Source organism: Streptomyces geranii, assembly GCF_002954775.1.
GTDB lineage: Bacteria > Actinomycetota > Actinomycetes > Streptomycetales > Streptomycetaceae > Streptomyces > Streptomyces geranii.
Genome location: NZ_PJME01000045.1, coordinates 1 through 55,288, shown reverse-complemented (window position 1 = coordinate 55,288; position 55,288 = coordinate 1). Strand labels below are relative to the sequence as shown.

Sequence of the window (55,288 nt, the reverse complement as noted above, 5' to 3'; positions counted from 1 at the left end):
GCGTAGGTGTAGAAGCCCGAGCCGGACTTCCGGCCCAGCCGGCCCGCGTCGACCATGCGCTGGAGCAGCGGGGGAGCGGCGTACAGCGGCTCCTTGTACTCCTCGTACATGCTGAACGCGACCGAGGCGACCGTGTCCAGGCCGATCAGGTCGGAGAGCTTCAGGGGGCCCATCGGGTGGGCGCAGCCCATCTCCATGCCGTTGTCGATGTCCTCGCGGCTGGCCATGCCCGACTCGAACATCCGGATCGCGGAGAGCAGATACGGGATCAGCAGGGCGTTGACCACGAAGCCGGAGCGGTCCTGGGCGCGGATCGCGTGCTTGCCGAGAGTCTTCTCGGCGAACGACTGGGCGCGGGCGAGGGTTCCCTCGGAGGTGGTGAGCGCCGGGATCAGCTCGACGAGCTTCTGCACCGGGGCCGGGTTGAAGAAGTGGATGCCGACGACCTGGTCCGGCCGGGAGGTCGCGACGGCCAGCTTCACCAGGGGGATCGAGGAGGTGTTCGAGGCGAGGATCGCGTCCGGGCGGGTCACCACCTGGTCGAGGACCTGGAAGATCTCCGTCTTCACCTGCTCGTTCTCGACGACGGCCTCGACGACCAGGTCGCGGTCCGCGAACTCGCCGAGGTCGGTGGTGAAGCTGAGCCGCGCCAGCGTCTCGTCCCGTTCCTGCTCGGAGATCTTGCCGCGTTCGGCCGCCTTGGAGAGGGAGTTGAACAGCCGGGTGCGGCCGAACTCCAGGGCCTCGCCGGTGGTCTCGGCGACCTTCACGTCCAGGCCGGAACGGGCGCACACCTCGGCGATGCCCGCCCCCATCTGGCCGCAGCCCACAACTCCGACCCGCTCGATGTCGGTCACATCGTCCCTTTCACTGATCATCCGCACTGCCGTCAGGCCTGCGCCAAACCCGCACGTTACCTTCGGCGGCCATTGCGCAATTGTCCGGGCCTCCCATGGGAGTGTGGCCCGGGACGGGTGCGGACGGTCTGTGACTTGTCCGACACAGCGCACAGCGGAGGTACGGAAATGAGCGGGAAGGCGCGGCACGCGCGCATGTCACGGCGGGCGTTCGCGGTGACGGCCCTGTCGACACTCGTGGCGGGCGGCGCGGTGGCGGGAGCCGCGCTGGCCGGTGCGGAGCCGAGCGAGCCGAAGGGCAACGGCAACGGCAAGGGCAAGCGGGCGACGGGCGAGCTGCGGGGCATGTGGCTGGCCACGGTCGCCAACCGTGACTGGCCGTCGAAGCAGGGACTCACCGCGTCGCAGCAGCGCGCCGAGCTGGTCGCCCACCTCGACACGGCGGTCAACCGGCGCCTGAACGCGGTGTTCTTCCAGGTCCGCCCGACCGCCGACGCCCTGTGGCCCTCGCCCTACGAGCCCTGGTCGCAGGTCCTCACCGGCACCCAGGGCAAGGACCCCGGCTGGGACCCGCTGGGCACGGCGGTCACGGAGGCGCACGCCCGCGGCCTCGAACTGCACGCCTGGTTCAACCCGTACCGCATCGCCAACCACACCGACCCCACCAAGCTCGTCGCCTCCCACCCGGCGCGAAAGAACCCGGACTGGGTGGTGCCGTACGGCGGCAAGCTGTACTACAACCCGGGTCTGCCGGAGGTCCGCCGCTTCGTCCAGGACGCGATGCTCGACGCGGTGGCGAAGTACGACATCGACGGCGTCCACTGGGACGACTACTTCTACCCGTACCCGGTCGCGGGCCAGACCTTCGACGACGACGCCGAGTACGCGAAGTACGGCGGCGCCTTCCCCGACCGGGCCTCCTGGCGGCGCGACAACATCGACAAGCTGGTCCTGGAGACGGCCGCCCGCATCAAGGCCGTACGCCCCGGCGCCGACTTCGGGATCAGCCCCTTCGGTGTGTGGCGCAACGTGGCGACCGACCCGCTCGGTTCGGACACGAAGGCGGGTGTGCAGACGTACGACGACCTGTTCGCGGACACCAGGAAATGGGTGCGGCAGAACTGGATCGACTACATCTGCCCGCAGATCTACTGGAACATCGGCTTCGCCGCCGCCGACTACGCGAAGCTGCTGCCCTGGTGGGCGGCGACCGCGAAGGGCACGGGCACGAAGCTGTACGTCGGCGAGGCGCTGTACAAGGCGGGCGACCCGGCGCAGCCCGCGGCCTGGCAGGACCCGGCCGAGCTGTCGAAACACCTGACCCTCGCCGCGGGCTACCCCGAGGCGCGCGGGCATGTCTTCTTCTCGGCGAAGGAGGTCGGCGTCGACAAGATCGGCGCCATGGCCCGGGTGGTCGCCGACCACTACCAGGGGTCGGCGATGCCACCGCGCTGACCACCGGCGCCCCAAAGGGGCGCGGGGAACTGCGCGACCAGCCACGATGCCGCCGCAGACGACTGACGACACATCGCGGCACTCCACGCAGAGCGGAGCGCCTAGCGGTCGGCGTCCTTGTGGCGGACCTCGCAGTCCGGGCCGGGGGACATCACTGCCTCGTGCCCGTCCGGGAAACGGACGCGGTACGGGGGAGTGCCCTCCTGGCCCATGACCTCGACGACCTCCGAGATCTGGTCGTGCTGACCTACCACCCTGCCGTGCTGGACAAGCTGGTCGCCCACCGTTGCGCGCATCTGCAGGCCTCCTCATCTCAGCCGCGTGCCCGCTGGGTGACGGCGATGCAGACCAGCACGGCCGCCGCCGTCAGCGGAGCGGCCGGCGTCAGCTGCTCGCCCAGCAGCAGGACCGACCACACCAGTGTGAGCAGGGGCTGGGCCAACTGCAACTGGCTGGCCTTGGGAATGCCGATCGCCGCCATGCCCCGGTACCAGACGACCAGGCCGACGAACTGCGACCCCGCCGCCACCCACAGCAGCCCGATCACGCTGTGGGTGGTGAGACGCACGGGCTCGTACGTCAGTGCCAGCGCGGCGGCGGGCGCCGTGAGCGGCAGCATCAGCACCAGCGCCCAGCCGATGACCTGCCAGCCCGGCATCACCCGGGCCAGCCTGCCGCCCTCGGTGTAACCGGCCGCGCAGACCAGCAGAGCGCCGAAGAGATAGGCGTCGGCGCTGGTCAGGGCGCCGCCGCTCTGCTGGACGGTGAACGCGAGGACGGCCGCCGCACCCGCGAAGGCCGCCGCCCAGAAGGCGCGCGAGGGGCGGGAGCCCATGCGCAGCGCCGAGAAGAGCGCCGTCGTCAGCGGCAGCAGGCCGACCACGACGGCGGCGTGCGAGGTGGTCGAGGTCTGGAGCGCGAGCGTGGTGAGGAGAGGGAAGCCGAGGACGACCCCCGCCGCGACGACCGCCAGTCCCGCCCAGTGTCGGCGGGCGGGCAGCGGCACCCGCAGGGCCAGCAGGCAGCCGCCCGCGATCAGTGCGGCGAGCACAGTTCGTACGGCCACCAGGGACCACGGGCCGAAGCCCTCCAGGCCCCAGGCGGTGGCCGGGAAGGTGAGCGAGAAGGCGGTCACGCCGAGGGCGGCCTGGACGGTGCCGAGGCGGCGGGCGGCGGACTTCTCGGACCGGGGACGACCGTTGTCCGTGTGCGGGGCCTCAGGGGCCTCAGGGGCCTCCGGGAGCTTCGGCGGCTGGCCGGGGTGTCCGTCGACCGCTATCGGAGTCGGTGCGGTAGCGCTATCCTGTGCTCTCATGCACGAGCGTAGCAGTGTGGGCGAACTGGCGAACAGGCTGCGAGAGGAGCTGAACCGCTACTCTCCAGGTGGAAAGCTGCCGTCCAGTCGGGCGCTGGTGGACCGCTACCGGGTCAGCCCGGTGACCGTCTCCCGGGCCCTCGCACAGCTGGCCGCCGAGGGCCTGGTGGTGACCCGCCCGGGCGCGGGCGCCTACCGCGCCGAGCCCCGCCCCTCGGCCGACCCCGCCGGGGACACCTCCTGGCAGGAGGTCGCGCTGAGCGCGGACGGCGCCGCCGACCTCGTACCGCGCACGGTGAACGCCTCCGGGGTCGTCGTCACGCTCGCCGCGCCGCCGCCCGGCGTGATCGAGTTCAACGGCGGCTATCTGCACCCCTCCCTCCAGCCCGAGCGAGCCATGGCGGCGGCCCTCTCGCGCGCCGGACGCCGACCCGGGGCCTGGGGCCGACCGCCCCTGGACGGACTGCCGGAGCTGCGCGAATGGTTCGCGCGGGGCATCGGCGGAGCCGTCTCGGCAGCCGAGGTACTGATCACGGCGGGCGGCCAGGCAGCGCTCACGACAGCCCTGCGCGCCCTCGCCCCGCCCGGCGCCCCGGTCCTGGTCGAGTCGCCCACCTACCCCGGCATGCTCGCCATCGCCCGCGCGGCCGGACTGCGCCCGGTCCCGGTCCCGGTGGACGCGGACGGGGTACGCCCGCCGCTGCTCGCCGACGCGTTCCGGGCGACCGGCGCCCGGGTGTTCGTCTGCCAGCCCCTCTTCCAGAACCCGACCGGCGCCGTCCTCGCCCCCGAACGGCGCGGCGAGGTACTGCGGATCGCCCGCGAGGCCGGCGCCTTCGTGATCGAGGACGACTTCGTACGGCGCCTGGTGCACGAGGACGCGCCGCCGCTGCCCCGCCCGCTCGCGGCGGAGGACCCCGACGGCGTCGTCGTCCACGTCGGCTCCCTCACCAAGGCGACCTCACCGAGCTTCCGGGTGAGCGCCCTGGCGGCCCGTGGCCCGGTACTGGAAAGGCTGCGCGCCATCCAGATCGTCGACACCTTCTTCGTGCCGCGCCCGCTCCAGGAGGCGGCCCTGGAACTGGTCGGCTCCCCGGCCTGGCCCCGCCATCTGCGGTCGGTGTCAACGGAGTTGAGGGTCCGCAGGGACGCCATGACCTCAGCCCTCCTCGCCGGCCTCCCCCAACTCGCCCTGCCGCACATCCCGTCGGGCGGCTACCACCTCTGGCTGCGCCTGCCCGACGGCACCGACGAGGCGGCCCTGGTCGCAGCCGCCCTGCGCGCGGGCGTCGCGATCACCCCCGGCCGCCCCTACTTCAGCGCCGAACCCCCGGCACCACACGTCCGGTTGAGCTTCGCGGCGGTCGCGGGGACTGGGGAGATCGCGGAGGGCGTACGGAGGCTGCGTACCGCCTGCGACGAGGTGCTCTGAGGGCGCGCGGCCCCGGAAAACGGCTGGACAGCGTCCGCCCGGGGCTGTGAACCTCCCGCCATGAGCGACGACGTACCCGCCCTCCCCGAGGGCTACGAGATCTCCGTCGACCCCGCCCGGGTCGATGTCGAGCGGGTCCACCGGTGGCTGGCGACCGATGCCTACTGGGCGCTGGAGCGGCCCCGGGAGAGATTCGAGGACGCGGTGGCGCACTCCCTCAACTTCGGGGTGTACGACACGGCTTCGGGGGATCAGGTGGCCTACGCGCGCGTCGTCACCGATCACGCGCTGTTCGCCTGGCTGTGCGATGTGTACGTCGACCGGTCGGCGCGGGGCACGGGGGTGGGTACGGCGATGGTGCGTGAGGTCCGTGATCACCTCGGGGGGCTCGGGGTGCACCGCATCCTGCTCGCCACGAAGGACGCGCACGGTGTCTACGAGAAGATCGGTTTCCGGCCGCTGGAGAAGCCCGACCAGTGGATGGCGCTCTATTTCGCCCGAAGCACTCGCGGACCCTCGATAACTCCTGAGTAACACCCCTTGACCTGCCTACTCTCCCGGCCCACCATCGCCGCATGCCACTTCGGGTCACCTTCGTCGCCGCCGCTCGCAGCTCCTCGCTGCTCGCCGAGCGCTTCGACGACGACCGGCCGCTCGACCAGGCCGGATGGGAGGAGGTGCAGCGCGCCGCCCCCGAGCTGGTGCCGCTGGCGGCGGCCGAGCTGCGCTACTGCTCGCCGACGCCCCGCAGCCGGGCCACCGGGGACGCACTCGGCTACGGGCCGCTCGTCCAACTCGCCCTGCGCGACTGCGACATGGGCCGCTGGCGCGGGCTCACCCTCGGCGAGGCGATGGCCCGGGAGCCCGAGTCGGTGGACACCTGGCTCGCCGACCCGCGCGCCACACCCCACGGCGGCGAGTCGCTGCTCGACTTCATCTCACGCGTCGGCGACTGGCTCGACACCCGGCCGATCGAGGACGGCGGCCGGATCGTCGCCGTGGCGGAGCCCGCGGTCGTCCGGGCGGCCCTCGTCTACGCCCTGAAGGCGCCGCCCTCGACCTACTGGAACCTCGACGTCCGCCCACTGTCGACGACGGTCGTCACGGGCCGTGCGGGCCGCTGGAACCTCCGCTTCGAGTTTCCTCAGTCGGCGCGGGCGTAGGCGGTCGTAAGGACCAGGTCCTTTGCCGGGCCCGCCACCCGCCACACCGTCCGCCAGTGGTCCGCGTCCAGGACCGTGAACTCGCCGCGATAGAGGTCGGCTGCGCAGGGGTGGTCGGTCGTCCAGTGGCCCGAGGTCAGGTCCAGGTCGTGGAACGGGCGGCCGTCCGCGAAACGCACGTCCGCGGTGCCGGGGGCGGCGCCCCGGAGGAAGCGGAGGGTCCGCTCGGCGGGGCGGGCGACACCCTGCCAGACGAACGTGCCGGACTCCTCCTGCAGCAGACCCCTGCCGTCCAGCGGGCTGAACGTCGTGATGCCGGTGAAGGCACCCTCGTCCGCGCCCACGAGGTCCCGCACCGTCCGCTCCACCCGCCAGCTCCCCGCCAGATAGAGCAGCGCATCGGCTACTGGCCGGAACTCGCCCACGCCACCACCCGCCCCCCGAACGCCGAGTTCCGTGCGATCCATTGACGCACTTCAGTCACATACCTATCTTGCCGTTCGAAGTGCTGATCGTTGTCCGATATCCCGAACTGTATCGACAGAGCCGCGGAGTATCCATGTCACGCACACGCACCCGCTGGAGACTAGGTCTCACGGCCACCGCACTCATGGTGGTCTCGGCGGTCGTCCCCGCCCCGGCCAATGCCGAGGACGTCACCGACTACGCCATCACCGTGGACCCGGCGACCAAGGGCGCCAAGATCGACGACACGATGTACGGCGTCTTCTTCGAGGACATCAACCGCGCCGCCGACGGCGGTCTGTACGCCGAACTCGTGCAGAACCGGTCCTTCGAGTACTCCACCGCCGACAACCGCTCGTACACGCCCCTCACCTCCTGGGCGGTCGGCGGTACGGCGACGGCACTGAACGACGACGGGCGCCTGAACGCCCGTAACCGCACCTACCTCTCCCTGGGCGCCGCCTCCTCCGTCACCAACTCCGGCTACAACACCGGGATCAGGGTCGAGGACGGCAAGAAGTACGACTTCTCCGTCTGGGCCCGAGCCGACCAGGCCGGCACACTCACCGTGTCCCTCACCGACGCCGGGGGCGTGCTCGCCGAGGCCCACCAGGTCGAGGTGAAGGGCGGCTGGGCCAAGTACAAGGCGCGGTTCACGGCGAGCCGCTCCAGCACGACCGGGCGGCTGACGGTCGCGACGGACAACTCCGTTGCCCTGGACATGATTTCGCTGCTGCCCCGGGACACGTACAAGGGGCACGGCCTGCGCAAGGATCTCGCCACGAAGATCGCCGCGCTGGACCCCGGTTTCGTCCGCTTCCCGGGCGGCTGCCTGGTCAACACCGGTTCCATGCAGGACTACAGCGAGGCGTCGAACTGGGAGCGCAAGCGCTCGTACCAGTGGAAGGACACCATCGGGCCGGTCGAGCAGCGCGCGACCAACTCCAACTTCTGGGGCTACAACCAGAGTTACGGGCTCGGCTACTACGAGTACTTCCAGTTCTCGGAGGACATGGGCGCGATGCCGCTGCCCGTCGTCCCGGCCCTGGTCACCGGCTGCGGGCAGAACAAGGCCGTCGTCGACGAGGCGCTGCTCAAGCGGCACATCCAGGACACCCTCGACCTCATCGAGTTCGCCAACGGGCCGGTGACCAGTGAATGGGGCCGGAAACGGGCGCAGTTGGGCCACCCGAAGCCCTTCCACCTTACCCACATCGAGGTGGGCAACGAGGAGAACCTGCCCAACGAGTTCTTCGCCCGCTTCACCGAGTTCCGGACCGCCATCGAGGCCAAGTACCCGGACATCACGATCATCTCCAACTCCGGCCCGGACGACAGCGGTTCGACCTTCGACACCGCCTGGAAGCTCAACCGGGACGCGAACGTCGACATGGTCGACGAGCACTACTACAACAGCACCAACTGGTTCCTCCAGAACAACGACCGCTACGACTCCTACGACAGGAACGGCCCCAAGGTCTTCCTCGGCGAGTACGCCTCCGGCGGCAACACCTTCAAGAACGCCCTCTCCGAGGCCGCGTTCATGACGGGCCTGGAGCGCAACGCGGACGTCGTCAAGCTCGCCTCGTACGCCCCGCTGCTCGCCAACGAGGACGCGGTGCAGTGGCGCCCGGACATGATCTGGTTCAACAACCACGCCTCCTGGGGCTCGGCCTCGTACGAGGTCCAGAAGCTGTTCATGACGAACGTCGGCGACCGCGTGGTGCCCACCACGGCGACCGGCACGCCCTCGGTGAGCGGCCCGATCTCGGGCGCCGTCGGCCTGTCGACGTGGGCGACCACGGCGGCGTACGACGACGTGAAGGTGACGGGTGCGGACGGCGCGGCCCTGCTCAGCGACGACTTCTCGACCGACGCCGCCCAGTGGACCCACACGGGTGGCGGGAGCTGGACGGTCCAGGACGGGCAGTACGTCCAGACGGATGTGGCCGCCGAGAACACCATGGTCTCGGCCGGTGACCCGGCCTGGCACGACTACGACCTCCATGTGAAGGCCACCAAGAAGTCCGGAAAAGAGGGCTTCCTCGTTGCCTTCGGCGTCAAGGACACCGGCAACTACTACTGGTGGAACCTGGGCGGCTGGAACAACACCCTGAGCGCGGTGGAGCAGGCCTCGGACGGCGGAAAGTCCACGCTGGTGTCCAAGGCGGGCTCGATCGAGACGGGCCGTGCCTACGACATCGACGTCAAGGTGCGAGGCCGCCAGGTGACCCTCTACCTCGACGGCCAGGAGTGGGGCAGCTTCACCGACGACAAGCCGGCCGAGCCGTTCCGCCAGATCGTCACCAAGGACGCCAAGACGGGCGACCTGATCGTCAAGGTCGTCAACGCCCAGGCGGCGCAGGCCCGTACGACGATCGACCTCGGCCGTACGAAGGTGGGGTCCAAGGCGACGGTGACCACGCTGGCCGCCGCGCCGGACGCCGTGAACAGCGAGACGGCGACACCGGTCGCGCCGGTGCGGTCGACGTTCAAGGGCGTCGCGAGCAAGTTCACGTACACGTTCCCGGCGAACTCGGTCACCTTCCTGCGGATCAAGAAGGGGTGACGGGGAAGAGCTGGAGCAGGGGCTGATCGTGCGGGCGGTTCGGGTGCCGGAGGGTGCCTGGACCGCCCGTAGCCGATTCGGCTTGTATTGCATAAACGTGCATCGAAACGTATAGTCATGCCATCTAGGAGGAGGGTTCCATGGCGGTACGTGTGGCGGTGGCCGGTGCGAGTGGGTACGCGGGCGGGGAACTGCTGCGTCTGCTCCTCGTCCACCCCGAGGTGGAGATCGGTGCCCTGACCGGCAACTCCAACGCCGGGCAACGACTCGGCGCGCTGCAACCGCACCTGCTGCCGCTGGCCGACCGTGTACTCCAGGAGACCACACCCGAGGTGCTCGCCGGGCACGAGGTCGTCTTCCTCGCGCTGCCGCACGGGCAGTCCGCCGCCGTCGCCGAGCAGCTCGGGCCGGATGTCCTCGTCGTCGACATGGGTGCCGACTTCCGGCTCCAGGACGCGGCCGACTGGGAGAGGTTCTACGGTTCCGTGCATGCCGGGACCTGGCCCTACGGCCTGCCCGAACTGCCGGGTGCCCGCGCCGCGCTGGAGGGGTCCAAGCGCGTCGCGGTGCCCGGTTGCTATCCGACCGCCGTCTCCCTCGCCCTCTTCCCGGCCTACGCCGCCGGTCTCGCCGAGCCCGAGGCCGTGATCGTCGCCTCCTCCGGGACCTCCGGCGCCGGCAAGGCCGCCAAGACGCACCTGCTGGGCAGCGAGGTCATGGGGTCCATGTCGCCGTACGGCGTCGGGGGCGGGCATCGGCACACTCCCGAGATCGTCCAGAACCTCACGGGCGCTGCGGGCGAGGCCGTCGCCGTCTCGTTCACACCCACCCTCGCTCCCATGTCGCGTGGCATCCTCGCCACCTGCTCCGCCGCCGCCAAGCCCGGTGTCACCGCCGAGTCCGTGCGCGCCGCCTACGAGAAGGCGTTCGCCGACGAACCGTTCGTGCACCTGCTCCCCGAGGGGCAGTGGCCCGCCACGGCGTCCGTCTACGGTTCCAACGCCGTTCAGGTACAGGTCGCGTACGACGCCGCCGTGCACCGGATCATCGCGATCAGCGCCATCGACAACCTGACCAAGGGCACCGCGGGCGGTGCCGTCCAGAGCATGAACATCGCCCTCGGGCTCGACGAGACCACCGGGCTTTCCACGATCGGAGTCGCACCGTGAGTGTCACGGCAGCAAAGGGATTCACGGCGGCGGGGATCGCCGCCGGGATCAAGGAGAACGGCAACCCGGACCTGGCCCTCGTGGTCAACAACGGGCCCCGCCTCGCCGCCGCCGGCGTCTTCACCTCCAACCGCGTCAAGGCCGCGCCGGTGCTGTGGTCCGAGCAGGTCCTGAAGGGCGGCATCGTCTCCGCCGTCGTCCTCAACTCCGGTGGTGCCAACGCCTGTACGGGTCCCAAGGGGTTCCAGGACACGCACGCCACCGCCGAGAAGGTCGCCGAGACGCTCGGGCTGAACGCCGGAGAGGTCGCCGTCGCCTCCACCGGGCTCATCGGGCTGCTTCTGCCGATGGACAAGCTGCTCCCCGGAGTCGAGACCGCCGCCGGTCAACTCTCCGAGCACGGCGGCGAGAAGGCCGCCATCGCCATCAAGACCACCGACTCCGTCCACAAGACGGCCGTCGTCAGCAAGGGCGACTGGACCGTGGGCGGCATGGCCAAGGGTGCGGGCATGCTCGCCCCCGGCCTCGCCACCATGCTCGTCGTCCTCACCACCGACGCGGACGTCGAAAGTGACGTACTGGACAAGGCACTTCGGGCCGCCACCCGCACCACCTTCGACCGCGTCGACTCCGACGGCTGCATGTCCACCAACGACACCGTGCTGCTGCTCGCCTCCGGCGCCTCCCAAGTCACCCCGGAGCACGAGGAGTTCGCGGAGGCCGTACGGGCCGTCTGTGACGACCTCGGGCAGCAGCTCATCCGGGACGCCGAGGGCGCCAGCAAGGACATCAAGGTCGAGGTCGTCGGCGCGGCCAGCGAGGAGGACGCCGTCGAGGTGGGCCGCTCCATCGCCCGCAACAACCTCCTCAAGTGCGCCATCCACGGCGAGGACCCCAACTGGGGCCGGGTCCTCTCCGCCATCGGCACCACCCAAGCCGCTTTCGAACCAGACCAGTTGAACGTCGCCATCAACGGCGTCTGGGTCTGCAAGAACGGCGGGGTCGGGGAGGACCGGGACAAGGTCGACATGCGGTACCGCGAGGTCCACATCGTCGCCGACCTCGCCGCCGGCACCGAGACCGCCACCATCTGGACCAACGACCTGACCGCGGACTACGTCCACGAGAACAGCGCATATTCTTCATGAGCACCACGCGGAAGCACACCGCCCTCCCCAAGGCGAGGATCCTCATCGAAGCGCTGCCGTGGCTGACCCGCCACAACGGCAAGGTCGTCGTCATCAAGTTCGGCGGAAACGCCATGGTGGACGAGGAGTTGAAGGAGGCGTTCGCCCAGGACGTCGTCTTCCTGCACCAGGCCGGCCTCAAACCCGTCGTCGTGCACGGCGGCGGCCCCCAGATCAGCGCCGCCCTCGACAAGCACGGCATCGTGAGTGAGTTCAAGGCCGGTCTCCGGGTCACCACCGAGGACGCCATGGACGTCGTACGCATGGTGTTGGCCGGGCAGGTCCAGCGGGAGCTGGTCGGGCTGCTCAACCAACACGGGCCGCTCGCCATCGGGTTGACCGGCGAGGACGCGCACACCATCACCGCCACCAAGCACCAGCCCGAGATCGACGGGGAGTTGGTCGACATCGGGCGGGTGGGCGAGATCACCGCGATCGACACGGGCGCGATCGAGGCACTGCTCGCCGACGGCCGTATCCCGGTCGTCTCGTCGATCGCCCGCAGCCAGGACGACGGACATGTCTACAACGTCAATGCTGATACGGCGGCTGCGGCACTCGCTGCTGCTCTTGGCGCCGAAACCCTCATGGTCCTCACGGACGTCGAAGGTCTCTACGAGGACTGGCCCAACTCCGACGAGGTGATCAGCCGCCTCACCGCCTCCCAACTGGAGAAGCTGCTCCCGGAGTTGAGCGCCGGCATGGTGCCCAAGATGGAGGGGTGTCTGCACGCCGTGCGCAACGGCGTCACCACCGCCCGTGTCATCGACGGCCGGGTCCAGCACTCGATCCTGCTGGAGATCTTCACGGACGAAGGCATCGGCACGATGGTCGTGCCCGACGCGGAAGAAGACGCGGAAGAAGGGGAAGCCGAATGAACGCCGGCCAGGAGCTGGGTGCCAGTCAGGAACCGAGCGCCAACCAGGAGCTGACCGCCCGCTGGCAGGGCGCGCTCATGAACAACTACGGCACTCCCCGGCTGCCCCTCGTCCGTGGCGCCGGCAGCACCGTGTGGGACGCCGACGGCAAGGCGTACACCGACTTCGTGGGCGGTATCGCCGTCAACGCGCTCGGCCACGCCCACCCGGCGATCGTCGAGGCCGTCTCCACCCAGATCGCCTCCCTCGGCCATGTCTCCAACCTCTTCGTCGCCGAACCGCCCGTCGCGCTCGCCGAGCAGCTGCTCCAGCGCTTCGGCCGGGACGGCAAGGTGTTCTTCTGCAACTCCGGCGCCGAGGCCAACGAGGGCGCCTTCAAGATCGGCCGGCTGACCGGCCGGGGGCACATGGTGTCCACCGAGGGCGGCTTCCACGGGCGGACCATGGGCGCCCTCGCACTCACGGGCCAGCCCGGAAAGCGGGAGCCCTTCGTGCCGCTGCCCGGTGACGTCACGTACGTCCCGTACGGCGACGCACAGGCGCTGGCCGCCGCCGTCACCGAGGACACCGCCCTCGTCATCATCGAGCCCGTCCAGGGCGAGAACGGCGTCGTGGTCCCGCCCGTCGGCTATCTCAAGGCCGCGCGGGCCATCACCGCCGCCACCGGCGCCCTGCTCGTCCTCGACGAGGTGCAGACCGGCGTCGGCCGTACCGGGCACTGGTTCGAGTACCAGGCCCACGAGGGCGTCCTGCCCGACGTCGTGACCCTCGCGAAGGGCCTCGGCGGCGGACTGCCCCTCGGCGCCACCGTCGCCTTCGGCCGCGCCGCCGACCTGCTCCAGCCCGGCCACCACGGCACGACGTTCGGCGGCAACCCGGTCGCCTGCGCCGCCGGACTCGCCGTACTCGACACCATCGCGAACGACGGGTTGCTGGAGAACGTCAAACGGCAGAGCGAGAAGTTGCGGGACGGAATCGAGGGTGCGGGCCACTCGTTGATCGATTGTGTCCGGGGAGCGGGGCTCCTCCTGGGTATCGTGCTCACGAAGCCCCTCGCGCCCCAGGTGCAGCAGGCGGCTCAGGACGCCGGGTTCCTGGTGAACGCGCCCGCTCCCGATGTCGTACGGCTCATGCCGCCGTTGAACATCGCCGACGCCGACGTGGACGCGTTCCTCCAGGCACTTCCCGGGGTTCTCGACGCGGTTGACGTTGCCGGGAAGGACTAGTCGGGGAATGAGACGACGACGATGACGCAGGCCCAGGAACACGACCACGCGGGGCCTGCGGTACCGCAGACCCGTACCGCACGGCACCGCCGGATCGTGGACATCCTCAACCGGCAACCGGTGCGGTCGCAGAGTCAGTTGGCGAAGCTGCTCGCCGATGACGGGCTGACCGTCACTCAGGCGACGCTCTCCAGGGACCTGGACGAACTGAACGCGGTGAAGATCCGTAACACCGACGGCGACCTGATCTACGCGGTGCCGAGTGAGGGTGGGTTCCGTACGCCGCGCGCTCCGCTGGGGGAGTCGGCGAAGGAGGAGCGGATGCGGAGGCTGTCCTCCGAGTTGCTGATCTCCGCGGAGGCCTCTGCGAATCTGGTGGTGCTGCGGACCCCTCCGGGGGCCGCGCAGTTCCTGGCGTCGTCGATCGATCAGGCTGAGCTGCACGATATTTTGGGGACCATCGCGGGGGACGACACGTTGCTGTTGATCAGTCGGGATCCCTTGGGGGGACAGGCGCTGGCTGATCACTTGTTGGCGTTGGCGCAGAAAAGCCACTGACGGTTGCGTTGTCGGGTGCGGGTTCGCTGTGGCTTGTCGCGCAGTTCCCCGCGCCCCTAGGCAAGACCCCTTAGCCCAGTCGTCTTGCTAGGCCGCCTGTGCATCGGACCTCGTCGCCCGCTGTTATCAGCAGTGCTTCCACGTCCGGTAGGGACTCCAGCCAGCTGAGCGCCTGTCTCGAACCCATCGCGAAGGCCGCCGTCGCCCAGGCGTCCGCCCAGGTCAGCTTCGGGGCCACGACCGTCACCGCCACCAGGTCCGTCACCGCTGACTTGCCGGTGCGGGGGTCGACGATGTGGGCGCCGCGTTCCGCTGTGCCGGAGGTGGCCACCGCCAGCTCGTCCGCGCCCGCCGCCGAGACCACCGCTGCCAGGCCGCCGGGGCGGAGCGGGTCCGACACGCCTACGCGCCAAGGGCGTTGGGGGCCGGGGGCGCCGCACAGCTGGACGTCGCCCGCGCCGTTGACGCTGACTCCGCTCGCGCCCGCCGCCATCAGGGTTCTGGCCGCGCGCTCCGCCGACCAGCCCTTGACCAGGCCCGTCGGGTCGATCTGGCCCTGGTAGGTGTGGCTGAACCAGCCCTCGCTCACCCGCTCCGCCTCGGCGCACAGGTCGAGGACCTCGGCGACCTCCGGATCGCAGTCGGCGACGGTGATCTCACCGCGGGCGAGGCGGGAGATCTGGCTGTTCTCCCGGTAGGTGCTGAACACCTCGTTGACCTTGTGCAGCCCGGCCACGGCCGAGGCGAGAGCCGCCTCGACCGCACTCGGGTCCCCGCCGCGGACGTCAAAAGAGAAGACGGTCCCCATGACCTCCTCCGCATGACGCACCGCGACGGGAGCTTCGGCGGGATCAACCACCGGCCTGGTCCAGGGCCGACTGGAGGGACTCCTTGTAGCCCGCGCTGGTGTAGCTGGCGCCCGACACCGCGTCGATGTCGCCGTCGCCCACCGTGATCGCCTGCTCGTTGAGCTTGGGGATCGCGTCGCCGGAGATCTGGTCGCTGCGGCCACCGCTGGGTGCCTGCACCGCCGACGCCGAGGTGATCCGGCCGTCGGTCAGCGTGACCCGCACCTGGACCGGGCCGTACTCGGTCTGGACGACGCTGCCGGTGAAGGTGCCACCGCCGTTGGAGACCGCCCCTCCCGCCGCCGGTGCACTGGTCGCCGGAGCGGCGCTCTCCGCCGCACCTGCCTCCGCGCCCGTACCCGTGCTCGGGTCCGACTCCGCGGCCGGGACCTTGTCCAGGGCGGACTGCAGGGACGTCTTGTACCCGGCGCTGGTGTAGCTGGCGCCCGAGATCGCGTCGATGTCGGCGGTACCGGCCGCCACCGCCGCCGCGTTGAGCTTCGGGATCGCGTTGCCGGAGATCGTCGTGCTCTGGCCGCCGCTGGGGGCCTTGACGGCCTCCGCCTTGGTGATCTTGCCGCCGGCCACGGTGATACGAACCTGGACCTGGCCGTACTGCGTGTCCACCGCGTCGCCGGTGACCGTGGCGGCCTGCGCCGTGCCACCGCCCGCGGCTGCGCCCGTGCCCGCGCTGGCCTTGTCCAGGGCGGACTGCAGCGACTTGCCGTAGCCCGCGCTGGTGTAGGAGGCGCCGGAGATCGCGTCGATGTCCGCGGTGCTCGCGGCGACGGCCTCGGCGTTGAGCTTGGGGATGGCGTTGCCGGAGATCGCGGTGCTCTGGCCGCCGCTGGGAGCCTTGACGGCCTCCGCCTTGGTGATCTTCCCGCCGGCCACCGTGATGCGGACCTGGACCTGACCGTACTGCGTGTCGACCGCGTCGCCGGTGAACGTGCCGTCCTTGGCGGTCGCACCGCCCTGGGCCGACTCCTGGGCCGCCGACGTCTGCTGGGGCAGTGCGCCGGCCGCCTGGGCGGACCCTGGGTCCGACGACGGCTTCAGCGTCAGCAGCAGCACGATTCCGGAGACTGTGGCGGCGCTCGCGAGCATCACACGCCGAAAGGGGTGACTCTTCTTCATCGCTCCTGGCTCCTGTCGCTCACATCTCGAACGACTCGTGGTGGATACGACGCGCCGGAACACCCGCGCCGCGCAATGCCTCGTAGACGCCCTGCGCGAAGCCGGGCGGCCCGCACATGAAGACGTCGTGCTCGTCGATGTCCGGCAGCTTCCGGCGCAGCGACTCCGGCGAGATGTCCGGGCGCTCTCCGTCGGGGCTGTTGACCGCGTACATCAGGCGGGCGCCGCGCTCATTGGCGATACCCGCCAGTTCGTCCCAGAGGGCCAGGTCCTGGGTGCTGTTGGCCCGGTAGAGAAGGGTGAGGTCGCCCGCCGCGCCGGGCAGGGTCTCGAACAGGGCGCGCATCGGGGTGATACCGACACCGCCCGCGACCAGCAGCACCTTGCCCTTGCTGCGCTTGGCGGCGGTCAGGGCGCCGTACGGGCCCTCGGCCCACACCCGGGTGCCGGGCTCCAGTTCGCGCAGGGCCGAGCTGTGGTCGCCGATCGCCTTCACGGTGATGCGCAGCATGTTGGGGCGGGGGGCCGCCGACAGGGAGTACGGGTGCGAGCTGAACCGCATACCCGGGGCCAGGAAGCGCCAGCGGAAGAACTGGCCCGCCTCCGCGCCCATGCGGTGCAGCTTCTTGCCGCTCATCAGCACGGACACGATGCCCGGGGTCTCCTCGATGACCGCCTCGACCTTCAGCCGGTGCCGCATGTTCAGCCGGATCGGCGTGAGGATGCGGTACCAGATGACCAGCGCGGTCACCGAGCCGTACAGCGCGTACCAGGCGGTCTTCGCGGCCGGTTCGACGACGAACTCGTTGCCCGTGGAGAGCTGGTGCCAGAAGGTGAGGAAGGTCGCCGCGTACGTCAGCAGGTGCACGTGGTACCAGAGGTCGTACGGGATCATCCGCCGCACCGGGCCGATCGAGATGAGCCCGATGAACACCAGGATGCCCGTGCCGATCGCCGCCTTGCCCATGTCGGGCAGCTGGTTCACCGAGTCGACCGTCTGCTGGACGATGTCGCCGAAGGTGTTCCCGGCCTGGAGCGCGTACCCGTACATGATCAGGACGACATGTGCCACGACCAGGCAGAGCGTGTACCGGCCGCTCATCGCGTGCCAGCGCGCCACCCGGTCCGAGCCGACCCGGCGCTCCAGCGCGGGCACCCGTGCCATCTGGAGTACGACCAGTGCCATCAGGTAGCCGCCGAGCAGACCGGTGATCCGGCCCGCCGCGATGATCTGGGCGGTGGTGTCGGCGAGGGACGGGGTGTTGCTCCACCAGAGCCAGATCACCCCGGCCGCGCCCGCCGCCACGGCGAGCAGCAGCGGGACGGCGGGGGAGCGTTTGGGCCGGATGCTGCGCATCGTCTGGCGCCGCGCGGCACGTCCGCCTTGGATCGTGGTGGTCACGGGTTCCTCCGTGGGACGGGGTCTAGTCGAGAGGCTTGGCCCCTTGGCCCTTCCATACGTGCCACGGCCGCTGAGTGTTCAGTGCCGCACGGAGTCCACAGACAACAGGTGTGACGGTCGGTAACGCGCGCTCAGAGGAGCCGCGTGACGCTCAGGAGCGTGCTCGGCAGCGTGTTCAGTAACGGGTGATCGCCGTCGGCCCGCCCGTCGTACCGATCGCGATGTGCGGCCGTCGGTCCGGCTCCGCCCAGGCCAGGACCGCCCGCATCGCCGCCGCGGACACGGACACACAACCGGCGGTCGCCGCACGCCCGTTGACGTGCAGGAAAATCCCCGCACCGCGCTTGCGCACCGGCTGGGCGTAGTTGAAACCGATGACGTACGCGTGCGCGTACTGCTCGGTGTACGAGATCAGGTGCTCGGACTCGGCGGCCCGGCAGTCGGCGGGGCGGGGCTCGGTCCAGCGGTTGTAGGAGCGCGAGTCGTTGTCCTGACACCACCAGGAGTTCTGCCGCACAGGCCGGTAGGTGACTTCGGTACCGGCCGGCGCCGACTTGATGCCGAAGGCGTACGGGAGGTCGTACAGCCCGGTCGGAGTGGTGTTCGTGCCCTGCTTGCGGGCGGCGCCCTCGACGAGCCCGTTCGCCCCGAAGCGGGCGGGCGCGGAACCGGCCTTCGTCCACCGTCCGTCGCGCAGGTCCCACCAGGTGAGCGTCCCCGAGGTCGCCTTGGCGTCCGGCGCCTGAGCGGTGATCAGCTGGGTGCCGCCGCCCGTGTCGGCCAGCCGGGCGGGCAGCGGGGGCGCGGCCGTGGGAGGGACCCCGGCGGCGAGGACGAGAAGGGACGCGGACGCGAGGACGACGGCGGCTCCGGGGCGCATGGCTCAGACCGTACTGGGCGGGAGCGGCAACGGCAGCCCGGGTAGGCCGTCCAGGCTCGTCGCGATGTGGTCCTTCTTCTCGAAGTAGGCGCTCAGCGAGGCGTCGTCCTCACGCGCGAAGCGCCTGCCGTGCAGGTCGCGGTCGCCGTCGTACGACATGAGGGGCACCGCGTAGCCACAGCTGTCCCGGACGGCCTCGGCCCGTACGACGATGATCGCCCGCAGCCCGTGATCGCCGGCGTCGATGTCCGGGAAGCGGGCGAGGAGTTCGGGGAAGCGCGGGTCGTCACGGAAGACCGGCTCACCGCGGCCGTGCAGCCGGACGATGTTCGGCGGGCCCTCGAAGGCGCACCACATCAGGGTGATCCGGCCGTTCTCGCGCAGATGCGCGACGGTCTCGGCGTTGCTGCCCGCGAAGTCGAGATAGGCGACGGCTCGCTCGTCGAGGATCACGAAGGAGCCCTTGAGCCCCTTGGGGGAGAGGTTGACCGTGCCGTCGCCGGAGAGCGGGGCGGTCGCGGTGAAGAAGAGGGGCTGCGCCTCGATGAACGTACGGAGGCGGCCGTCGATGCGGTCGTAGGTCTTTCCCATGACTAACTATTGTCGGGGAAAGTCGTTCACCTGTCTAAGCTTTTACGCGCCTGTGTCCCTGTGCCAGTGGCTGAACAGGAACCATGGCCGCCCCGGCCGGCGCTTGCATCGGGGCGGCCACGGTGCCTGTCACGTCACTTGGTGAGCGTGCAGGCAGCCAGGGAGTCCAGGCCGGTCGGCTTGGCGGCCGTGCGGCCGATGGCGGTGGCGATGCGGTTGATGGTGGCCACGCGCTTGTCCTTGAGCGGGCCGGCGATCGCGTTCTGGACGAAGTTGGGGCCGCCCTGGCCCTGGGTGCTCACGAGCCGGGCGTTGGCCTCCTGGATCTGCGTGTTCAGCAGGGCCAGGTTGCGGTCGACCTCGGCCTTCGCCGACGCCGGGATCGCGGGCAGACGCGAGGCCACGTCCGGGCAGCTGAAGGTGCCGACGCCTGCGTTGCCCGTGTTCCCGGCGTTGCCGGTGTTCCCCGCGTTGCCGGTGTTCCCGGCCGCCTGGGTCGGCGTCGCGGCCGGAGTCGCGGCAGCCGCGCCGCCGGCCGCGTTGTTGAGGGTGCAGGGGGCCAGCGCGTCGAGACCGACCGGCTTGGCGGCCGTGCGGCCGATGGCGGTGGCGATGCGGTTGATGGTCGCCACGCGCTTGTCCTTGAGCGGACCGGTGATCGCGTTCGCGATGAAGTTGGGGCCGCCCTGGCCCTGGGTGTCGACGATGCGCTTGTTCGCCTCGGCGATCTGCGTGTTGAGGAGGGCGAGGTTGCGGTCGACCTCGGCCTTCGCGGACGCGGGGATCGCGGGCAGTCTGTTCGCGACCGCCGGGCAGTTCACCGTCGGGACGGCGGCCTTGGTGGTCGCCTGCGCCGTGGTGTTGCTCTTGGACGTTTCCCCGGCAAGGGCGGAGCCGGCGACGATCGCACCGGACAGAGCCACTGCGGCGGCGCCGCCGATGATGCCCACACGACGCTTGTTGTACTTCGGAAGAGCCCTGGACATGCGGATGCCTCACTCGGGTCAGGGGGTGGCTGCGTGGTTCCACTCGCTTTACGGACGCGGCGCCTGCGTCGATCACAGGTACGGGTAAGCGGTTTCGAGTGTTCAAGCGCTCGTCAAACATCCACAGGAAAATTTTCCGAGATTGACGAACCATGCAGAGTGCTGCATACTCATGCATGTCAGCGAATGCACTGTGAGGAGAAAACCCGTGACCGAGCGCGTCGTACTCGCCTACTCAGGCGGTCTGGACACCTCCGTCGCCATCGGCTGGATCGCCGAGGAGACGGGCGCCGAGGTCATCGCGGTCGCGGTCGATGTCGGCCAGGGCGGCGAGGACCTGGACGTCATCCGCAAGCGCGCCCTCGCGTGCGGCGCGGTCGAGGCCGAAGTGGCCGACGCCCGGGACGAGTTCGCCGAGGAGTACTGCCTCCCCGCGATCAAGGCCAACGCCCTCTACATGGACCGCTACCCGCTGGTCTCCGCCCTCTCCCGGCCGACGATCGTCAAGCACCTCGTCGCCGCCGCCCAGAAGCACGGCGCGACCACGGTCGCCCACGGCTGCACCGGCAAGGGCAACGACCAGGTGCGGTTCGAGGCCGGCATCGTCGCCCTCGCCCCCGACCTCAAGTGCATCGCCCCGGTCCGTGACTACGCGATGACCCGCGACAAGGCGATCGCCTTCTGCGAGGAGAAGCAGCTCCCGATCGCCACCACCAAGAAGTCCCCGTACTCCATCGACCAGAACGTCTTCGGGCGCGCGGTCGAGACGGGCTTCCTGGAGGACATCTGGAACGCCCCGATCGAGGACATCTACGAGTACACCTCGAACCCGGCCGAGCAGCGCGAGGCCGACGAGGTCGTCGTGACCTTCCAGGAGGGCGTCCCGGTCGCGATCGACGGCAAGCCCGTCTCCGTCCTCCAGGCGATCCAGCAGCTCAACGAGCGGGCCGGCGCCCAGGGCATCGGCCGGATCGACATGGTCGAGGACCGCCTCGTCGGCATCAAGTCCCGTGAGGTGTACGAGGCTCCGGGCGCGATCGCCCTGATCACGGCCCACCAGGAGCTGGAGAACGTCACGGTCGAGCGCGAACTGGCCCGCTACAAGCGGCAGGTCGAGCAGCGCTGGGGCGAGCTGGTCTACGACGGCCAGTGGTTCTCCCCGCTCAAGCGCGCCCTGGACGGCTTCATCAACGAGGCCAACCAGCACGTCAACGGCGATGTCCGGATGACCCTGCACGGCGGTCGCGCGGTGGTCACGGGCCGGCGCTCGGACACCTCCCTCTACGACTTCAACCTCGCCACGTACGACACGGGCGACACGTTCGACCAGGCCGCGGCCAAGGGCTTCATCGACATCTACAGCCTGTCGTCGAAGATCGCGGCCAAGCGCGACCAGGCGTAGTGCCGTAACCGATACGGTTGTTCGCGACCGCCTCCCCTCCGTACGGGTGGGGAGGCGGTCGCACTTCCACCCCCTGCCTTCTTTCTGCCTTTCTGCTAGGAGCAACACAAGTGAGCAGCAACAGCGGTGACGTACGGCTCTGGGGCGGCCGTTTCGCCGACGGTCCCGCCGAGGCCCTGGCGAAGCTGTCCGCGTCCGTCCACTTCGACTGGCGGCTCGCGCCCTACGACATCGCCGGTTCGCGTGCCCACGCGCGCGTGCTGCACAAGGCGGGCCTGCTCACCGACGACGAGCTGACCCGCATGCTCGCGGGCCTCGACCAGCTCGCGGCGAACGTCGCCGACGGCACCCTGGTCGGCACGATCGCCGACGAGGACGTCCATACGGCCCTGGAACGCGGCCTGTTGGAGATCCTCGGCCCCGACCTCGGCGGCAAGCTCCGCGCCGGCCGCTCGCGCAACGACCAGGTCGCCACCCTCTTCCGCATGTACCTGCGGGACCACGCCCGCGTGCTCGGCGGTCTGATCGCCGACCTCCAGGACGCGCTGATCGGCCTCGCGGAGGCCCACCCGGACGTGGCGATGCCCGGCCGCACCCACCTCCAGCACGCCCAGCCGGTCCTGTTCGCCCACCACGTCCTGGCCCACGTCCAGCCCCTGTCGAGGGACGCGGAGCGCCTGCGCCAGTGGGACGAACGCACAGCGGTGTCCCCCTACGGCTCGGGCGCCCTGGCGGGCTCCTCCCTCGGACTGGACCCGGAGTCGGTGGCGAAGGACCTGGGCTTCGAGCACGGCAGCGTGGCGAACTCGATCGACGGCACGGCCTCGCGCGACTTCGTGGCGGAGTTCGCGTTCATCACGGCGATGATCGGGATCAACCTCTCCCGGATCGCCGAGGAGGTCATCATCTGGAACACGAAGGAGTTCTCCTTCGTGACCCTCCACGACGCGTTCTCGACGGGCTCGTCGATCATGCCGCAGAAGAAGAACCCGGACATCGCGGAGCTGGCCCGAGGAAAGTCCGGCCGCCTGATCGGCAACCTGACGGGCCTACTGGCCACGCTCAAGGCCCTCCCCCTGGCCTACAACCGAGACCTCCAGGAGGACAAGGAGCCGGTCTTCGACTCCTGCGACCAACTGGAAGTCCTGCTCCCGGCCTTCACGGGCATGATGGCCACCCTCACGATCCACCGCGACCGCATGGAGGAACTGGCCCCGGCCGGCTTCTCCCTCGCCACGGACATCGCGGAGTGGCTGGTCAAGAAGGGCGTCCCCTTCCGGGTGGCCCACGAGGTCGCGGGCGAGTGCGTGAAGGCGGCGGAGGCGGACGGCGTGGAACTGGACGGCCTCACCGACGACCAGTTCGCCAAGATCAGCGCCCACCTGACCCCCGAGGTCCGGTCAGTCCTGAACGTCCCCGGCGCCCTGGCCTCCCGCAACGGCAGGGGCGGCACGGCCCCGAGCGCGGTGGCGGTACAGCTGGCAGAGATCAAGCAGAACGTGGCAGCACAACACGAATGGGCGCAGGCGAAGAGTCTTTAGGGGCGCGGGGAACTGCGCGACCAGCCACAACGGCGCCGCACCCGCCAACGAATCCGCACAACCCACCCCCTGAGGCGAAGGGCATCCCACGCTACGTTGAAGGCATGCCCTTCGCCCAACTCGCCAACGTCACCACCCCCACCTCCCACCTCGGCCTGGGCCTAGCCGCAGTCGCCCGCCCCGGCTACATCACCCTGAACCGGAACCACGACCTAGGCCTCGCAGAGCACCGCACGCCAGAAGCCCTCCGCACCCGAACCCACGAACTCCTCGACGCCGCCTACGCCCAAGGCGTCCGCTACTTCGACGCGGCCCGCTCCTACGGCCGCTCGGAGGAGTTCCTCGCGGACTGGCTGAACAAGACCCCTGCCCGGGACGACGTGGTCGTCGGCAGCAAATGGGGCTACACCTACACCGCCGACTGGACCACGGACGCCGAGCGGCACGAGGTCAAGGACCACACCCTCCCGACGTACGACCGTCAGCGCGCCGAGACCGCCCACCTCCTCGGCGCCCACCTGGACCTCTACCAGATCCACTCGCTGACCCCCGAGAGCCCGGCCCTGTCGGACAAGGCCCTCCACGCCCGTCTCGCGGAGGCCGCCGCCGAGGGCCTGACCGTCGGCTTCTCCACCAGCGGCCCCGCCCAGGCGGCCACCATCCGCGCCGCCCTCGCGGTGACGGTCGACGGCGAGCCCCTCTTCCGTACCGTCCAGTCGACGTACAACGTCCTGGAGACCTCCGCCGGTCCCGCCCTCGCCGAGGCCCACGACGCCGGCCTGACGGTGATCGTCAAGGAGGGCATGGCCAACGGCCGCCTCGCCGCAGCCCAGGCACCGGACACCGTACGGACCATCGCCGAGGAGACGGGCCTGGGCGCGGACGCCGTAGCCCTGGCGCTGGTACTGCGGCAGCCGTGGGCCGGGGTCGTCCTGTCCGGCGCGGCCACGGCGGCCCAGCTCGCGTCGAACCTGCATGCAGCGGTCGTGGACCTGGACGAGGACCAGCTGTCGCGCCTGGCCGCGCTGGTGGAGGAACCGCACCTGTACTGGGAGCGACGAGGCCGGCTGCCCTGGCACTGAGAAAGCCCCTGCTCGACCACTACTCCTGATACATGCACGCTTCACATGAGACAAGAATGTCTCAAGTGGCGTATGGTTGTCTCATGGCCGTCGACCGTGAACACGTGCTGCGCAGCGCAGCCGCCCTGCTGACCCGAAAATCCACGTCCACGATGGACGAGGTCGCCAAGGCGGCCGGGATCAGCCGGGCGACGCTGCACCGCCACTTCGCCGGGCGGGACGTCCTCGTCAGGGCGCTCGAAGAGCTGGGTATCGAGGAGTGCGAGGCGGCCTTGAGCGCCGCCCGGCTCGACGACGGAACCGCGCAGGATGCCGTCCGCCGCCTGGTCAGGGAACTCGAACCCGCCGCCGGACTGCTCGCGTTCCTCTACACCGAGAACCAGCTGTTCGAGGGCGAGGAGCAGAACGAGGGCTGGGCCCGGATCGACGCCGGGATCGCCGCCCTGTTCCGGCGCGGCCAGCAGGACGGCGAGTTCCGCATCGACCTCACCCCGGCCTGGCTCACCGAGGCGCTCTACGGCCTGATGGCCTCGGGCGCCTGGGCCGTGAGCGAGGGCCGGGTCGCGGCCAAGGACTTCAACCACATGATCGTCGAGCTGCTGCTCGGCGGCGCGCTACGGAGAGAGGAATCATGACCAGCACCCTGCAGCCGGCCCACGCGATCGAGGAAGGGAGGCGTCCGGGCCGTTGGCTCGCGCTCTCCGTCCTTGTGCTGGCCGTGCTGCTGGTGGCAGTCGACGCGACCGTCCTCGGTCTCGCGACCCCCTACATCAGCGAGGACCTGAAGCCGTCCGGCAACCAGCTCCTGTGGATCGGCGACGTCTACTCGTTCGTCATCGCGGGCCTGCTCGTCTCCATGGGCAGCCTCGGCGACCGCATCGGCCGCAAGCGGCTGCTGCTCGTCGGCGCGACCGCGTTCGGCCTGGTGTCGATCCTCAACGCCTATGCCACGACACCGGAGTTGATGATCCTCGCGCGGGCGCTGCTCGGTGTCGCGGGCGCGACCCTGATGCCCGCCACGCTCGCCCTGATCCGCAACCTCTTCCACGACCCGCGCGAGCGCAGCCTCGCCATCGGCATCTGGGGCGCAACCGCCTCCGCAGGTACGGCAGTCGGCCCGGTGGTCGGCGGTTTCCTGCTCGAACACTTCTGGTGGGGCTCGGTCTTCCTGATCAACCTGCCCGTGATGGTGGTCCTGGTCCTCGTCGGCATCAAGCTGCTCCCCGAGTCCCGCAACCCGGCACCGGGCCCCTGGGACCTGCGCAGTGTCGTCCTGTCGCTCGTCGGCATGGTCGGCATCGTCTACGGCATCAAGGAAGCGGCGTCCCACGGCTTCTCGTGGACGGCACTGGGGACGGCAGCTCTCGGAGCCGCAGCGCTCTACGGCTTCGTCCGCCGCCAACTCACTCTCCCCGTGCCCCTGTTGGACATGCGGCTCTTCCGCGACCGGGGCTTCAGCGGAGCGGTGCTCGCCGACCTCCTGACCATCCTCGGCCTCTCCGGGGTGGTGTTCTTCCTCTCCCAGTACCTGCAACTGGTGCAGGGCCGGGGCCCGTTGGAGGCAGGTCTCGCCGAACTCCCGGCGGCGATCGGTGCGGTGGTGGCAGGCCTGCTCGCCGGTGCGGCGGCCCGCCGCTACTCGGTACGGGCCGTGGTCTCGGGCGGCCTCGCGGCGATAGGCCTGGCCCTGGCCGCGCTCACCGTCGTCGACCAGTCCACGGGCTACCCGCTGCTGGGCAGCGCCCTGCTGGTGGTCGGCGTGGGCGCGGGACTCTCGTTCACCGTGACGTCCGACGTGATCCTGGCGAGCGTCCCCAAGGAACAGGCGGGCGCGGCAGCCGCCGTATCGGAAACGGCCTACGAGTTGGGCGCGGCCCTGGGCATCGCCCTGCTCGGCTCGATCGTCACGGGCGTCTACAGGAACTTCCAGGGCCCGGCGGGCACTCCGGCCGCGGCCCACGAATCCCTGGGCGGCGCGGTCGAATCGGCAGCGGGCTTGCCGACCCATACGGGCGAGGCGCTACTGACAGCGGCCCGCGAGGCGTTCACCGACGGCATCGCGTTGGCAGCGGGCGCGGGCGCCGTGGTGCTACTGGCAGCGTCCGGCGCGGCCTGGGTACTGCTGAGGGGACAAAAGCTGGCGGGACGTTGACGGCGCCGGGTGCGGAGTGCTTTCAGCCTTTAGGGGCGCGGGGAACTGTGCGACCAGCCACAACGCACCCGCACCCGACGTACAACCCGCAAACCCCTACGCAGCCTTCGCCTTGGTCGCGTACATATCCACGTACTCCTGCCCGGACAACCGCATGACCTCGGTCATCACCGAGTCGGTCACGGCCCGCAGCACATACCGGTCCCGATCCATCCCCTCGTACCGAGAGAACTCCATCGCCTCACCGAACCGCACAGTGACCCGCCCCGGCCGGGGCATCCCCGCCCCGCCCGGCTGCAACTTGTCCGTGCCGATCATCGCGAACGGCACAACAGGCGCCCCGGTCATCAGAGTCAGCCGGGCGATACCGGTACGCCCCCGGTACAGCCGCCCGTCGGGGGAGCGGGTGCCCTCGGGGTAGATCCCGAACATGCGCCCCTCCTCCAGCACCCGGCGCCCCGTCATCAGCGCGGCCACACCGCCGTTGGCCCCGTCCCGGTCCACCGGGATCATGCCGACGCCGGTGAAGAACCAGGCCATGAGGCGGCCCTTGAAGCCCTTGCCGGTGACGTACTCGTCCTTGCCGATGAAGACGACCTGCCGGTCGCAGACCAGCGGCAGGATCATCGAGTCGATGAACGTGAGGTGGTTGCCGGCGAGGATCACGGGACCGTCCCCCGGGATGTGCTCCACGCCTTCCACCCGTGGGCGGAACATCAGGCGCATGATCGGTCCGAGCAGTGCCTTGATGAGCGCGAAGCGGGACAACGGGCCCTCCGGTGTCAAGGGATCGGTATAAGTCTGTGCAGGTGAGGACGATACTCGCGCCTCGGGGGGTAGTGCACATCGGGTTCACCGAGTACTTACGCACTGTTGACCCGCGTTTACCTGCGGTGGCGCCCTGTTGCGGGCATGTGACAGACCGCCACGAATGTGACGGAGATCGCGCGAACGCGTACGGAACACAATCAGCGCGTACCCACCGCGCCCCCGTCGATGCGGACCGATGTGGACCGATGCGGACCGATGCCGACATCCGGAGTCACCCGCGTGTTCCGCCCGAGGCCTCCCTCTCGCCATGTACACGCACCTACGATCGGTCCGTTTGGTCAGGTGATGGTGCGGCAGGAGGGGCGCTCATGGGCACGCTGGAGTCGAACGGATATGCGCAGGGGGAGTCGACGGGGACAGGGCGGCGGACGCTGCTCGGAGCCGCGATGCTGGGTGCGGGCGGCGCGGTCCTCGGGCTGCCCGGCGCGGCGAGAGCAGACGCACAGGACGCCGAGCGGAACGCGGGGCAGAGTGCGAAGCACGGAGGCGGTGGCTTGAAGGGCCTGCCCGTACCGACGATCATCGGCCACCGGGGTGCCAGCGGCTACCGCCCCGAGCACACCCTCGGCTCGTACCAACTGGCCCTCGACCTGGGTGCGGACATCGTGGAGGCCGGTGACCTGGTCCCCACCAAGGACGGTCACATCGTCTGCCGTCACGAGCCGGAGATCGGCGGGACGACGGACGTCGCCGACCACCCGGAGTTCGCGAGCCGCAAGGTGACCAAGGTGCTGGACGGTGTCTCCGTCACCGGCTGGTTCACCGAGGACTTCACGCTCGCCGAGCTGAAGACGCTGCGCGCGATCGAGCGCATTCCGGCCAACCGCCCGCACAACACCCTCTACAACGGCCGCTGGGAGATCCCCACCTTCGAAGAGGTGCTCCGCTGGCAGGACGAGCAGACCCGCAAGCGCGGCAAGCAGGTCTGGATCTACCCCGAGACCAAGCACCCCACCTACTTCCGGGCGCTCGGCCTGGGCCTGGAGGAGCGGGTCGCGAAGCTGCTGAAGAAGCACGGCAAGGACAGGAAGAACTCGCCGGTCGTCCTCCAGTCCTTCGAACCGACCAGCATCCAGCGCCTGAACCGCCTGGTGGACAACCCGCTCGTGGTGCTGCTCTCGGCCGCGAACACCCGCCCCTGGGACTTCATCACGACCGGCGACCCGCGCACCGTCGCCGACCTGATCAAGCCGGCCGGCCTCCGGGAGATCGCCTCGTACGCCCAGGGCATCGGCCCGACCCTCGACCTGGTCATCCCGAAGGACTCGAACGGCGCGCTCACCTCACCGACCACCCTGGTCGCGGACGCGCACGCGGCGGGCCTGATCCTGCACCCCTACACCATGCGCAACGAGAACCCCTTCCTGCCGGCGAACTTCCGCAAGGGCACGGACGCGGACGCCTACGGAGACGCCTTCGGCGCCTACCGGACGTACTTCGCGACGGGTATCGACGGCGTCTTCACGGACAACCCGGACACGGGAGTACTGGCCCGCAAGGACTTCCTGAACAGCTGACTTCCTGAACAGTTGACGAGTGAGCCGTCAACGACTGAGCGCCCGGCCCCGATTGGGGTGACAACCGGCCGCTCCGGCAACCTCCCGCCGGAGCGGTCGCGTCGTGGCGCATATGACCCACGACATGGTTTCCGCCCTGCGCCCGCTGCTCGCCGCCGAGGCCTCGGCGGAGGCATATGCCTACGGCGCCGAGCCGAGCGACCTGGAACAGGCCGTCTGGCTGCGCCTCCTGGAACGCCTCGACTCCGACGGCCCGCCGACCGACCCGCAGAACTGGCTCCGCCGAGCCGTCCGCTCCGAGGCCCGCCGCAACCGCCGTACCGCCCGCATCGAACGGCCGTACGGCGACGAGCCCGCGGCCGACGACCGGCCCGGCCCCGAGCAACTCGCCCTCTCCGCCGCCAGGCACCGCGCCCTGCGTGAAGCGGTCCGCCGGCTGCCCGGCCGCTGCCCGGGTCTGCTGGAGGCCCTGCTGTCGCCGAAGGACCTCACCTACCGGGAAATCGCGGGGGAGTTGGGTATCTCACAGGGAAGTCTTGGTCCGGAACGTTCCAGATGCCTGGGATGTCTCCGCCGATTGCTGACGCCGGAGGTTGCGGCCCGCGAAGCGCGGGGATAGGAGTGGGGACATACGACTGAGCAGGTGAGCGGGAGGCGTGCACACATGGGCATGAGCGTGACCATCTCTGTGGCGACCGAGAAGGACGCGGAGCAGATCTTCCGGCTGCAGTACCTGTGCTTCCAGAGCGAGGCCGCTCTGTACGGCAACTACCGGATCGATCCGCTGGTCCAGACCCTGGACTCGGTCCGGGAGGAAGTCGGCGCGGACTGCGTCTTCGTGGCGCGGCTGGGCGAGGAGGTGGTCGGCTCGGTGCGCGGCACCCCGAACCCTGACGGCACGGCGTCCATCGGCAAGCTCTGCGTCCACCCCCGCCTCCAGGGCCACGGCATCGGCGCCCGACTCCTGCGCGCGGCGGAGTCGGCCCTCGCGGAGGAGCGCGGCGCGAAGAGGTTCCGCCTCAGCACGGGCCACCGGAGCGACAAGGGCCTGCGCCTCTACCGCCGGGTCGGCTACGAGACGGTAGGCACCGACAAGGGCAACGACGGCGTACCGATGATCGTCCTGGAAAAGCCGGCGGAAACGTACGCGGCCACGGCTTAGCGGGCGTTCAGAGGGGCGCCCCAAAGGGGCGCGGGGAACTGCGCGACCAGCCACATACGGCCTGCGGTCGCGCAACAACCTCAGCCCGCATCCCTCTTGGGCGAACGAGCCTTGCGCAACCAGTAAATGGCGGAGACGGGCAGCAGCACAGGGATGAACAGATACCCCACCCCGTAGTCGGACCACACGGTCGAGTCGGGAAAAGCGGACGGCTCGACCAACGTCCACGTGCCCACGATCAACACCCCGGCAAGCTCCCCGACGCAACAGGCCAGCGCAGCGCGTCGCGCTGTCTCCCCACCCCGCACCAGCGAGTACGTGATGAACCCGTACACGACCCCGGCGACAGCCGAGAGCGAGTACGCCAGCGGCGCGTGCTCGAACTCGGTGGAGATCTGCACCGCCGACCGCGACACCGCCCCGACCACCATCACGCCGTAGAGCCACACGAGCAGCGTGCCCGGCCCGCTGATCAGCCGCGACCTCTCCGTCGTGGCCATCTCAACCTCCCCAGATGTCATACAGCCGCACCTCCAGCACAGCCAGCACCACCCCGCCGGCGGCGACCGTCACCGAGCCCCACCGTGTGCGCTCCGTCAGCGACATGAACCCCGTCACCGGCACACACGCCAGCGCGCCCAGCAGATACGCCACGAAGATCGTCGTACCCTGCTCCGGCTTCTCGCCGCGCGCGAGCTGGACGACGCCGACCACCAGCTGGACCACGGTGAGCAGGGTGACCACGCCCATGCCGATGAAGTGCCAGTCCTTGGTGGGCTGATCGCGGTACGCGGCCCAGCCGCACCAGGCGGCGAGCGCGAGAGCGGCGACGGACGTGGCGACCGTCAGGGCATCAAGCATGCCGCCGACCCTATTACGGCCCAAAAGGGCAGGTGCGATCGGCCCCGTAGGGTCGAGGTCATGACGATCCACGCTGACGCCCTTCTGTTCGGCAACGACGGCACCCTCCTCTCCTCGCTCGCCTCGGTCGAGCGCTGCTGGAACCAGTGGCGCGAGGAGTACGGGATCACCGCCGAGGCGTTCGCCCGGGTCGGACTGCACGGGCGGCCGGCCGTCGAGATAGCCGCCGACCTGCTGCCCGCCGAGCTGGTGCCCGGCGCCCTCGCCCGCATCGAGCAGCTCGAAGTGGACGACGTACCGAACGGTGGCGCGGTGCTGCTGCCGGGGACGGCCGAGTTCCTCGGCTCGCTGCCCGCCGACCGGTGGGCCGTCGTCACCTCCGCGACCCGGCGGCTGGCCGAGGCGAGGCTCGCAGCCGTCGGGATCCTGCCGAAGACGCTGGTCACCGCCGACGACGTCACGCGCGGCAAGCCCGACCCCGAGCCCTACCTCCTCGCCGCCCGCGAACTGGGCGTCGACCCCGCCCGCTGCGTCGTCTTCGAGGACGCCCCCGCCGGACTGAGCGCGGGCCGCGCGGCCGGGATGACCACCGTGGCGTTGGCCACAACCCACGAAGCCGGTGAACTGACCGCCGATCTGGTCGTCGCCGATCTCTCCGCCCTGTCGGCGCTGGTCAGCGGCGACGGTATCGAGGTCCATGTACGTGGCTGATACACGTCCACGCCTGTCCACATTCCGGACAGGCGTGGACGGGCGTTCTTGGCCGTGACCATACGTCTGCTTTACTGATCGCATGACCACTACGAGCAGCCGCACCCTTGCGACCGAGGCGACCCTGACGCCCGGTGCTCGTTGTATGTGTCGAATGTGCGCCTTCTAGAGGGCCCCAGCACCACCCCCTGAGCCTCGCGCCCCGAAGCGAGCCGCCGTGGCATGTCCGCACGCCGCAGCCGTGTGACTCCCCGAGTTCACGCGAGTGCACGTGCGCGACGCCCCGAGCCGCGCACAGCCTCTCCCCGTGTCCCGGGCACACCCACGCCCGCGCACTCGACAGTGACGGAAACCCCTGTGATCACCACGTCCGGCCTCACGAAGGTCTACCGCTCACGCGGTCGTGAAGTCACCGCCCTAGACGGCGTCGACCTGCACGTCCGCGAAGGCGAGGTGTACGGCGTCATCGGCCAGTCCGGCGCCGGCAAGTCCTCGCTCATCCGCTGCGTCAACCTCCTGGAACGCCCCACCGCGGGCACCGTGAGCGTCGACGGCCACGACCTCACCGCGCTGGCGGGGCGGGGACCGCGGGCGGGCCGGGAACTGCGCCGGGCGCGCAGCCGGATCGGCATGGTCTTCCAGCACTTCAACCTGCTGTCGTCCCGCACCGTCCAGGACAACGTCGAGCTGCCGCTCGAAATCCTCGGCACGTCGGGGAAGGAACGGTCCCGCAAGGCACTTGAGCTGCTCGACCTCGTCGGTCTCTCCGACAAGGCCAAGGCCTACCCGGCCCAGCTCTCCGGCGGCCAGAAGCAGCGCGTCGGCATCGCGCGCGCCCTCGCGGGCGACCCCAAGGTGCTGCTCTCCGACGAGGCCACCAGCGCCCTCGACCCGGAGACCACCCGCTCGATCCTGCAGCTCCTGCGCGACCTGAACCGCCAACTGGGGCTCACCGTGCTGCTGATCACGCACGAGATGGACGTCGTCAAGTCCATCTGCGACTCGGCCGCCCTCATGGAGAACGGCCGGATCGTCGAGTCCGGCACCGTCAGCGAGCTGCTCGCGACCCCCGGCTCCGAACTGGCCGCCGCGCTCTTCCCGGTCGGCGGCGACGCCTCCGGGGACGACCGCACGGTCATCGACGTCACCTTCCAGGGCGACGCGGCCACCCGGCCCGTCATCTCGCAGCTCTCCCGCACCTACAACATCGACATCTCGATCCTGGGCGCCGCGATGGACACCGTCGCGGGCAGGCAGGTCGGCCGGATGCGCATCGAACTCCCGGGCGTCTACGAGGAGAACGTCGTACCGATCGGCTTCCTGCGCGAACAGGGACTGCAGATCGATGTCGTCGGTGAGCGCGAACTGGTCAAGGACGGTGCCAAGTGACCTGGTCCGAAATGCAGCCCCTGCTGGAGCAGGCGTGTTGGGACACCCTCTACATGGTCGGCTGGTCCACGCTGATCGCCGTCGTCGGCGGGCTGCCGCTCGGCATCCTGCTGGTCCTGACCGACCGCGGCGGACTCCTCCAGAACGTCGTGGCCAACAAGGTGATCGGCCAGGTCGTGAACATCGCCCGCTCGATGCCGTTCATCATCCTGATGGTCGCGCTGATGAGCTTCACCCGGACCATCACCGGTACGACGATCGGCCGTGAGGCCGCCATCGTGCCGCTCGCCATCGGCGCCATCCCGTTCTTCGCCCGCCTGGTCGAGACGGCCGTCCGCGAAGTGGACCACGGGCTCGTCGAGGCCGTGCAGGCCATGGGCGGCAACACCTGGACCGTCGTGCGCCGGGTCCTCGTACCCGAATCGCTGCCCTCGCTGATCTCGTCGGCCACCACGACCGTCGTCGCCCTCATCGGCTACTCCGCGATGGCCGGCACGGTCGGCGCGGGCGGCCTCGGCGACATCGCCATCCGCTACGGCTACCAGCGCTTCGAGACCGGCCTGATGTGGATCACCGTGGCCGTTCTCGCGGTCGTCATCTCGGTCATCCAGTTCGCCGGCGACTACGCGGCCCGCAGGCTGCACCGGCGCGGCGGCGGCTCCGGGGCGGCGCCCAGACTCCGCCTCCTGAAGGCCGGCCCGAAGCTCGGCAAGGCCGCCTGAGGGTCAGTCCGCACTCCTCCCTTCACCCCCACACCCACCCGCGGATTTCCCCGTACCACCCATCACGGGGACAGCCACACCCACATGGAAAGGCACTTTTCGTGCGTAACGCCACAAAGTTCACCACCGCCGTCCTCGCCGCCGGAGCCCTCACCCTGGGCCTCACCGCCTGCGGTTCGGACAAGGACGCCGCCTCCGACACCAGCGGCCCGCTGATCGTCGCCGCGAGCCCCACCCCGCACGCCGAGATCCTCACCTATGTGAAGGACAACCTGGCGGAGAAGGCGGGCCTCGACCTGGAGGTCAAGGAGTTCACCGACTACGTGACGCCGAACACGGCGACCGAGGACGGCTCGGTGGGCGCCAACTACTTCCAGAACCAGCCGTATCTCGACGACTTCAACAAGAAGAACGGCACCCACATCGTGCCCGTCGTCACGGTCCACCTGGAGCCGCTCGGCCTCTACTCGAACAAGGTGAAGAGCGCCGACGCCCTGAAGAGCGGCGCCACGATCGCCGTCCCGAACGACAGCGTCAACGAGGCCCGCGCCCTCAAGCTCCTCGACGCCAACGGGATCATCACCCTCAAGGACGGCGTCGGCAACGAGGCGACCCCCGCCGACATCACCGAGAACCCGAAGAACCTCAAGTTCAAGGAGCTGGAGGCGGCCCAGACCCCGCGCGCCCTGGACGACGTCGACGCCGCGGTGATCAACGGCAACTACGCCCTGGAGGCCGACCTCTCGCCCGCGAAGGACGCCCTCGTCTCGGAGGCCCCCAAGGACAACCCGTACGGCAACTTCCTCGCGGTCAAGGAGGGCAACGAGGACGATCCCCGGGTCGCCAAGCTCGCGAAGCTGCTCACCTCGCCCGAGGTGAAGAAGTTCATCGAGGACAAGTACGAGGGCTCCGTCATCGCGTCCTTCTGATTCTCCCCCCACGGTCCCTGAGGCCGTTCCCTGCCGGTACTTACCGACACGTACGGGGTCCGCTCCCTCACCCGGAGTGGACCCCGTGATGCGGTTCCGGGGCCGCATGCTGCATGCTGGGCAGTTCAACAGGCCGTGCAGGTTTGCAGGTTCGAAGGTTCGAAGGCTACGGAGCGGCGCATGACGAGCACCTTCCCCAACATCTCCATCAGCACGGACCGGCTGGTACTCCGCCCACTCGACGAGGACGACATCCCCGCCCTGGCCGAGATGATGAACGACGAACAGGTCGCCGCCTGGACCGACGTCCCGCAGCCCTTCACCGAGGACGCGGCCCACAACTGGGTCACCGAGTACGCCCCCGCCGAACGCACCTCGGGCCGCGGCCTCGACTTCGCCGTCACCGAGTTCCTCACGCAACGCCTGGTCGGCCTCGTCCAGCTCACCAGAACCGACTGGCACATCCGGTCCACCGAGCTGTCGTACATCATCGCCCCCTGGGCACGCGGCGAGGGCTACGCCTCCGAGGCCGCGCTCGCCACCTCCCAATGGGTGCTCGGCGACCAGAAGTTCGAGCGCGTCGAGCTGCGCACGGCCGCCGACAACACCGCCTCCCAGCAGGTCGCGCAGAAGATCGGCTGCATCAGCGAGGGCGTCCTGCGGGGCGCCTGCATAGCGCACGTCCGCACCGAGGACGGCACCTGGACCGACGTACGCACCGACTTCATCGTGTGGAGCCTGCTGCCCGAGGACCTCGAAGGAGCGGGCGAGGAACTGGCCGACAACAGCGGTTTCACGTCGTACACCGACTGGAACTGACTGGAACTGACGGTAACTGAACAGACTTAACAAAGGGGCACGCCGCCGGACACGCCGGGCGTACCAGGTACCCTCACGGAGCCCCGTGTTCCCCGAAGACGCGCGCCAACCCTCTGGAGACTGACGACGATGGCCGACCGGGTCACGGTGATCGGCTGGGACGGCTCGCCCCTGACCGCCACGGCACGTTCCGCCCTCGGCGCCGCCACACTGGTCGCCGGCGCGGCCCACCATCTCGCGCTCCCCGAGATCCCCCCGGCCGCCGAACGCATCCGCCTCGGCAGCGTCGCCCTCGCCGCCCGCCGCATCACCGGCCACCGCGGCTCCGCCGTCGTCCTCGCCGACGGCGACCCCGGCTTCTTCGGCGTCGTACGGACCCTGCGCGACCCCGAGTTCGGCCTGGAGGTCGAGGTCGTCCCCGCCGTGTCGTCCGTGGCCGCCGCCTTCGCCCGCGCGGGCATGCCCTGGGACGACGCCGAGGTCGTCGTCGCCCACCGCCGCACCCTGCGCCGCGCGGTCAACGTCTGCCGCGCCCACACCAAGGTCGCCGTCCTCACCTCACCCGGTGCCGGACCCGCCGAACTCGGCCTGCTCCTCGACGGGGTGCACCGCACCTTCGTCATCTGCGAGGAACTCGGCACCGAACGCGAACAGATCACCGTCCTCACCTCCGACAAGGCCGCCGACCGCGCCTGGCGGAACCCGAACGTCGTCATCGTCATCGGCGGCCAGGCCGCGAGCGGCGACGGCGGCTGGATCGCGGGCCGCGACCCGGCGGCCGGTCCGCGCGGCTGGACACTGCCCGCCGAGTCCTACGGCGGTCTCATGGGCGAGGGCGAACTCGAACCGCTCCGCTCGGCCCAACTCGCCCGCCTGGGCCCGCGCGTCGGCGACCTCGTGTGGGACATCGGCTGCGGCAGCGGAGCCTTCGCCACCGACGCGGCCCGCGCGGGCGCCGCCGTCATCGCCGTCGACCGCGACCCGCGGGCCTGCGAACGCACCGGGGCCAACGCCCGTGCCTTCGGGCACCAGATCCAGGTGGTGCGCGGCAACGCCCCGCACATCCTGGAGAACCTCCCCGAGCCCGACGTCGTCCGCGTCGGCGGCGGGGGAGCGGCCGTGGTCTCCGCCGTCGCCGACCGGCGCCCGGAGCGCATCGTCACGCACGCGGCGACCCGCGACGCCGCCGAACTCATCGGCCGCGACCTGACCGAACACGGCTACGTCGTCGAGTGCGCCCTCCTCCAGTCCGTGGAACTGGACACCAGGGCCTGGACGGAGACGGAACGGAGCGTCGCGTTCCTGCTCAGCGGAGTCCTGCCCGACCGCGCGCCCTGATCCCGAATGTTGTCCCGTGATCCTGTTGTCGTACTGCGCGCGGTAGGCTGGCCGACCGTTGCACCGCACTCGGCCGACCGGCACTTCGTAGCCCAATGTCCGGAAAGCGCGCCCGTTTTGGGGTGAGTGTGGTACGGCGGAGCCGGTAGGGCGCGCAACGTGGCGCAGTCCACAGCGGGCCGTGGCGGATCAAGCTGCCGTTACGGCGGAACGACCGCAAGAATGCCTGTTGATGACGACAATGCCAGTTAATGGCTTTGTCGCCTTTCTGGGGCGGGTCGTTCGTGCCGCTGGGCACGCATGCTCGTTCTTCACTACGGGGCGGTCGGTGCGCCGTTCCGGGTGAGCTGGTCTTAGAAGCACTAACCGATGGGCGAGGGGTTCGCATGACCGACACCGGCCAGGTCCCGGCCGAGGGACTGCCGGAGAGCGCAGGCATGGTGGAACAGCCGGGCGTTCCCGCGCACGGTGCGTACACCTACCTCTCCGAGACCACCGCCGAGGACGAGGACCTGCTGCTGCTCCCGGGCGCCCAGAGCGCGTGGGGCAACGAGGTCGCCCCACCCGCCCCGGCGCCCGTTGTCGAGGCCGTGCACGAGCCCGGCCCGCACGAGACCGGCGGTCGCGACAGCGGCTCCGTCGACCTGAGCGCCGTCCGCCTCGCGACCCAGACCGCCACCGCCCAGGCGACGGCCCCGATCCCGCCCCGCCGCCCGCTGCACCTCGGCCCGCCGACCCCCGACGCCTCCGCGAGCCCGGTCCGCTCCCTCGCCGACCGAGGCCCGGCAGGCATGCCCGCACCCGGACGCCAGTTCGGCACGCCCGCACCGACCTCCAGCCCGGAATACCTCGACGCACCCCCCCTGCTCGCCGACACGGCCCCACAGGGCGCGTCCCCTTGGGGCACCCAGGCCGACACCCAGGCTCATACGGCGGTACAGGCCCCGCCCGCCCCCCTGCTCGGCACGGAGGCGCACCCTGCGGAAACGGTTGCTCCACTCCTGGCGGAGTCCCCGGCACCGGTGGTCCCGGCCCCCGAGCCCCCGGAGGCCGCCCCGGCGGCCCAGGAGACGGCTCCCGAGGCCGCGTACGGAGTACCGGAGACCGCCCCCGAGCCGCCCGAGCCCGTACACCCGGCCCACACACCGGAGGGCGCGTACGCCGACCAGGGCCCCGAGGCCTACGAGCCCGCCGTGCCGCCCGCCGAGGCCGCGTACGCCTTCGAGGTCCCCCCGCTTCCGGACCCGGCGACACCGCACCCCGCCGCCGAGGCCCCCGAGCCCGACGCGGTCTTCCCGGCGCCCCCCGCCGCCCCCGAGGTGTTCCAGGCCCCGCAGGAGCCGGAGGGCGCCGTACCGCAGCCGGAGGCCCAGGAGGCTCATGACGCCCAGGACGCCGAGCTGATCGTCGTACCGCAGGCGGAGCCGGTATCGGGCGTGCCGGACACGCAGGTCGTCCCGGACGCGCAGCTAGTGCCCGAGGTGCAGTTCGTTCCCGAGGGCGAGCCGCAGGAGCCGCAGGCGGTGGACCCCGGTGTCCCCGTCGAGGCCCAGGGCGTCCCGGTGGAGCAGTTCGCGACCCCGCCCGCCGTGGTGGAGGAGCCCCAGGCCGTCGTCCACCCTGTGGACCCGGCGTTCCAACAGGCGGACGGTGTGGCCCAGGTGGCCGAGGTCGCCGTACCGGAGGAACTCCAGCAGGAGGCCGTACCGGCGGAGGCGCCGGAGCCTGTGCTGGAGCACGCGGAGCACCTCTTGGTCGAGCCGCAGCCTTTCGTGACCGAGGTCGCGGAGGCGCAGGCGGCAGCAGCCGTACCGGAGGAGGAGGTGGCCGTCCTGACCGCCCCCGAGGAGGTGGCAGTCGCGAGCGACCAGCTCCCCACTCCGACCGAGCCGACGCCCCCCGCACCGGAACCGCTGCCCGCCCTCGCCCTCCCGGAGGAGCCGGCCGAGCAGCCCCCGTCGGCGGTCGAGCAGGTGGGCCAGTTCGTCGCGGTGGACGGCACGGTCCCCACCGCCCCGCACCTGGCCCCGACACCCCCGCACGCGCTCGTCCTCCCGCAGGAGAACGAACCCGCACCGGTACCGGCCCCCGAGCCGGAGCCGCCGACGCTCGACCTCGACGCCGTAGAGGCGGAGGCGGAGATCGAGTTCGTGCAGCAGGCGGCGGACCTGGACACCAGGGCCGCCGACCAGGAGCAGCCGGAGGAACTGGAGCACCAGGCCGAGCCTGAGGAGGGCGCGGCCGTGGTGGAGGAGGCCCGCGAGTCCACGGGCCCGGCCGCTCCCGCCTACGACGACGCCGAGCGCGAGGCCGTGCTCAAGGTGATGCGCGAACGCCGCGACATCCGCAACGGCTTCCGCAGCGACCCGATCCCGCACGACGTCCTGCTGCGCATCCTGGAGGCGGCCCACACGGCGCCCTCCGTCGGCCACTCGCAGCCCTGGGACTTCGTCGTGATCCGCTCGGCGGAGACCCGCGCCACGATGCACGAACTGGCGGCGCGGCAGCGCGAGGCGTACGCGAAGTCGCTCCCCAAGGGCCGGGCGAAGCAGTTCAAGGAACTGAAGATCGAGGCCATCCTCGACACTCCGGTGAACATCGTCGTCACCGCCGACCCGACCCGGGGCGGCAGGCACACGCTCGGCCGTCACACGCAGCCGCAGATGGCCCCGTACTCCTCCGCGCTCGCGGTCGAGAACCTGTGGCTCGCGGCTCGCGCCGAGGGCATCGGTGTCGGCTGGGTCAGCTTCTTCGACGAGCGCGAGATGGTCCGCGCGCTGGGCCTCCCCGAACACCTGGAGGTCGTGGCGTACCTCTGCGTCGGCTACGTGGACGAGTTCCCGGAGGAGCCCGAGCTGGCGCAGGCGGGCTGGTCCAAGCGCCGCCCGCTGTCGTGGGTCGTGCACGAGGAGACGTACGGCCGTCGCGCGCTGCCCGGCGAGGAGCCGCACGACCTGCTCTCCGAGACCGTCGCCAACATCCGCCCGCTGGACGCCAAGGCGCTCGGCGAGGCGTGGGAACGCCAGAAGCGCATGACGAAACCGGCGGGCGCGCTCGGCATGCTGGAGATCATCTCCGCGCAGCTGTCGGGCCTGTCCCGCATGTGCCCGCCCCCGATCCCGGAGCCGGCCGCGGTAGCGATCTTCGCGGGTGACCATGGCGTACACGCCCAGGGCGTCACCCCCTGGCCGCAGGAGGTGACGGCCCAGATGGTCGCCAACTTCCTCGGCGGCGGCGCGGTCTGCAACGCCTTCGCGAACCAGGTCGGCGCCGAGGTCTGCGTCATCGACGTGGGCGTGGCCTCGGACCTGCCCGCCACCCCCGGCCTGCTGCCCCGCAAGATCCGCGCGGGCACGTCCGACATGACGACCGGCCCCGCGATGACCCGCGAGGAGGCCAAGGCGGCCATCGAGGTCGGCATCGAGACGGCCCGCGATCTGGTCGCGGCGGGCAACAAGGCCCTGCTCACGGGCGAGATGGGCATCGCCAACACCACGGCGTCGGCGGCCCTGATCTCCGTCTTCACGGACACGGACCCCGCCGAGGTCACGGGCCGGGGCACCGGCATCAACGACGAGACCCTCGCCCGCAAGACCGAGGTCGTCCGCCGCGCCATCGACTTCCACCAGCCCGACCCGGCCGACCCGATCGGCGTCCTGGCGGCCATCGGCGGCTTCGAACACGCGGCCATGGTCGGCCTGCTCCTCGGCGGCGCGTCACTGCGTACGCCGGTGATCCTGGACGGCGTCAGCGCCGGCGCCGCCGCCCTGGTGGCCCGCGCGATCGCCCCCGAGGTCCTGGCCGCCTGCATCGCGGGCCACCGCAGCGCGGAACCGGGCCACGTGGCGGCCCTGAACAAACTGGGCCTGCGCCCCCTGGTCGACCTGGACCTCCGCCTCGGCGAGGGCACGGGCGCGCTGCTGGCCCTGCCGCTGGTGCAGAGCACGGCGAGGGCGATGCACGAGGTGGCGACGTTCGACTCGGCAGGGGTAACGGAGAAGTAGGCCCACTTTCCGGCTGCCGCCCACGAACCGGCACGCACAAGGGGGTCTGGGGGCGAAGCCCCCCGCGGCGGAGCCGCACAATTGATACAGCCGGGAAGGGGCGGGCTTGGGGAAGAGAAAACCCCACCCCAGCCCCCACCCACCCGCACCGTAAAATGTGCACGTCAGGGCCCACCCCAAAACCCCAGGCCCCCGATCAGAACGACCCGCAAGAGGGAGCCGCACCCCCATGGCCGAACACCCCGCCTACCCCGTAGGCCTCCGCCTCACCGGCCGCCGAGTGGTCGTCCTGGGCGCCGGCCAGGTGGCCCAGCGCCGCCTCCCCGCCCTCATCAGGGCAGGCGCGGACATCCTCCTCGTATCGCCGTCCGCCACCCCCTCGGTGGAGGCGATGGCGGACGCGGGCGAACTCACCTGGGAGCGCCGCCACTACGAGGACGGCGACCTGACGGACGCCTGGTACGTCCTGATCGCGACCGGCGACGCCCAGGCCAACACCCGGGCCTCCGCCGAGGCCGAACGGCGCCGCATCTGGTGCGTCCGCTCCGACGACGCCGACGAGGCGACCGCCTGGACCCCGGCGACCGGCCACAGCGAGGGCGTCACGGTCGCGGTGCTCACCACGGACGCCAAGGGCCGCGACCCCCGCCACACCGCCGCCATCCGCGACGCGGTCGTCGAGGGCCTGCGCGACGGCACGCTCGTCGCCCCCCACCACCGCACCCGCGCCCCCGGAGTCGCCCTGGTCGGCGGCGGCCCCGGCGACCCGGACCTGATCACGGTCAGGGGCCGCCGCCTCCTCGCCGAGGCGGACGTGGTCATCGCGGACCGCCTGGGCCCGCGCGACCTCCTCGCCGAACTCCCGCCCCACGTCGAGGTGATCGACGCCGCGAAGATCCCGTACGGCCGTTTCATGGCCCAGGAGGCCATCAACAACGCGCTGATCGAACACGCCAAGCTGGGCAAGAGGGTCGTACGGCTGAAGGGCGGCGACCCCTACGTCTACGGCCGGGGCATGGAGGAGGTCCAGGCGCTGGCCGAGGCGGGCATCGCCTGCACGGTCGTCCCGGGCATCTCCAGCTCGATCTCGGTACCGAGCGCGGCCGGTATCCCGGTCACGCACCGAGGGGTGGCGCACGAGTTCACGGTGGTCAGCGGCCATGTCGCCCCCGACGACGAACGCTCCCTCGTCGACTGGCCGTCCCTCGCGAAGCTGACCGGCACGCTCGTCGTCCTCATGGGCGTCGACAAGATCGGCCGGATCGCGGAGACCCTGGTCGCGCACGGCAAGTCCCCGGACACCCCGGTCGCCCTGGTCCAGGAGGGCACGACAGCGGCCCAGCGCCGGGTCGACGCGACCCTGGCCACGGTCGCCGAGACGGTCCGTACGCAGGACGTGAAGCCGCCCGCGGTGATCGTGATCGGCGCGGTGGTGAACGTGGGCCCCGCGGAGTTGACGTAACCCCCGGTAACACAACCCGTTCCCAGCCGTTGGCACCGCACCCAGGACAAGGCAGTATCACCCCTGTGGCCGATCTCATCACCGTCGAGGACCCCGACGACCCGCGCCTGCACGACTACACGGGCTTGACCGACGTCGAACTGCGCCGCAAGCGCGAGCCCGCGGAGGGTCTTTTCATCGCCGAGGGCGAAAAGGTCATCAGACGGGCCAAGGACGCCGGTTACGAGATGCGCTCGATGCTCCTGTCCGCGAAGTGGGTCGACGTCATGCGCGACGTCATAGACGAACTCCCGGCCCCCGTCTACGCGGTCAGCCCGGAACTGGCGGAACGCGTCACCGGCTACCACGTGCACAGGGGCGCCCTGGCCTCCATGCAGCGCAAGCCGCTCCCCACGGCCGACGAACTCCTCCAAACGGCACGCCGGGTGGTGGTCATGGAGTCGGTCAACGACCACACCAACATCGGCGCGATCTTCCGCAGCGCGGCTGCTCTGGGCATGGACGCGGTCCTGCTGTCTCCCGACTGCGCGGACCCCCTGTACCGACGCAGCGTCAAGGTCTCGATGGGCGCGGTCTTCTCGGTCCCGTACGCCCGCCTGGACACCTGGCCCAAGAGCCTGGACTCGGTCCGCGAGGCGGGCTTCACCCTCCTCGCCCTCACCCCGGACGAGAAGGCCAAAACCCTGGACGAGACGGCCCCCCACAAGATGGACCGGGTCGCCCTGATGCTGGGCGCGGAGGGCGACGGCCTCTCCACCCAGGCCCTGGTGGCGGCCGACGAATGGGTCCGCATCCCGATGGCCCACGGAGTCGACTCCCTCAACGTGGGCGCGGCAGCGGCGGTGGCCTTCTACGCGGTGGCGACGGGCCGCCCCCAACCCTGAGCCGACGACCCTTGAGGTGGACGCGCCCTTAAGGGGCGCGGGGAACTGCGCGACAAGCCCCCACGACCCCGCAGCCAAAGAACCACCCACCCATACCCCTACCCGGCAGGGCGAGGCTGCACCTGCTGCTCCTCCTGTTGCTGCTGCTGCCCGTTGCCACCACGCCAACTGTCGTCCCCGAGCCCACGACTGGGCCCCTGACACCCCTGAGCCGCAGCGATCCCCAGCGCAACCAGCAGCGTGACGACGACGAACACGAACAACCGCTGCCGCAACAGTCGGGGATTGGCGGGCCGCCGCCCGGTCCCCGTACCACGCGGCGCCGGCCGCCCGGCACCACTGCGCGGCCCGGGCCGGCCCGCGTTCCGGGAGCCGGGAACAGGCCGGGCCCCGGAACGGGACGAGGACGAGGGGCCACCACTACGTGAGCCGGTGCCACCTCGCGAGGGACTGTCCCCCCGAGGAACACCGCTCCCACCCCGCGACGGCACACCCCCACGGGCTCCCGAGGCTGGCCCCTGCGGACGCCGCTGAGGCTGCGAGGGAGCCTGCGACTGGGATTGCGAGTGTGACTGCGGCTGAGTCTGATGGTGATACGGAGGCCGCTGATCCGGATAGCTCTCGGTGAGCCGCCCGGTGGGCCGCTCCGCCTCGGCGGAACGGGGCGCGGGCGGCCGGACGTCGGCCATGCCCTGCGCCTCGCGCGCGGCGATCTCCTTGAGCCGCAAGGACAGTTGGAGCGTGCTGGGCCGCTCTTCGGGATCCTTCGCGAGGCAGGCCCGTACGAGGGGTGCCAGGGCGTCAGGAACACCCTGGAGGTGGGCCTCCTCATGGACCACCCGGTAGAGCATGACCTCGGAACTGCCGTGCCCGAAGGGCGAGTCGGCCATCGAGGCGTACGCGAGAGTCGCCCCGAGCGAGAACACGTCGGTGGCCGGAGTGACAGCGGCCCCGCGCACCTGTTCGGGAGCGAGGAAACCGGGCGACCCGACCGCGGTACCGACATGGGTGAGTGTGGACGCCCCGGTCGCCCAGGCGATACCGAAGTCGATGATCCGGGGCCCCTTGGGGGACAACAGGATGTTGGACGGCTTGAGATCCCGGTGCACGACCCCGGCCTCGTGCACGGCGACGAGCCCCTCGGAGAGGGCGGCACCGATGGAGGCGACGTCGGCGGCGGTGAGCGGTCCCTCGTCGACGACCTTGTCGTGCAGCGAGGGCCCGGGCACGTACTGAGTGGCGAACCAGGGCCGATCGGCATCAAGATCGGCGGCGACGAGCCGTGCCGTACACCCGCCCCGAATCCGCCGCGCGGCGGACACTTCACGCGCGAACCGGGACCGGAACTCCTGATCCTCGGCAAGATCGGGCCGGATCACCTTCAGGGCAACCCGCTGCCCCCGCTTGTCGGAACCCAGGTAGACGACGCCCATCCCGCCCGCGCCGAGCCGTCTGTGAAGCCTGAACGAGCCGACGACGCGCGGGTCCTCGCGCCTCAGGCGCATCATCGCCATGTTCATCCCCGCTGCCCGGTCCGTTTGACGAGCGACAGCTTACGTTTCCCCGGCCGGGTGCGCGCAGAGGCCGCGCCCTCTCGTCCCGATGGATTGTCAGTGCCGGGTGGGAGACTTGAGAGGTGGTCAGGGAGCGCGCGAACAGGGCGGCTTGACGGCGCGTGTGATCCCAACCACCCGTCACAGAAGGGGGATTGGACCCGTGAAGGGTGACCGCGTGGAGATAGTCGTGGATGCCGGGGACACAACTCGTACATATGAGGTGGTGGCCAGCAGGGCGGGCCGCAGGGTGGAGACGGCGGTGCGCAGGGGAGTGGTGGAAGTGAGCGAAGTCACCCGGAACGGCTCGGTGGTGCGCACGGCCCGCTTCATGGCGACCCGGGTCCTGGCCCTGGTCGAACAGCCGGTGCCGAGGGACGACAGCCCGGAACAGTAGGGACACACCGGGCACCCCCTCCGGGAAGACCCTGAGACCTAGGACCCCGTCTCCACCCAGGGGAGTACTCCGCAGGTCACGGGTCATCCTCCGGGAGGCCCGTCATTCGGTACGAGGGCATGACGACCGGTCGTCGTCGGCAGCCTAGATTTGAGGTCAAGCGGCGGGTGCAGCACTCGTCCCCCGAGGTCAGACACCCGCCGCTGCCAACCAACAAGAGAACGGTCAGGAGAGGGACCATGGCCCACACGGCATCGCGGACGGCGCTCCGCACCCAGGGACGCAAGGCATACGCCGCAGCGTTCCGCCCGCGCCGACAGGGCCAGCGTCACCCACTGGTGGCGACGGCGATGGTCCTCCCCCTGGCAGCCCTGCTCGTGGTCGTCTTCGGCGGCTGGGAAGCAGTGGTCACACAAGCGTCGTCCGTGGGAGTGATGCTGGGGCGCTGAGCGGCGACCCCAGGCCCGGAAGAGCGGTCCGGGCGGGGACATCCACCCATGAAACCCCGTGGGGACGGGGGTGCGGCGGACGGCAAAAAATGCCCGCGCAGCTGGGGAGCTGCGCGGGCATTGCTTTGCCCTCCAGCCCGTCCGGCGTTTGAGGACGAGGCCGTTGAGGCCGTTGAGGCCGATGGGGGCCAGGGGCGAAGCCCCGGGCGGGGTGCAGGGGACGCAGTCCCCGCCGGGGGTCCAGGGGCAGCGCCCCTGGCGGGGTCGAAGGGGCGGAGCCCCTGGGGATGGGAACGGGTAGGGGCGGCGGGGGCGAAAACACCCGACCTCACCCCACCACCCCCGGCCCCGTACCCTCACCCCCACACCCGCACCGCCCAGGGAGCCCCGTGACAGCCACCCCCTTGCTCTCCGCCCTCACCGCCCGAGCGAGGGCCAAGGCCCACACCCACACCCGCACCACCACCCCAACCCCCTGCCCCTGCGGAGCGGAAACCCTCACCGACCGCCCCGACGCCACAGTCGTCCGCCACGCCGACACCGTCGCGAAGGCCCACGCCCCCGACACCACCCCCGCCGAACTGACCGCCCGCCTCACCACAGCCACCCACCTCCCCGGCATACTCCTGCCCCCGCTCACCCCCACGCCCACGGACCTCCACGGCAGGCTCGTCACGTTCTGGCCGTACGGCACCCCGGTGGACCCGGAGGATCCGGACGCGGCCCCCTGGGAGGACGCGGCCACCCTCCTCGCCCGCCTCCACCGCACCCCCGCCCCACCCGGACTACCGCCCATGCGAGGCCCGGCCAAGGCGGCGCAGGCCATCACCCGCCTCCGGGCCACCACCCCACAGCCGGCCACAACCCCCGTCCTCGCGGCCTGGGCGACCCTGCCGCCCTGGGCCCGGGCCGAGGCCCCGATGCGGGAAGCCCCCGGCGTGCACCCCCTCCCAGGCCACACCCACACTCACACCGCCACCGCCACCGCCACCGCCACCCACACCCACACCCACCCCACAACAACAACCCTCTGCCACGGCGACCTCCACCTGGGCCAGCTCGTACGCCACCCCGCCCCCGACGGCCCCTGGCTGCTGATCGACGTGGACGACCTCGGCATCGGCACCCCCACCTGGGACCTGGCCCGCCCGGCCGCCTGGTACGCCTGCGGACTCCTCCCGCCCGACGAATGGACCCGCTTCCTCACCGCCTACCGCACGGCGGGCGGCCCGGCCGTACCCCCCGACGGCGACCCCTGGCCCGCTCTGGACGTCGCCGCCCGCGCCCTCACCGTGCAGACGGCGGCCCTGGCGATCGTCAAGGCGACAGCGGCGGACCGCCCACTGGACGACGTACAGCAGGCTGTTGTCGACGCGTGTGCCCGAATGGGTTCCGTACCGCCCGAGTTGGCGCACGAATACGCGAAGTAGGGTGCAACCGCACGGAGCCGGACAGAGTCTGTCCTGGCGAGAAGCGAATGAAGATCAAGCAGAACCACGAAGCAGAACCACGAAGCAGCACCGACCGGCAGGAGTTGAGCCGAGCATGCAGTGTCCGAAGTGCCACGCCCCGATGCACACGTACAACCGCAACGGAGTCCAGATCGAGCAGTGCAGCGGCTGCCGGGGGATCTTCCTCGACTACGGCGAGCTGGAGGCGCTGACCCGCGTGGAGTCCCAGTGGTCGGGCCCCGCCGCCCCGCCCCAGGCCCCGCAGGCCTACCCCGCCCCGCCCGCCCCCGCCTGGGGCGCCCCGCACGGCGGCCACCACGGTGGCGGCCATGGCGGCCACTACGGCGGCAAGCGCCACAAGAGCTTCGGCCACATGCTGTTCTCCAGCTGACCGGAACCACGAAGAAGCCCCCGACCGTATCAAGACGGCCGGGGGCTTCCGGTATGTGGACGATACTGGGATTGAACCAGTGACCTCTTCCGTGTCAGGGAAGCGCTCTCCCGCTGAGCTAATCGTCCTTATTCACTACTCACTGCGTGAAACTCACCGCATGCACTGCGTGCGCGATACTGGGATTGAACCAGTGACCTCTTCCGTGTCAGGGAAGCGCTCTCCCGCTGAGCTAATCGCGCGAAGACCCTTGCGGATCAAGGTCCTTGCGGACCAGTGGACGATACTGGGATTGAACCAGTGACCTCTTCCGTGTCAGGGAAGCGCTCTCCCGCTGAGCTAATCGTCCTTGGAGGTGGAGACGGGATTTGAACCCGTGTAGACGGCTTTGCAGGCCGTTGCCTCGCCTCTCGGCCACTCCACCAGGAGTGCGGGGGTTCGGGAAGATCCCCCTCTTCCTGCGAGCGGACGACCAGGTTCGAACTGGCGACCTCAACCTTGGCAAGGTTGCGCTCTACCAACTGAGCTACGTCCGCGTGTCGTTTCGGTGCGCTCTCGCGTCCCGGCGACGAGTTGAACTCTAGCGGATTCCGGGGCCAGCACAAAAACGCGTTTGTGCAGCGTGCTGCGCTGTGCCTGCTCGAAGACATGGTCAGGGCACCCGCAGGACACCCGCCATAGACTCGGCGGTGTGTCCGATCTCGCTCCGCTCGCCCGCTTCGGCGGCCTCGTCGCCACCGGTCTCCTCGACGTCACCGGCGATCCCGAGGCCCTCGACTCCACCGGTTTCTGGGCCGTGTCCGCGGACTACGAGGGCCGCCTGACCTGCGCCCGCTTCCAGGACGTACGAGAGGAGGCGGTCCCCGCACCGGCCTCGGGACCGGGGGAGTGGCGCGGCCCGGCCGCCGGTGACTGGACGTCGTCCCTCGACCGCACCGCGTACACCGAGGGCGTACGCCGCATCCGCGAGCACATCGCCGCCGGCGAGGTCTACCAGGCGAACCTCTGCCGCGTACTGTCCGCCCCCGTCGCCCCGGACGCCGACGTCGACGCCCTCACCGCACTTCTCGCCCACGGCAACCCCGCACCGTACGCAGGAACGATCCGCCTGCCCGGCCACGGCGTCGAGATCGCCACCGCGTCCCCCGAACTCTTCCTCCGCCGCGTCGGCCGTACCGTCGAATCGGGCCCGATCAAGGGCACCGGACACACCGAGGCGGACCTCCTGGAGAAGGACTACGCCGAGAACGTGATGATCGTGGACCTGGTCCGCAACGACATCGGGCGCGTCTGCGCCACCGGTTCGGTGACCGTCCCCGAACTGTGCGTCGTCGAGAAGCACCCGGGCCTGGTCCACCTCGTCTCGACGGTACGGGGCGAGCTGCGCCCGCAGACCGGCTGGCCGGAGCTGCTGGCGGCGGCCTTCCCGCCCGGCTCGGTCACCGGCGCCCCCAAGTCGAGCGCCCTGCGGATCATCGACGCCCTGGAGACGGCCCCCCGGGGCCCGTACTGCGGCGGCGTCGGCTGGGTCGACGCGGACCGGGGCACGGGCGAACTGGCCGTCGGCATCCGCACGTTCTGGATCGACCGGGCCGCGGGCATGCTGCGCTTCGGCACCGGCGCGGGCATCACCTGGGGTTCGGACCCCGAGGCGGAGTGGCGCGAGACCGAACTGAAGGCGTCCCGGCTGCTCGCGATAGCGTCGGGGACGTATGGGTCCAGTGGAGAGGGAACGTTGACGTGAAGCTCTGGCTCGACGGCGGACTGCAGGACATCGGGACCGCCCGCGTCTCCGTGTTCGACCACGGACTCACCGTGGGCGACGGCATCTTCGAGACCGTGAAGGCGGTCCACGGCCGCCCCTTCGCCCTCACCCGCCACCTGGACCGCCTGACCCGCTCGGCCCGCGGCCTCGGCCTGCCCGACCCCGACCTCGACGAGGTCCGCCGCGCCTGTACGGCCGTACTCGATGCCAACCCGATGCCGCTCGGCCGCCTGCGCATCACGTACACCGGCGGCCACGGCCCCCTGGGCTCCGACCGGGGCGAGCACGGCCCGACCCTGGTCGTCGCCCTCGGCGAGTCCGGCCGCCGCCCCGACACGACCGCCGTGATCACGGTCCCCTGGACACGCAACGAACGCGGCGCCGTCACCGGCCTCAAGACCACCTCGTACGCCGAGAACGTCGTCGCCCTCGCCAGGGCACGCGAACAGGGCGCGTCCGAGGCCCTGTTCGGCAACACCGTCGGCCAACTGTGCGAGGGGACAGGGTCGAACGTCTTCGTGGTCCTGGACGGCGAGATCCACACCCCGCCGCTCGCCTCCGGCTGCCTCGCGGGCGTCACGCGCGCGCTCGTCGTCGAGTGGACGGGCGCCCGGGAGACCGACCTGCCGCTGGACGTCCTGCAGCACGCCGACGAGATCTTCCTGACATCCACGCTGAGGGACGTACAGGCCGTGTCGCGTGTCGACGACCGCCAACTCCCGGGCGCACCGGGCCCGGTGACCGCCAAGGCGATGCGGGTGTTCGACGAACACGCGGCTGACGACCTGGACCCCTGAGCGAGGCGCAAGATCGAAGAACGCCTGGCTAAAACAGGCTGACGCAGGCGTCGCGAGCGGGTAGAAAAAGCCTGATGACCACCACTCTGCGGCCGACCGAGCCGCTCCAGCGCGAGGCCGACGGATCGCGTTCGCGTCGATACCAGGTGTGCGTGAACAGCCGTCCCGTCGGCGCGGTACACCTCGGCACCGACCCCGTCTTCGGGGACTCGGTGGCCAAGATCCTGGATCTGCGGATCGACGAGCCCGACCGTCGGCGCGGCCGGGGCACGGTGGCCGCGCTCGCGGCCGAGGAGGTGGTACGAGGCTGGGGCTGCCGGCGTATCGAGGTGTCCGTCCCGGCCGACGTACCGGCGGCGCTGCGGCTCGCGACCGCGCTCGGCTACGTGCTGCGCAACCGCCGTATGGACAAGGCCCTCGGCACCACCGCGCCCGAACTGCCCGCCGGGAGCCGTGGCCGGCCCATGACGGAGGCCGAGTTCGTGGTGTGGGACGCGGCGGGCAGGCTGGACTACGCGGAGAGCTGGATCGCGCGGGGAGTGCCGGCGGCGGAGGCGCACGCCAAGGCGAAGCGGGATCATGAGCGGATGCTGTCGCGGGGTGTGGCCAGCGAGGGCGTGACCCTCAGCGTCCTGGAACACGAGGGCACGCGGGTCGGCACCCTGTGGATGGGCTCCCGCGACGGCCGCGCCTTCGTCTACAAGGTCGAGGCCGACGCGGAGCACCGGGGCAGAGGCCACGGCCGCACCCTGATGCTCCTGGCGGAGGCCCAGTCGATCGCGGCGGGCCACCCGGAGATCTCCCTGAACGTCTTCGCGGGCAACACCCCGGCGGAACGGCTCTACGAGTCGCTGGGATACGAGACGGTGACCCACCACATGTACAAGGACCTGCTGTAGACCCGTCCTCCCCCGCGTGCCGGGGAGGGGGCAGTCGGACGTGTGACGGGTCTCAGGCCTCCTGGCCACCGGCCGGCAGCAGCAGCCGGTCCACGATCTCCTCGATCCGCTCCCGCAGCCCCTCCTGGCTCTTGCCGCCGTCGAGCCGCTCACCGTCGATGACATACGTCGGCGTGCCCGTCACGCCGATGGCCTTGCCCTCGGCCTGGTCGGCGTCGACGATCAGGATGTGCCGGCCGTCGATCAGCGCGGTGTCGAACTCCTCGGCGTCGAGACCGAGTTCACCGGCCACCTCGACCAGGAAGGGTTCACCCCTACGGTCCAGCTCCTCGACCCGCCCGAGCACCGCCTCGACGTACGGCCACCCCCGCCCCTGCTCCACCGCCTCCTCGGCGGCCTGCGCGGCGGCGAAGGCGTGCTTGTGCCGCTCCAGCGGGAAGTGCCGCAGCCGCACCTCCAGCCGGTCGCCGTAGCGGGCCCGCAGGGCGTGTACGTCGTCCAGGGCACTGCGGCAGTCCGGACACTGCAGCTCGCACCAGACCTCCAGTACGGGGACGGGGACCGGGACGGAGGCACCGGCGGACACGGGGGAGGAGTCACTCATGGGCACCAGTTTCCCAGCCGCGACCACGACCGTCGTACGAGGGGACCTGGACCTGCGGAGGAGCCGACCCGGAGATGTCCCTGATGTCGGGCCGAGGCATGGCATCCGGGGGTCAGGGCGGTGCAGGATGGAAGGGACGAAGCGCACGTGTGCGACCGAACCGCGCAACCGTGCGACCGAACCCTGCCTGGAGGACCGGATGATTGCCGAGACAGTCTGTTCCGCCGTCTCCGCGGCCGGCCTGGGCATCGCGGTGGTCACGGCGTACCGCAAGCGGTTTCTCGCGGCTGCCCGTATCGCCGCGTATTCGCTGGTTCCCGTCGGCCTGGTGATGACCGGGGTGGTCGGCTGGCTGGCCGACACCGCCTTCAGTCCCACCGCCTGGGCCGGCTTCGGCGTGCTCGGCGGCGCCTGGCTGCTCTTCACGGCCACACGCGCGGTGGAGCGCCGCAGGGGCGGCGGCCGTAAGGAGCGGGCGGAAATACAGGCGGCGCAGCGCCAGGCGGTGGCTCCGGCGGCCTCGGCGCCCTCCCTGGGGCAGGGACGCGGCAAGGCCTCCCGCCCGGCCGCCCAGCCCACGGCCAAGCCGCGCGGCGGCGGCGCCGGGGACGACTTCAGCGACATCGAGGCGATCCTGAAGAAGCACGGCATATGAAGAGGCGGGGCAGGGGCGTTTGAAGCGGCGCGGCGGCGGGCGTGGCGCTGGAGCGAGGGCGTGCCGGGCGCACCGGGCGTACCGACCGAGCCGGGTGTGCTGACTGAAACGACACAATCGGCCGGGAGGCGACGGAGGTCGCTCGGAAGCGATCATGACTCGCTGCGGACATTACGGAATTCGGCGAACTACCGCACATTCCGGGTGTGTTGATCGCGTCGAGGGTCTCGGCTGCGTCATCATCGCGACGAGATGCTGGACACAACACAGAGCGAGGCCGTGCCGCCGAAGGACGAGCCGCGCGGGTGCCTCTTCGCCCTTTCCCAGCCACCGCTGATGATCTTCCTTGCGGTGATCGGGTGTCTGCTGCTCATGGCTTCGTTGCACGATCTGCTGTTGCTGTGAGCTGTACACGCCAGTCCCCGGCGCCACCCGCCGGGGACTGCGTCAGCACCACCCCATGCTCTTCCCCTACCCCCCGTCCCCTCCCGCCCGGTCAGCCCGCCGACTCCTTCCGGCGCGCCCGGTAGGCCGCGACATGGAGCCGGTTTCCGCAGGTGCGGCTGTCGCAGTAGCGCCGGGACCGGTTGCGGGAGACGTCGACGAAGGCGTGTCGGCAGTCCGGGGCCTCGCAGCGCCGCAGCCGCTCCTGCTCGCCGGCGACCACGAAGAAGGCGAGGGCCATCCCGCAGTCGGCCGCGAGATGGTCGGCGATGGACGCGCCGGGGGCGAAGTAGTGCACATGCCAGTCGTAGCCGTCGTGGTCGGTGAGCCGGGGCGTGGTGCCGGCGGCGGCGACCAGCTCGTTGATGAGCGTGGCGGCGGTCCGGGCGTCCTGGGCCGCGAAGATCCCGGCGAACCGGCCGCGGATCCTGCGCACGGCGGCGAGATCGAACTCCGAGAGCGCACCGATATCGCTTATGTCGTGCTTTCGTACAAACTTTCCGAGCGCGTCGACATCGGGCAGTCCGTCCGCCGTGTCGTCGTCCGGCGCGGTGTTCACCAGATCGACCACGGCGTCGAGGGCGCACCGGGTGTCGTGGGTGATCAGCACGTTGCTCTCCCTGACCTGCCTGGGCGGTCGGCGGGCACCCGCCCGCCGATGCTGGCCGATGGTAGTGGCTCACAGCGACGGAGGGGGCCCGGGCCTTGGGGGAGGAGGGGAGCGGGCGCCGCTGAAAGGCGCCCGGACGCACCTCCGCCGCCCCGTGGAGGACCCGCGGGGCGGCGGAGGTGTGGCATATGAGGTTGTCCTGACCCGAGCCGTCTCCCCGAGTGGACGGCGCCGGGCGGCTCTGTGGGGGCCTCGTCCTAGCTCTCCGCCAGGATGTGGGACAGCTCCTGGTCAAGGTCGAAGTGGCGGTGTTCCGTGCCGGGTGGCACAGCGGCGTCCGTTCGCTTCAAGAAGGACTCCAGGGCTCGTGCGGGTGCTTCGAGCAGGGCCTCGCCCTCCGGGGAGCTGAGGGCGATGCAGACAACGCCCTGACCGTGGCTCCGGGACGGCCAGACTCGGACGTCACCGGTGCCGGTGGGCCGGTGGAGGCCCTCCGCGAGCAGGTCGCGGGCGAACACCCACTCGACGGTTTCCTCGGCTCCGGTGTGGAAGGTGGCGTGCACGGCGTAGGGATCGGCCGTGTCATACCGCAGTCCTGCGGGAACGGGCAGTGAGGACTCGCTCGACACAACGAGGCGCAGGTGCAGCTCGCAGCTGACCGTGGTGTTCATAAGCGCCAAGGCCTTTCGCTCAGTGTGCGCTCGGGGATTCGCACGTCGGCGAAATCGACATGCCACCTACGGTGTCGTTGTAAACCCCTCTGAGTGTTTTGCGTGTCTTTACGTAACTCTTCCGGCCGAGGTCTGGTTCGTCGCTTACGACCATTCCGGTGACCGGTTTCCGTCGGGTAGGGTTTGGTCGTATGAATACGGGGAGTGACAAGTCCGGCGAGGCCGCCGTGGCAGCAGATGAGGCCGGGGCCGGTGAGGCCGCGGGTGAGCGGGAGCTGGGGTCGCGAGCACCGGAATTCGTCAAAGCGCGCCGCATGCTGCACATGAGCTGGCAGGTCGGTGTGTTCGTGGTGGGCCTCGCCGTGGTGGGGGCCGGCATCGTCATGCTGCCGCTGCCCGGGCCGGGCTGGCTGGTGATCTTCGGCGGTATGGCGATCTGGGCGACCGAGTTCGTCTGGGCCCAGCTGGTGCTGCGCTGGACGAAGCACAAGGTCACGGTGGCGGCACAGCGCGCGCTCGACCCCAAGGTGCGGCGCCGCAACATCATCCTGACGACGGTCGGCCTGGTGATCATCGCGGTTCTTGTCGGAATCTACGTATGGAAGTTCGGGCTGGAAATGCCCTGGAAGATCAAGGATCAGTGAGCAGACAGGTGTCCGGCGCACCCGCTGACATGGGGTAATGTTCTCCCTGCGTCCGGGCGATTAGCTCAGTGGGAGAGCGCTTCGTTCACACCGAAGAGGTCACTGGTTCGAACCCAGTATCGCCCACCGGATCAACCACGGCCCGTGTCCACGAAAACGTGAACACGGGCCGTTGTCGTCGCCGGACCTCGCCGGCCCCCAGTCCGGCGCCGTCTGTGGGTGGGCCGTCAGCTGCCCGGCTTCGTCCGGTGCTGCTGCCCGTGCCCGGCGCCGGCCGTCGGCGGCCTGAACCTGCCCGACCTTGCCGGACCTCGACGTCCGCCCGCCCGGCGCCGGCCGTGGGTCGTCGGTCAGCTGCCCGACTTCGCTCGATGTCGCTGTCCGTGCCTGGCCTCGCCTGTCGGCGGCCCGATTCCGCTGGATCCTGCCCGGCCCCGCTCGGTACCGTCCGCCAGCTGCCCCACTTCGTCTGATGTGACTGTCCGTGCCTGGCGTCGCCTGTCGGCGGCCCGATCCCGCTGGATCCTGCCTGGCCCCGCTCGGTACCGTCCGTCAGCTGCCCGACTTCGTCCGATGTCGCTGTCCGTGCCTGGCGTCGTCCGTAGGCGGCCTGCGCCCGCCCAACCTCGCCTGCTCCTCCTGGCGCCGCTCGTGAGCTGCCCGTCGAAGCCCGATCCCGCCAGCCCCGCCCACGAGCTTCGCGCAGGCAACCTGCCTCGCTCGGCAACATCCGCGAGCCACCAGTGAACCGCGCCCGGCCCCGCCCGATCTCGTCTGTCCCCACCCGGCATCGTTCGTCAGCCGCCTGCCTCCGTCTGCCTCCGCCTGCCTCGACGGATCTCGTCTGTCTCCGCCCGGCTCCGCCCGCGAGTCGCCCGCCACCAACCTGCCCCACCCGGCACCATCCGCGAGCCGTCCACCGGCCCCTCACCCCTGCCCGCTCAACCCCTCCCACCGCACCTCATCGCAGCCACCACTCCGCCCCCTCGTTGCGAACCGCGTGCACCCCGCACATCTCGCCCACGCCCCAACAG

The 55,288-nt window shown here is 70.5% G+C and carries 54 protein-coding genes and 6 tRNA genes (1 of these 60 cut by a window edge); 38 read left to right on the top strand and 22 right to left on the bottom strand.

Annotation, left to right across the window (positions count from 1 at the left end; genetic code table 11):
• A protein-coding gene (locus CW359_RS34935) for a 3-hydroxybutyryl-CoA dehydrogenase (protein WP_105974256.1) crosses the window boundary here: on the bottom strand, positions 1-878 show its 5' portion. Its footprint begins 4 nt before the window's first position; the window shows 878 of its 882 coding nt (coding positions 1-878); its start codon is at positions 876-878; the stop codon falls past the left edge of the window.
• A 147-nt stretch (positions 879-1,025) separates the two neighbouring features.
• On the opposite strand from CW359_RS34935, the gene CW359_RS34930 reads away from it, so the two are divergent.
• Positions 1,026-2,312, top strand: coding sequence for a glycoside hydrolase family 10-like protein (locus CW359_RS34930; RefSeq protein WP_232838738.1), 1,287 nt, complete (start codon positions 1,026-1,028; stop codon positions 2,310-2,312).
• Positions 2,313-2,413: 101 nt separating this feature from the next.
• On the opposite strand, the gene CW359_RS34925 is transcribed toward CW359_RS34930, so the two are convergent.
• Positions 2,414-2,608, bottom strand: a complete 195-nt coding sequence (locus CW359_RS34925; protein WP_105974233.1) for a DUF1918 domain-containing protein — start codon at positions 2,606-2,608, stop codon at positions 2,414-2,416.
• A gap of 17 nt (positions 2,609-2,625) precedes the next feature.
• Complete coding sequence (locus CW359_RS34920) at positions 2,626-3,627, bottom strand: DMT family transporter (protein WP_105974232.1); 1,002 nt, start codon at positions 3,625-3,627, stop codon at positions 2,626-2,628.
• Here CW359_RS34920 and CW359_RS34915 point away from each other — a divergent pair.
• From CW359_RS34915 to CW359_RS34905, 3 genes are read left to right on the top strand one after another with little or no spacing between them, the layout of a single operon-like run.
• Positions 3,626-5,059 carry an aminotransferase-like domain-containing protein gene (locus CW359_RS34915; RefSeq protein ID WP_105974231.1) on the top strand — a complete coding sequence of 478 codons (1,434 nt, stop codon included), beginning with the start codon at positions 3,626-3,628 and terminating at the stop codon, positions 5,057-5,059. The genes CW359_RS34920 and CW359_RS34915 overlap by 2 nt on opposite strands.
• Before the next feature lie 60 nt (positions 5,060-5,119).
• Positions 5,120-5,593 carry a GNAT family N-acetyltransferase gene (locus CW359_RS34910; protein WP_105974230.1) on the top strand — a complete coding sequence of 158 codons (474 nt, stop codon included), beginning with the start codon at positions 5,120-5,122 and terminating at the stop codon, positions 5,591-5,593.
• A gap of 41 nt (positions 5,594-5,634) precedes the next feature.
• Complete coding sequence (locus CW359_RS34905; RefSeq protein ID WP_105974229.1) at positions 5,635-6,222, top strand: histidine phosphatase family protein; 588 nt, start codon at positions 5,635-5,637, stop codon at positions 6,220-6,222.
• On the opposite strand, the gene CW359_RS34900 is transcribed toward CW359_RS34905, so the two are convergent.
• Positions 6,204-6,647: a DUF6314 family protein gene (locus tag CW359_RS34900; RefSeq protein WP_105974228.1), complete on the bottom strand. Its 444-nt coding sequence runs from the start codon at positions 6,645-6,647 to the stop codon at positions 6,204-6,206. The genes CW359_RS34905 and CW359_RS34900 overlap by 19 nt on opposite strands.
• Positions 6,648-6,781: 134 nt before the next feature.
• Between CW359_RS34900 and CW359_RS34895 the strand changes: the two genes are divergently transcribed.
• The 6 genes from CW359_RS34895 (at position 6,782) to CW359_RS34870 (ending at position 14,274) form a co-directional block, all read left to right on the top strand.
• Entirely contained in the window at positions 6,782-9,256 is a 2,475-nt protein-coding gene (locus CW359_RS34895) for an alpha-L-arabinofuranosidase C-terminal domain-containing protein (RefSeq protein ID WP_105974227.1), read from the top strand.
• A gap of 140 nt (positions 9,257-9,396) precedes the next feature.
• Positions 9,397-10,425 carry an N-acetyl-gamma-glutamyl-phosphate reductase gene (gene argC, locus CW359_RS34890; RefSeq protein ID WP_105974226.1) on the top strand — a complete coding sequence of 343 codons (1,029 nt, stop codon included), beginning with the start codon at positions 9,397-9,399 and terminating at the stop codon, positions 10,423-10,425.
• A complete protein-coding gene (argJ, locus tag CW359_RS34885; RefSeq protein ID WP_105974225.1) occupies positions 10,422-11,573 on the top strand; it encodes a bifunctional glutamate N-acetyltransferase/amino-acid acetyltransferase ArgJ in 1,152 nt (383 codons plus the stop codon). Before argC ends, argJ begins: the two co-directional genes overlap by 4 nt.
• Positions 11,570-12,490, top strand: coding sequence for an acetylglutamate kinase (argB, locus tag CW359_RS34880; protein WP_105974224.1), 921 nt, complete (start codon positions 11,570-11,572; stop codon positions 12,488-12,490). Before argJ ends, argB begins: the two co-directional genes overlap by 4 nt.
• Positions 12,487-13,716: an acetylornithine transaminase gene (locus CW359_RS34875; protein WP_105974223.1), complete on the top strand. Its 1,230-nt coding sequence runs from the start codon at positions 12,487-12,489 to the stop codon at positions 13,714-13,716. Before argB ends, CW359_RS34875 begins: the two co-directional genes overlap by 4 nt.
• A 21-nt stretch (positions 13,717-13,737) precedes the next feature.
• Positions 13,738-14,274, top strand: coding sequence for an arginine repressor (locus CW359_RS34870; protein WP_105974222.1), 537 nt, complete (start codon positions 13,738-13,740; stop codon positions 14,272-14,274).
• A 70-nt stretch (positions 14,275-14,344) separates the two neighbouring features.
• On the opposite strand, the gene CW359_RS34865 is transcribed toward CW359_RS34870, so the two are convergent.
• From CW359_RS34865 to CW359_RS34840, 6 genes are all read right to left on the bottom strand, one after another.
• Complete coding sequence (locus CW359_RS34865) at positions 14,345-15,082, bottom strand: FAD:protein FMN transferase (protein WP_232838737.1); 738 nt, start codon at positions 15,080-15,082, stop codon at positions 14,345-14,347.
• Between the two features lie 43 nt (positions 15,083-15,125).
• On the bottom strand, positions 15,126-16,259 hold the full coding sequence (locus tag CW359_RS34860; RefSeq protein ID WP_105974220.1) for an FMN-binding protein: 1,134 nt from the start codon (positions 16,257-16,259) through the stop codon (positions 15,126-15,128).
• 19 nt (positions 16,260-16,278) lie between these two features.
• A complete protein-coding gene (locus tag CW359_RS34855) occupies positions 16,279-17,661 on the bottom strand; it encodes a ferredoxin reductase family protein (RefSeq protein WP_198655504.1) in 1,383 nt (460 codons plus the stop codon).
• 175 nt (positions 17,662-17,836) lie between these two features.
• On the bottom strand, positions 17,837-18,541 hold the full coding sequence (locus CW359_RS34850; protein WP_105974219.1) for a L,D-transpeptidase family protein: 705 nt from the start codon (positions 18,539-18,541) through the stop codon (positions 17,837-17,839).
• Positions 18,542-18,544: 3 nt separating this feature from the next.
• Positions 18,545-19,132: a pyridoxamine 5'-phosphate oxidase family protein gene (locus CW359_RS34845; protein WP_105974218.1), complete on the bottom strand. Its 588-nt coding sequence runs from the start codon at positions 19,130-19,132 to the stop codon at positions 18,545-18,547.
• A 134-nt stretch (positions 19,133-19,266) separates the two neighbouring features.
• Positions 19,267-20,118, bottom strand: coding sequence for a hypothetical protein (locus CW359_RS34840; protein ID WP_105974217.1), 852 nt, complete (start codon positions 20,116-20,118; stop codon positions 19,267-19,269).
• 208 nt (positions 20,119-20,326) lie between these two features.
• Between CW359_RS34840 and CW359_RS34835 the strand changes: the two genes are divergently transcribed.
• The 5 genes from CW359_RS34835 to CW359_RS34815 all read left to right on the top strand — a co-directional run bounded on the left by CW359_RS34835 (position 20,327) and on the right by CW359_RS34815 (position 26,295).
• On the top strand, positions 20,327-21,520 hold the full coding sequence (locus CW359_RS34835) for an argininosuccinate synthase (RefSeq protein ID WP_105974216.1): 1,194 nt from the start codon (positions 20,327-20,329) through the stop codon (positions 21,518-21,520).
• Between the two features lie 110 nt (positions 21,521-21,630).
• The gene (gene argH / locus CW359_RS34830) at positions 21,631-23,061 is read left to right on the top strand and encodes an argininosuccinate lyase (protein WP_105974215.1); all 1,431 of its coding nucleotides are present in this window, start codon (positions 21,631-21,633) and stop codon (positions 23,059-23,061) included.
• A gap of 104 nt (positions 23,062-23,165) precedes the next feature.
• Positions 23,166-24,143, top strand: coding sequence for an aldo/keto reductase (locus tag CW359_RS34825; protein WP_105974214.1), 978 nt, complete (start codon positions 23,166-23,168; stop codon positions 24,141-24,143).
• Between the two features lie 83 nt (positions 24,144-24,226).
• The gene (locus CW359_RS34820; protein WP_198655503.1) at positions 24,227-24,778 is read left to right on the top strand and encodes a TetR/AcrR family transcriptional regulator; all 552 of its coding nucleotides are present in this window, start codon (positions 24,227-24,229) and stop codon (positions 24,776-24,778) included.
• Positions 24,775-26,295 (top strand): MFS transporter, encoded by a 1,521-nt coding sequence (locus CW359_RS34815; RefSeq protein WP_105974212.1) that lies wholly within the window; start codon positions 24,775-24,777, stop codon positions 26,293-26,295. The genes CW359_RS34820 and CW359_RS34815 overlap by 4 nt, the downstream gene beginning before the upstream one ends.
• Positions 26,296-26,391: 96 nt before the next feature.
• Here CW359_RS34815 and CW359_RS34805 read toward each other — a convergent pair whose 3' ends face one another.
• Entirely contained in the window at positions 26,392-27,063 is a 672-nt protein-coding gene (locus CW359_RS34805) for a lysophospholipid acyltransferase family protein (RefSeq protein ID WP_105974211.1), read from the bottom strand.
• Between the two features lie 371 nt (positions 27,064-27,434).
• Between CW359_RS34805 and CW359_RS34800 the strand changes: the two genes are divergently transcribed.
• The 3 genes from CW359_RS34800 to CW359_RS34790 all read left to right on the top strand — a co-directional run bounded on the left by CW359_RS34800 (position 27,435) and on the right by CW359_RS34790 (position 29,805).
• Positions 27,435-28,643 (top strand): glycerophosphodiester phosphodiesterase, encoded by a 1,209-nt coding sequence (locus CW359_RS34800; protein ID WP_105974210.1) that lies wholly within the window; start codon positions 27,435-27,437, stop codon positions 28,641-28,643.
• A gap of 112 nt (positions 28,644-28,755) precedes the next feature.
• On the top strand, positions 28,756-29,262 hold the full coding sequence (locus CW359_RS34795; RefSeq protein WP_105974209.1) for an RNA polymerase sigma factor: 507 nt from the start codon (positions 28,756-28,758) through the stop codon (positions 29,260-29,262).
• Positions 29,263-29,307: 45 nt separating this feature from the next.
• Entirely contained in the window at positions 29,308-29,805 is a 498-nt protein-coding gene (locus tag CW359_RS34790) for a GNAT family N-acetyltransferase (RefSeq protein ID WP_105974208.1), read from the top strand.
• Between the two features lie 80 nt (positions 29,806-29,885).
• Here the strand turns inward: CW359_RS34790 and CW359_RS34785 are convergent, their stop codons facing one another.
• Entirely contained in the window at positions 29,886-30,326 is a 441-nt protein-coding gene (locus CW359_RS34785) for a hypothetical protein (RefSeq protein ID WP_105974207.1), read from the bottom strand.
• On the bottom strand, positions 30,307-30,666 hold the full coding sequence (locus CW359_RS34780) for a hypothetical protein (protein WP_105974206.1): 360 nt from the start codon (positions 30,664-30,666) through the stop codon (positions 30,307-30,309). Before CW359_RS34780 ends, CW359_RS34785 begins: the two co-directional genes overlap by 20 nt.
• A gap of 60 nt (positions 30,667-30,726) precedes the next feature.
• Between CW359_RS34780 and CW359_RS34775 the strand changes: the two genes are divergently transcribed.
• From CW359_RS34775 to CW359_RS34735, 9 genes are all read left to right on the top strand, one after another.
• Positions 30,727-31,377 (top strand): HAD family hydrolase, encoded by a 651-nt coding sequence (locus CW359_RS34775; protein ID WP_105974205.1) that lies wholly within the window; start codon positions 30,727-30,729, stop codon positions 31,375-31,377.
• Positions 31,378-31,734: 357 nt separating this feature from the next.
• Entirely contained in the window at positions 31,735-32,766 is a 1,032-nt protein-coding gene (locus tag CW359_RS34770) for a methionine ABC transporter ATP-binding protein (RefSeq protein ID WP_198655502.1), read from the top strand.
• On the top strand, positions 32,763-33,488 hold the full coding sequence (locus CW359_RS34765) for a methionine ABC transporter permease (protein ID WP_105974203.1): 726 nt from the start codon (positions 32,763-32,765) through the stop codon (positions 33,486-33,488). Before CW359_RS34770 ends, CW359_RS34765 begins: the two co-directional genes overlap by 4 nt.
• A gap of 101 nt (positions 33,489-33,589) precedes the next feature.
• Positions 33,590-34,417, top strand: a complete 828-nt coding sequence (locus CW359_RS34760; RefSeq protein ID WP_105974202.1) for a MetQ/NlpA family ABC transporter substrate-binding protein — start codon at positions 33,590-33,592, stop codon at positions 34,415-34,417.
• Positions 34,418-34,597: 180 nt separating this feature from the next.
• Positions 34,598-35,236: a GNAT family N-acetyltransferase gene (locus CW359_RS34755; RefSeq protein ID WP_105974201.1), complete on the top strand. Its 639-nt coding sequence runs from the start codon at positions 34,598-34,600 to the stop codon at positions 35,234-35,236.
• Positions 35,237-35,365: 129 nt separating this feature from the next.
• Positions 35,366-36,574 carry a precorrin-6y C5,15-methyltransferase (decarboxylating) subunit CbiE gene (cbiE, locus tag CW359_RS34750; RefSeq protein WP_105974200.1) on the top strand — a complete coding sequence of 403 codons (1,209 nt, stop codon included), beginning with the start codon at positions 35,366-35,368 and terminating at the stop codon, positions 36,572-36,574.
• A gap of 386 nt (positions 36,575-36,960) precedes the next feature.
• Positions 36,961-40,578, top strand: a complete 3,618-nt coding sequence (gene cobT / locus CW359_RS34745; RefSeq protein WP_105974199.1) for a nicotinate-nucleotide--dimethylbenzimidazole phosphoribosyltransferase — start codon at positions 36,961-36,963, stop codon at positions 40,576-40,578.
• 229 nt (positions 40,579-40,807) lie between these two features.
• On the top strand, positions 40,808-42,040 hold the full coding sequence (cobA, locus tag CW359_RS34740) for a uroporphyrinogen-III C-methyltransferase (protein ID WP_105974198.1): 1,233 nt from the start codon (positions 40,808-40,810) through the stop codon (positions 42,038-42,040).
• 65 nt (positions 42,041-42,105) lie between these two features.
• Positions 42,106-42,924: a TrmH family RNA methyltransferase gene (locus tag CW359_RS34735; protein ID WP_105974197.1), complete on the top strand. Its 819-nt coding sequence runs from the start codon at positions 42,106-42,108 to the stop codon at positions 42,922-42,924.
• Between the two features lie 98 nt (positions 42,925-43,022).
• Here the strand turns inward: CW359_RS34735 and CW359_RS34730 are convergent, their stop codons facing one another.
• Positions 43,023-44,444: a serine/threonine-protein kinase gene (locus tag CW359_RS34730; protein ID WP_105974196.1), complete on the bottom strand. Its 1,422-nt coding sequence runs from the start codon at positions 44,442-44,444 to the stop codon at positions 43,023-43,025.
• A 196-nt stretch (positions 44,445-44,640) separates the two neighbouring features.
• On the opposite strand from CW359_RS34730, the gene CW359_RS34725 reads away from it, so the two are divergent.
• The 4 genes from CW359_RS34725 to CW359_RS34705 all read left to right on the top strand — a co-directional run bounded on the left by CW359_RS34725 (position 44,641) and on the right by CW359_RS34705 (position 47,165).
• Positions 44,641-44,874, top strand: a complete 234-nt coding sequence (locus tag CW359_RS34725) for a hypothetical protein (protein WP_105974195.1) — start codon at positions 44,641-44,643, stop codon at positions 44,872-44,874.
• A 239-nt stretch (positions 44,875-45,113) separates the two neighbouring features.
• Positions 45,114-45,323: a hypothetical protein gene (locus CW359_RS34720; protein ID WP_105974194.1), complete on the top strand. Its 210-nt coding sequence runs from the start codon at positions 45,114-45,116 to the stop codon at positions 45,321-45,323.
• 389 nt (positions 45,324-45,712) lie between these two features.
• Positions 45,713-46,753, top strand: a complete 1,041-nt coding sequence (locus tag CW359_RS34710) for a phosphotransferase (protein WP_105974193.1) — start codon at positions 45,713-45,715, stop codon at positions 46,751-46,753.
• 115 nt (positions 46,754-46,868) lie between these two features.
• Positions 46,869-47,165, top strand: coding sequence for a TFIIB-type zinc ribbon-containing protein (locus CW359_RS34705; RefSeq protein WP_105974192.1), 297 nt, complete (start codon positions 46,869-46,871; stop codon positions 47,163-47,165).
• Positions 47,166-47,221: 56 nt separating this feature from the next.
• Here CW359_RS34705 and CW359_RS34700 read toward each other — a convergent pair.
• The 5 genes from CW359_RS34700 to CW359_RS34680 all read right to left on the bottom strand — a co-directional run bounded on the left by CW359_RS34700 (position 47,222) and on the right by CW359_RS34680 (position 47,701).
• Positions 47,222-47,293, bottom strand: a tRNA-Val gene (locus tag CW359_RS34700).
• A gap of 42 nt (positions 47,294-47,335) precedes the next feature.
• Positions 47,336-47,407 (bottom strand) — tRNA-Val (locus CW359_RS34695).
• 35 nt (positions 47,408-47,442) lie between these two features.
• Positions 47,443-47,514 (bottom strand) — tRNA-Val (locus tag CW359_RS34690).
• Between the two features lies 1 nt (position 47,515).
• A tRNA-Cys gene (locus CW359_RS34685) sits at positions 47,516-47,589 on the bottom strand.
• A 39-nt stretch (positions 47,590-47,628) separates the two neighbouring features.
• A tRNA-Gly gene (locus CW359_RS34680) sits at positions 47,629-47,701 on the bottom strand.
• A 155-nt stretch (positions 47,702-47,856) separates the two neighbouring features.
• On the opposite strand from CW359_RS34680, the gene CW359_RS34675 reads away from it, so the two are divergent.
• From CW359_RS34675 to CW359_RS34665, 3 genes are all read left to right on the top strand, one after another.
• On the top strand, positions 47,857-48,909 hold the full coding sequence (locus CW359_RS34675; protein ID WP_105974191.1) for a chorismate-binding protein: 1,053 nt from the start codon (positions 47,857-47,859) through the stop codon (positions 48,907-48,909).
• Positions 48,906-49,727: an aminotransferase class IV gene (locus CW359_RS34670; protein ID WP_105974190.1), complete on the top strand. Its 822-nt coding sequence runs from the start codon at positions 48,906-48,908 to the stop codon at positions 49,725-49,727. Before CW359_RS34675 ends, CW359_RS34670 begins: the two co-directional genes overlap by 4 nt.
• Positions 49,728-49,801: 74 nt before the next feature.
• Positions 49,802-50,626: a GNAT family N-acetyltransferase gene (locus CW359_RS34665; RefSeq protein ID WP_105974189.1), complete on the top strand. Its 825-nt coding sequence runs from the start codon at positions 49,802-49,804 to the stop codon at positions 50,624-50,626.
• Positions 50,627-50,678: 52 nt separating this feature from the next.
• Here CW359_RS34665 and CW359_RS34660 read toward each other — a convergent pair whose 3' ends face one another.
• The gene (locus CW359_RS34660) at positions 50,679-51,230 is read right to left on the bottom strand and encodes a DsbA family protein (RefSeq protein ID WP_105974188.1); all 552 of its coding nucleotides are present in this window, start codon (positions 51,228-51,230) and stop codon (positions 50,679-50,681) included.
• A gap of 127 nt (positions 51,231-51,357) precedes the next feature.
• Here CW359_RS34660 and CW359_RS34655 point away from each other — a divergent pair, with 127 nt between their 5' ends.
• The gene (locus tag CW359_RS34655; protein WP_105974187.1) at positions 51,358-51,885 is read left to right on the top strand and encodes a hypothetical protein; all 528 of its coding nucleotides are present in this window, start codon (positions 51,358-51,360) and stop codon (positions 51,883-51,885) included.
• A 252-nt stretch (positions 51,886-52,137) separates the two neighbouring features.
• A complete protein-coding gene (locus CW359_RS46075; RefSeq protein ID WP_006375961.1) occupies positions 52,138-52,290 on the top strand; it encodes a hypothetical protein in 153 nt (50 codons plus the stop codon).
• A 91-nt stretch (positions 52,291-52,381) separates the two neighbouring features.
• Here CW359_RS46075 and CW359_RS34650 read toward each other — a convergent pair whose 3' ends face one another.
• Positions 52,382-52,939 (bottom strand): CGNR zinc finger domain-containing protein, encoded by a 558-nt coding sequence (locus CW359_RS34650; protein WP_105974186.1) that lies wholly within the window; start codon positions 52,937-52,939, stop codon positions 52,382-52,384.
• Positions 52,940-53,196: 257 nt separating this feature from the next.
• A complete protein-coding gene (locus tag CW359_RS34645) occupies positions 53,197-53,610 on the bottom strand; it encodes an SsgA family sporulation/cell division regulator (RefSeq protein ID WP_004002642.1) in 414 nt (137 codons plus the stop codon).
• A gap of 191 nt (positions 53,611-53,801) precedes the next feature.
• Between CW359_RS34645 and CW359_RS34640 the strand changes: the two genes are divergently transcribed.
• Both CW359_RS34640 and CW359_RS34635 read left to right on the top strand, forming a co-directional pair.
• Positions 53,802-54,254 (top strand): TIGR02611 family protein, encoded by a 453-nt coding sequence (locus CW359_RS34640; RefSeq protein ID WP_105974185.1) that lies wholly within the window; start codon positions 53,802-53,804, stop codon positions 54,252-54,254.
• Between the two features lie 54 nt (positions 54,255-54,308).
• A tRNA-Val gene (locus CW359_RS34635) sits at positions 54,309-54,380 on the top strand.
• Positions 54,381-55,288: the final 908 nt, after the last annotated feature.

Excerpts from the sequence above, each read along its gene's own strand:
- CW359_RS34875 (WP_105974223.1), top strand. The coding sequence starts at position 12,487 with ATGAACGCCGGCCAGGAGCTGGGTGCCAGTCAGGAACCGAGCGCCAAC.
- CW359_RS34720 (WP_105974194.1), top strand. The coding sequence starts at position 45,114 with ATGGCCCACACGGCATCGCGGACGGCGCTCCGCACCCAGGGACGCAAG.
- CW359_RS34660 (WP_105974188.1), bottom strand. The coding sequence starts at position 51,230 with ATGAGTGACTCCTCCCCCGTGTCCGCCGGTGCCTCCGTCCCGGTCCCC.
- CW359_RS34640 (WP_105974185.1), top strand. The coding sequence starts at position 53,802 with ATGAATACGGGGAGTGACAAGTCCGGCGAGGCCGCCGTGGCAGCAGAT.
- CW359_RS34730 (WP_105974196.1), bottom strand. The coding sequence starts at position 44,444 with ATGAACATGGCGATGATGCGCCTGAGGCGCGAGGACCCGCGCGTCGTC.
- CW359_RS34755 (WP_105974201.1), top strand. The coding sequence starts at position 34,598 with ATGACGAGCACCTTCCCCAACATCTCCATCAGCACGGACCGGCTGGTA.
- CW359_RS34705 (WP_105974192.1), top strand. The coding sequence starts at position 46,869 with ATGCAGTGTCCGAAGTGCCACGCCCCGATGCACACGTACAACCGCAAC.
- CW359_RS34895 (WP_105974227.1), top strand. The coding sequence starts at position 6,782 with ATGTCACGCACACGCACCCGCTGGAGACTAGGTCTCACGGCCACCGCA.
- CW359_RS34780 (WP_105974206.1), bottom strand. The coding sequence starts at position 30,666 with ATGCTTGATGCCCTGACGGTCGCCACGTCCGTCGCCGCTCTCGCGCTC.
- CW359_RS34655 (WP_105974187.1), top strand. The coding sequence starts at position 51,358 with ATGGAAGGGACGAAGCGCACGTGTGCGACCGAACCGCGCAACCGTGCG.
- CW359_RS34910 (WP_105974230.1), top strand. The coding sequence starts at position 5,120 with ATGAGCGACGACGTACCCGCCCTCCCCGAGGGCTACGAGATCTCCGTC.
- CW359_RS34915 (WP_105974231.1), top strand. The coding sequence starts at position 3,626 with ATGCACGAGCGTAGCAGTGTGGGCGAACTGGCGAACAGGCTGCGAGAG.
- CW359_RS34930 (WP_232838738.1), top strand. The coding sequence starts at position 1,026 with ATGAGCGGGAAGGCGCGGCACGCGCGCATGTCACGGCGGGCGTTCGCG.
- CW359_RS34905 (WP_105974229.1), top strand. The coding sequence starts at position 5,635 with ATGCCACTTCGGGTCACCTTCGTCGCCGCCGCTCGCAGCTCCTCGCTG.
- CW359_RS34645 (WP_004002642.1), bottom strand. The coding sequence starts at position 53,610 with ATGAACACCACGGTCAGCTGCGAGCTGCACCTGCGCCTCGTTGTGTCG.
- cobT (WP_105974199.1), top strand. The coding sequence starts at position 36,961 with ATGACCGACACCGGCCAGGTCCCGGCCGAGGGACTGCCGGAGAGCGCA.
- argB (WP_105974224.1), top strand. The coding sequence starts at position 11,570 with ATGAGCACCACGCGGAAGCACACCGCCCTCCCCAAGGCGAGGATCCTC.
- CW359_RS34840 (WP_105974217.1), bottom strand. The coding sequence starts at position 20,118 with ATGTCCAGGGCTCTTCCGAAGTACAACAAGCGTCGTGTGGGCATCATC.
- cbiE (WP_105974200.1), top strand. The coding sequence starts at position 35,366 with ATGGCCGACCGGGTCACGGTGATCGGCTGGGACGGCTCGCCCCTGACC.
- CW359_RS34815 (WP_105974212.1), top strand. The coding sequence starts at position 24,775 with ATGACCAGCACCCTGCAGCCGGCCCACGCGATCGAGGAAGGGAGGCGT.
- CW359_RS34850 (WP_105974219.1), bottom strand. The coding sequence starts at position 18,541 with ATGCGCCCCGGAGCCGCCGTCGTCCTCGCGTCCGCGTCCCTTCTCGTC.
- CW359_RS34795 (WP_105974209.1), top strand. The coding sequence starts at position 28,756 with ATGACCCACGACATGGTTTCCGCCCTGCGCCCGCTGCTCGCCGCCGAG.
- CW359_RS34865 (WP_232838737.1), bottom strand. The coding sequence starts at position 15,082 with ATGGGGACCGTCTTCTCTTTTGACGTCCGCGGCGGGGACCCGAGTGCG.
- CW359_RS34845 (WP_105974218.1), bottom strand. The coding sequence starts at position 19,132 with ATGGGAAAGACCTACGACCGCATCGACGGCCGCCTCCGTACGTTCATC.
- CW359_RS34775 (WP_105974205.1), top strand. The coding sequence starts at position 30,727 with ATGACGATCCACGCTGACGCCCTTCTGTTCGGCAACGACGGCACCCTC.
- CW359_RS34920 (WP_105974232.1), bottom strand. The coding sequence starts at position 3,627 with ATGAGAGCACAGGATAGCGCTACCGCACCGACTCCGATAGCGGTCGAC.
- CW359_RS34860 (WP_105974220.1), bottom strand. The coding sequence starts at position 16,259 with ATGAAGAAGAGTCACCCCTTTCGGCGTGTGATGCTCGCGAGCGCCGCC.
- CW359_RS46075 (WP_006375961.1), top strand. The coding sequence starts at position 52,138 with ATGCTGGACACAACACAGAGCGAGGCCGTGCCGCCGAAGGACGAGCCG.
- CW359_RS34665 (WP_105974189.1), top strand. The coding sequence starts at position 49,802 with ATGACCACCACTCTGCGGCCGACCGAGCCGCTCCAGCGCGAGGCCGAC.
- CW359_RS34870 (WP_105974222.1), top strand. The coding sequence starts at position 13,738 with ATGACGCAGGCCCAGGAACACGACCACGCGGGGCCTGCGGTACCGCAG.
- CW359_RS34925 (WP_105974233.1), bottom strand. The coding sequence starts at position 2,608 with ATGCGCGCAACGGTGGGCGACCAGCTTGTCCAGCACGGCAGGGTGGTA.
- CW359_RS34825 (WP_105974214.1), top strand. The coding sequence starts at position 23,166 with ATGCCCTTCGCCCAACTCGCCAACGTCACCACCCCCACCTCCCACCTC.
- argC (WP_105974226.1), top strand. The coding sequence starts at position 9,397 with ATGGCGGTACGTGTGGCGGTGGCCGGTGCGAGTGGGTACGCGGGCGGG.
- cobA (WP_105974198.1), top strand. The coding sequence starts at position 40,808 with ATGGCCGAACACCCCGCCTACCCCGTAGGCCTCCGCCTCACCGGCCGC.
- CW359_RS34790 (WP_105974208.1), top strand. The coding sequence starts at position 29,308 with ATGGGCATGAGCGTGACCATCTCTGTGGCGACCGAGAAGGACGCGGAG.
- CW359_RS34800 (WP_105974210.1), top strand. The coding sequence starts at position 27,435 with ATGGGCACGCTGGAGTCGAACGGATATGCGCAGGGGGAGTCGACGGGG.
- CW359_RS34820 (WP_198655503.1), top strand. The coding sequence starts at position 24,227 with ATGGCCGTCGACCGTGAACACGTGCTGCGCAGCGCAGCCGCCCTGCTG.
- CW359_RS34785 (WP_105974207.1), bottom strand. The coding sequence starts at position 30,326 with ATGACATCTGGGGAGGTTGAGATGGCCACGACGGAGAGGTCGCGGCTG.